The sequence below is a fragment of the Cognatiyoonia koreensis genome (genome assembly GCF_900109295.1).
Classification (GTDB): Bacteria; Pseudomonadota; Alphaproteobacteria; order Rhodobacterales; family Rhodobacteraceae; genus Cognatiyoonia; species Cognatiyoonia koreensis.
The window spans coordinates 395016-450290 of sequence record NZ_FOIZ01000002.1; the positions used below are offsets into that span (position 1 = coordinate 395016).

A 55275-nucleotide genomic window follows, 5' to 3' on the forward strand; every position below is an offset into this window, starting at 1 on the left:
AGGTTTCAATTACGCCCGTGCCGCCGCTATCGCAAGACCATCGGCCACGGCGGTGAAGGCATTCGTGCGTTCCTGCGCGGCATCGGGGAATATCTGTTCCATCGCGCTTGTGATCGTCGTCATCAGGCTGGACCCGCCGACGTAGACAATGGTGTTGATGTCCGATGGCGCGAGATTGGCGAGGCGCAGCGTTTCCTGTGCGGCGTTGCTGACCTTTGCCGTCAGTTCTTGCAGGCTGTGCTGCATTGCTGTTTGAGTCAGTGGCTGGCGCAGGTCCGCATGGATGAACGACAGGTCAATGGAGGCATCCGCGCGGTTGGCGTTGATCTTGCCTGCCTCGACCGCGAAGGCGATGTCGTGCCCGAGTTCCATCTCGATCACATCGTGAAGCCGCTGAAACCGCACCGCATCGACCCCGAGTTTTGCATAGCGTGCCGTCAGGCGCAGTGTTTCGGGCGTGTAGAGAAAGGGGATTTTTTCCCACGTCGCCAGATCGTTGAACAGCGCGTTGGGTGCCGTATGCGTGCCGTCGCCGAGTTCGTTGCGCAGCAGGTGCCCACGCCCGAGCAGCGGCATGACGTGATCAAGACTGAGCGTGCGATCGAAATCCGTGCCGCCGACCCGCACGCCGTGGGATGCGATGATGCGGGTCTGTCCAGCCTCGCGCGTGAAAACCGAAAAGTCCGACGTGCCGCCGCCGATGTCGATGATCAGTCCGCGCCCCTGGGACTGACTGGTTTCAGCCGCGGCTTCTGGTTCGAACATGAAAGCGACGTCAGTGAATCCGGCGGTGTGATAGGCCGAACGCAGGTCGGCTTCGGCGCGCTGGTTGCGGTCGGGGTCGTGGTGAAACCGCACGGGCCGCCCGGACAAAACGCCGTCAAAGGTCAGGCCCGTCGCATCCTCTGCCCGTTGTTTCACGGTTGCAAGAAAGCGCGCGACCACGTCGATCAGCGTGATCTTCTCATAGGCGATCTGGCGGCGTTCATGCATCAACGGCGTGCCGAGCACGGATTTCAGTGCCCGCATGAACCGACCTTCGCGCCCGTCGATCAGCGCGGCATTCGCGGTAGAGCCGAACGTCGTCACCTTGCGGTTTGTATCAAAGAATACCGATGTCGGGAGCGTCGTTTCACCGGGTTCGACCGGAATGAGGTATGGCGTGTTCCCCGCCATCACCGCAGCTGCGGTGTTGGACGTCCCGAAATCAATGCCGAGTCGCTGGGTCATGGATCGTCCTCTTCTTGCGAAAGAGGCGCGGGATATGCCAATCCCACCGCCCTGCCAAGGGGGAAACGCGATTTACGGTTGCCGCTTTTATTGCCGGTTTGGACGGCGTAGCCTGTCGACGGATTTGCAGGAGGTTGATCATGTCCAAGGCCCTGATTGTCATTGATGTGCAGAACGATTTTTGCCCCGGCGGTGCGTTGGCCGTCGATGGCGGGGACGAGATTGTCAGCGGAATCAACGCACTGATGGCTGATTTCACTGCTGTCATCCTGACGCAAGACTGGCATCCGGCGGGCCATTCTTCGTTTGCGAGTTCGCATCCCGGCAAAGACCCGATGAGCCTGATCGAGATGCCCTATGGTCCGCAGGTGCTGTGGCCCGATCATTGTATTCAGGGAAGTGCGGGGGCCGATTTCCACAAAGACCTGCGCGTTGATGGCGATCTGATCATCCGCAAAGGGTTCAATCCGCAGATCGACAGCTATTCCGCCTTTTTCGAGAACGACCACACCACGCCCACCGGGCTGGAAGGGTATCTGCGCACGCGCGCGATCACCGATCTGACGCTGGTGGGGCTCGCGCTGGATTTTTGTGTGAACTATTCCGCCGTGGACGCCGCGAAGCTGGGCTTCAATGTGACTGTCCGGCAAGACCTGTGTCGTGCCATCGACTTTGACGGCTCGCTTGATGCCGCCCGTGCAGGGATGGCGGATGCGGGCGTGACACTGGCGTGAGCCTGAACCTCAAGCAACTGGAAGCCTTTGTCTGGGTGTCCGATCTGGCGAGTTTCGGTCAGGCGGCAGAGCGTCTGGGCACAACCCAGCCCAATATTTCCGCCCGCATCGCCAAGTTGGAAGAGTCGCTGGGCGTCACCCTGATGCTGCGCGATGCCGGGTCTGTCCGGCTGACACCACAAGGTCAGAAGCTGATCGGCTACGCCCGCGAGGTGCTGTCTGCCGTGGATCAGCTTATTACCGTCAGCGGGCAGCGTGGCCTGTATGATGGCACCCTGCGGCTGGGGGTCACCGAACTGGTGTCGCTGACATGGCTGCGCCCGTTCCTGCGCGCGATGAAAGACGCCTTTCCCAATCTTCTGGTTGAAGTGACCGTCGGCATGTCCATTGAACTGGAACGCGCACTTGCCGGGCGCCAGCTGGACCTTGCCTTGCAGAACGCCCCTTTTGCACGGGCGATGTCGGGCGAGGTTTTCTTGGGCGAGTACCCTTTGGTCTGGGTGGCACATCCCGATCTGGACGTGGCTGACACCCTTGAAAACGTGCCGGTTCTGACGCACGGGCGCGAGACCGTGCTGTATCAGGAAATCGCCGCGCATTTTGCAGGCCGGACAGCCATCGCCCCGCGACTGGTGCCGTCGAGCAACCTGTTTTCCTGTCTGCAGATGGTGCAGGACGGTTTGGGCGTCGCCGCCCTGCCTGCCGCGATGGTGCCACCCGGTTTGCGCGTTCTGCCCTATGCCTGGACCCCCGCACCGCTGACCTTTTTCGCCCGCTATGACGCAGAGCGCGCAATTGATCCTGTCGTCGCCGCGGGAAAGCTTGCATCAGAAATTGCGATGCAATCTATCAAATCAAATAATTCGACGTGATATAATCCATCCTGCTACCGTTCAGGTCGAGTGATCTGGAGGATTCTGATGGCGCGGCTTGGCGTTGATATCGGTGGCACGTTTACGGACGTCGTGCTGGAAGTCGGTGGCGACCGGTTTTCCACCAAAGTCTTGACCACCTATGCCGCCCCCGAGGATGCGATTGTCGATGGTTTGCAGCAGGTCTGTACCAAGGCTGGCATCGCGCCATCCGACATCGAACAGATTATTCATGGCACCACGCTGGCCACGAATGCCCTGATCGAACGGCGCGGGGCAAAGACCGCCCTGATTACCACCAAGGGCTTTCGCGATGTCATCGAGATGCGCACCGAAAGCCGGTTCGAACAATACGATCTGAACCTGACCCTTCCCGAACCCCTGCTGCCCCGTCAGTCCCGTTTCGTCGTGGCGGGCCGCATGGATGCGAAGGGCCGTGAATTGCGCCCCATGGACCGCGCAGAGGTCGAAGCCGTTGTCGATGATATCAAGGCTGCCGGGTATGAGAGTATCGCTGTCGGTCTGATCCATTCCTACCTGAATGACGCGCACGAACGGTTGGTTGCCGAGGTCTTGGCCGAAAAGATGCCCGATGCGATGGTATCCTTGTCTTGCGAAGTGTCACCGCAGATGCGCGAATACGAGCGGTTCAATACAGTTGTCGCAAACGCCTATATCAAACCGCTGATGAAATCCTATCTGGGCCGTCTGGCCGGGCGGCTGCGCGATCAGGGCGTGGATTGCCAGATTTTCCTGATGCATTCAGGCGGCGGTATCATCAGCATCGAAAGTGCCGCCGAATTTCCTGTCCGACTGGTCGAGAGCGGCCCTGCCGGCGGTGCCGTCTTTGCCGCCAATATCGCTGCGCAGTTCGGTCTGGATAAGGTGTTGTCTTTCGACATGGGCGGCACCACGGCCAAGATTTGTCTGATCCGCAACCAGACCCCGAAAACGTCGCGCGTGTTCGAAGTGGCGCGCACGTATCGGTTCAAGAAGGGGTCGGGCATGCCGATTTCCATCCCCGTGATCGACATGGTCGAGATTGGTGCGGGCGGCGGGTCTTTGGCCCATGTGGATGCGATGCGCCAGATCCGCGTTGGTCCCGAAAGTGCAGGGTCCGAGCCGGGGCCAGCCTGCTATGGCCGCAACGGTGACAAGCCTGCCGTAACGGACGCCGATCTTGTTCTGGGCAAACTGGACCCTGCCCATTTCGCGGGCGGGTCCATCCCGCTTTATCCCGATCGTGCGCAAGATGCCTTGACCCGCGTTCTGGGTGATCCGCTGGACATGGACGCGGTGGAATCCGCCTTTGGTCTGGCGGAGGTCGTGGATGAGAACATGGCAAATGCCGCCCGCGTTCATGCGGTTGAAAACGGAGAAGACCTTGCTGAATACACGATGATCGCTTTTGGCGGGGCGGCCCCGCTGCACGCAGGTCGTTTGTGCGAAAAGCTGGGCGTGTCCCGGCTGCTGGTGCCTACGGGCGCGGGCGTCGGATCGGCTGTCGGGTTCTTGCGTGCCCCGTTCAGTTTCGAGGCGAACCGGTCCGTCTATATGAAGCTGTCCGATTTCGCGCCGGACGTCGTGCGCGACCTGTTGGCCGATCTGGCCAAGGAGGCGACCGGTTTTGTACGTTCCTGCGATGCGACGGCCGAGATTTTGACCGAATACAAGGCGTACATGCGCTACACCGGCCAAGGTTGGGAAATCCCGATCATCCTGCGTGCCGAGGACGCCGCCGCACCGGACGCCGCGAAGTTCCAGGCGCTGTTCGAAGCGGATTATGCGGCCCTGTTCGGACGGCCCGTGGACGGCATGGATGTCGAAATCACGGTCTGGGCCGTGAATGCAACGACACCGGCGCAGCCAACCACGCCAGTTGCGTCGTTCAGCCCTGGCAAGGCATTGGATGGCGGGCCCACACGGGGCGTGTTCGATCCTGCATTGGCGCAGATGGTTGATGCACAGGTTGTCACACGCGCCGCGATGACGCCCGGCGATACAGTCGTGGGTCCAGCCATTATCACCGAAGACGAAACCACGATTGTTGTCCCGACCTCGCGCATTGCACGGGCGCAGGCAGATGGCACGATCGACCTTATTACCAAGGAGGACGCCGCATGAGTGTTGTTGCCAATCAGGTGATGTGGAACCGGCTGATTTCCGTGGTCGAGGAACAGGCGCAGGCGTTGGTGCGGACCGCCTTTTCGACCTCTGTGCGCGAAGCGGGTGACCTGTCCGCCGGGGTCTACGATCAGGCGGGGCAGATGCTGGCGCAGGCCGTCACCGGTACACCCGGCCATGTAAACGCGATGGCGGATGCGGTCGGCCATTTCATCCGGCGGATCGGACGTGACAATATCACCGAGGGCGACGTCTATATCACCAACGATCCGTGGGAAGGCACTGGCCATCTTCATGATATCACCGTTGTTACCCCGTCATTTCATCGCGGCGTGCATGTCGGCTTTTTTGCCTGCACCGCGCATATCGTGGATATCGGCGGGCGCGGGTTCGGGGCGGATGCGGCAAGCGTTTACGAAGAAGGTCTGTATATCCCCATCATGAAATTGGTCGATCAGGGGCAGATTGACCAAACGCTGCTGCGCATCGTGCGCGGCAACGTCCGCGAACCCGATCAGCTGGTGGGCGATATCTTTGCGCTGGTCACATGCAACGAAATCGGTCACCGCCGCTTGGTCGAGATGATGAACGAATTCGATCTGACCGATCTTGAAGGCATTGCGACCTTCATCCTTGATAATTCACGTCGCGCGACCCTCGAACGGATTGCCGCGCTGCCGCGCGAGACGGCAACGGGGTCCATGCGGATCGACGGGTTCGACCGCCCGATTGACCTGAAGGTCAAGGTGCAGATCTTCGCGGACCGTATTCTGTGCGATTGGGACGGCACATCGGGGCTGGACAAGAAAGGCATCAACGTGCCGCTGGTCTATACAAAGGCCTATGCCTGCTACGCGCTGAAATGCGCCATCGCCCCCGAAATCCCCAACAACGCCGCATCACTTGCCCCGTTCGAGGTGGTCGCCCCCGTGGACAGCATCGTCAACGCCGTCCACCCCGCGCCCGTCGCGCTGCGCCATATCATCGGGCACATGGTGCCTGACACGGTTTATGACGCGCTCGACAAGATTTTGCCGGGCACGGTTCCTGCCGAAGGGGCGGGGTGCCTGTGTAATTTTCAGGTGTCCTTGCGTCCGCGCACAGACGCCCCTGCACCAGAAGTTGCGGTCAGGGCCGAGGTATTGACCTTTAATTCCGGCGGGTCCGGTGCCCGTCCGACGCTGGATGGGATGAACGCGACCGCCTTTCCATCGGGCGTGATGACGATGCCGGTCGAAGCCACGGAACATACCGGGCCGGTCATTATCTGGCGCAAGGAATTGCGCCCCGACAGCGGTGGTGCCGGTCAGTTCCGCGGCGGGCTGGGCCAGTTCATGGAAGTCGGGGCTGCCGAAGGGCAGGAATTCGACTTTCAGGCGATGTTCGATCGTGTCGATCATCCCGCACGCGGACGGCACGGTGGTCTGGACGGTGCACCAACGACGATTGCGCAGGACGATGGCACCCCGATGCGGGGCAAGGGCAAACAGTTTGTGGCGCACGGGCGACGGGTGATGTTGGCCTTTCCCGGCGGGGCCGGCTACGGCGATCCGGCCTTGCGTGACCCTGCATTGGTGCGGCGCGATCTTGCGCGCGGTTATATCTCTGCCAATGTGGCGCAAGACACATATGGGATAAGCGCGGAAGAGGTGGCCGCCGTGCAATCCGCCACTGCGAGGGGAGAGGACATCTGATGCAGGCACCACAGAAAAACAGCTATGATGTCGTTATTGTCGGGGGGGCGATGTACGGGTCATCAGTCGCGTGGTGGCTGACGGAGAACGCGGACTTCAACGGAACCATTCTGGTCGTCGAGAAAGATCCGACTTACGAGTTCACATCAACATCCCATACGAATTCCTGCATGAGGCAGCAATTTTCTGCGCCTATCAATATAAAAATTTCCCAGTTCGCGGCTGATTTCGTCAAGAATTTCCGCGCCTATATGGGCGGTGATACGCGCGTGCCGCATCTGGCCTTGCAAAGCTATGGCTACATGTATCTGGCCGATACCGAAGCGTTTGCCCAGAACCTGCGTGAGGCACAGAAAGTGCAGCAGGCCCACGGGGCGGGCACCAAGCACATGACGGCCGCCGAGATCAAGGCCGCCTATCCTTTCTACAACATGGACGACATTGTTGCGGGCAATCACAACCTGATCGACGAAGGGTATTTCGATGGCAACACCTTGTTTGACTGGTGGAAGCGCTCTGCCCGCGAACGGGGCGCGGAATACGTCCACAATCAAGTGGTCGCGATGTCCCGCGTCAACGATCGCATCGAAAGCGTCACCCTTGCCAGCGGCGAGGTGATCGCATGTGGTACTGTCGTCAATGCGTCGGGACCGCGCGCAGTTCTGACCAGCCGCATGGCGGGCATCGAGATTCCCGTAGAGCCGCGCAAGCGCTATACCTTCATCTTTCAGGCCGAAGACCCGCTGGACCGTGACCTGCCGCTGACCATCGACCCGAGCGGCGTACATATGCGGACCGATGGCACCTATTACCTAGCCGGGTGTCCGCCCGATGACGATCCGGCGGTCGATTACGATGATTTCGTGCAGGATCATGCGATCTGGGAAGAAAAAGTCTGGCCCGTGCTGGCCCATCGGGTGCCACAGTTCGAGCGGATCAGGCTGGTGAATTCCTGGGCAGGCCATTACGCCTATAACACCTTTGATCAGAACGCGATTATCGGGCCGCACAACGCGGTGTCCAATTTCATCTTCGTCAACGGCTTTTCCGGTCACGGGTTCCAGCAATCCCCTGCCTTGGGGCGTGGCGTTGCGGAATGGATCGCCACAGGTGCGTTCCAGACACTCGATTTGACACCCTTTGCGTTTGACCGGATCGTGCGGGGCCAGAAGTTCGTTGAAAAGGCCGTAATATGACATTTGCAGACGCGCTGCGCGACAAGCAGCAACAGATCGGATTGTGGATTTCACTTTCCCACAACTATGCCGCAGAGGTCGTGGCCGGGGCTGGTTTCGACTGGCTGGTCGTAGACATGGAACATGCGCCGAATGATTTGCCAATGGTGCTAAGCCAGTTGCAGGCGATTGCCGGACATGGCGGATCGGCGATTGTGCGTCCGCCCTGGAACGAGCCGGTCATCATCAAGCAATTGCTGGATGCCGGGGCGAAGGGCTTGTTGTTCCCGTTTGTGCAGGACGCGGATGAAGCGCGCGCCGCTGTTGCTGCCTCGCGCTATCCGCCCGAGGGTATTCGCGGAGTTGCGGGATCGACACGTGCGAACAACTTTGGCCGGACGCCTGATTACTACAAGTCCGCGAACGATGCGCTGACCTTGATCGTGCAGATCGAGACTCGCGCCGCCTTGGCCCAGGCTGTCGAGATCGGCACCGTGGAAGGCGTATCCGGCGTGTTCTTTGGCCCTGCGGATATCTCGGCGGATATGGGATTGCTGGGTCAGCCGCTGCACCCCGATGTCTGGGTCGAAATCCGCAAGGCAGCGAAACTGTTGATTGCACGCGGCGTGCCCGTTGGCACGCTGGTCACGGACCCCGATTTCGCGCGCAGTTTGCTGGATGAAGGATTCACATTCGTGGCCTGCGGCACAGACGTCGGATTGCTGGCCAAAGGGTCTGATGCGTTGCTTGCGCATGTAAGGGGAGACAAGACATGAAAATCGTTCTGACCGGTGCTGCCGGCTATCTGGGCGGGCTGTGTCGTGCGCCGCTGGCCGCGCTGTGCGACACGCTGGTGTCCACCGATATTGCTGACGGCATCACCGATCTGCTGCCCAACGAAAGCTATCGGAAGGTCGATATCGGTGTCTTCGATCAAGTGCATGACCTGCTGGCCGGGGCCGATATGGTCGTTCATTTCGGATCGATCGCAGATGAGGCCGCGTGGGAGAAGATTTTTCATTCCAACCTGCTAAGTGCCTATAACATCTGGGAAAGTGCCCATCAACAGGGCGTCAGGCGGATCGTTTTCGCAAGTTCCATCCACGCAGTCGGGATGCATCCGAAACAGACCGCGATCGGTATTGATGCCGCCCACCGTCCCGATACCTACTATGGTTTGGCCAAGTGTTTTACCGAAGACCTTGCCAGCCTTTACTGGGACAAGCGCGGGCTTGAGACGGTCTGTATGCGCATCGCATCTGCCACGCCCAAGCCTGGCAATAGCCGTGCGTTGGGTACGTGGCTTTCCGAAGGCGACGCCGTTCAACTGGTCGAAAAATGCGTCACCTCGCCCACGGTCGGGTTCAGCATCGTCTATGGTGTTTCCAACAACGACCGTGCCGGCGTGGATAATTCGGGCGCGGCGTTTCTTGGGTTTCGCCCGAAGGACAACGCAGAAGATTATGCCGCCGACATTTTACCCAAGGCGGATCCACAAGACCCCCAAAACCCCGAAGACATGTGCCACGGCGGACCGTTCGCCGTCGTCCCATTGGGCACCAGCGGGGTCGAGATGATCAAGGCCAGGAACGTGTCCAAAGACTAGAAGTCGAGGTTTTCCACTGACAGCGCGTTCGTCTGGATGAATTCGCGGCGTGGTTCGACCACGTCGCCCATCAGCTTGGTGAAGATATCGTCAGCTTCGGCGACATCTTCGACCCTGACTTGCAGCAGCGTGCGTGCGTCCGGGTCCAGCGTTGTTTCCCAAAGCTGATCGGGATTCATTTCGCCCAGACCCTTGTAGCGCTGCAACGACAGACCCTTTTCACCCTCTTCCAGAATGGCCTTGAGCAGATCGAGCGGGCCATGGATCATCTGGCTGCGGTCCTTGCGGATCAACGTCGCAGGCAGATCGTAGACCTCTTGCAGGGCTTGCGTGAACGTACCGGTGCGGCGCGCTTCACCTGAGCGCAGCATCGGGCCGTCAAGTGTCCGCACTTCTTCTACGCCGCGCAGGATACGGGCGAGACGCACGCCATGATCTTGTGTGATCCGCCCATGCCAACCGCGTTCCCATTCAAGTGCGATCAGATCGAGTCGCTTGGCGATCTTGTCGGCCACGCCTTGCAGGTCCGCGTCAACCGCGCCTTGCACGAAGGCACCGGAAATCGCGGCCTGTTCAAGGATATGGCGCGGATAATGGGTTGGAAACGCATCCAGAACCCGCTTGAGCCGTGCCGCATCGTCGATCACGCGGCGCAGGTCGGCCCCGGCGATTTCGTCGCCATTGCCTTGGCGCAAGACGGCACCGTCGATGCCCTGTTCGATCAGGTATTCGTCCATCGCGGCCTGATCCTTGAGGTAAACCTCGGACTTGCCGCGCGCCACTTTGTAAAGCGGCGGCTGCGCGATGTAGAGGTGCCCGTTTTCGATCAGCTGAGGCATCTGGCGGAAGAAGAAGGTCAGCAACAGCGTACGGATGTGCGCACCATCAACGTCCGCGTCGGTCATGATGACGATCTTGTGGTAGCGCAGTTTGGAGATATCGAATTCGTCGCGCCCGATACCGGTGCCGAGCGCCATGACGAGATTTCCGATTTCCTGAGAGCCGAGCATCCGGTCGAAACGCGCCCGTTCGACGTTCAGGATTTTACCTTTCAGCGGGAGGATCGCTTGCGTTTGACGGTCGCGCCCGGTTTGGGCAGAGCCACCGGCGGAGTCACCCTCGACAAGGAAAACTTCGGTTTTTGACGGGTCTTTTTCGGAACAGTCCTTCAGTTTTCCGGCGAGGAAGTTCACATCCATCGCCGTTTTCCGGCGTGTCAGTTCGCGCGCCTTGCGGGCAGCTTCGCGTGCGAGTGCGGCCTCGACGATCTTGCCGACGATCTGCTTGGCTTCGGTCGGGTTTTCCTCGAACCATTCGGCGAGCTTTTCGCCGACGAGAGATTCCACAGCAGGGCGCACTTCGGAGGACACCAGCTTGTCTTTGGTCTGGGAGGAGAATTTCGGGTCAGGTACTTTAACCGACAACACGCAGGTCAAACCTTCGCGGGCGTCGTCGCCGGTAAAGCTGACCTTTTCCTTTTTCGCGATGCCGCTGGATTGCGCATAGTTGTTGATCGTACGCGTCAGCGCCCCACGGAAGCCCGCCATATGCGTGCCGCCATCGCGCTGCGGGATGTTGTTTGTGAATGGCAGAACCATTTCGTTGTAGCTGTCGTTCCACCACATCGCGACCTCGACGCCGATGTCGTCGCGTTCGCCCTTGACGTAGATCGGTTCGGGCATGACCGGCGTTTTCGACCGGTCGATGTATTTGACGAATTCCTTGACCCCGCCTTCGTAGAACAATTCGGTGCGCAGCGGTTCAGCGGGCCGTTCGTCTTCGAGGATGATGCGCACGCCAGAATTCAGGAAGGCGAGTTCGCGCAGGCGCTTTTCCAGTGTGTGGAAATCGAATTCCCTGTTCGAAAATGTTTCGAGGCTGGCCAGAAAGCGCACCTCTGTTCCTTTGCGTCCGTTGGCGTCACCCACAACCCTCAGGCTTTCGGTGGTGAAGCCGCCTTCGAACCGGGCATAGTGCTCTTTGCCGTTACGCCAGATGCGCAGTTCCAGATAGTCAGACAGAGCGTTGACGACGGACACGCCAACACCGTGCAGACCGCCGGAGACCTTATAGGAATTGCTGTCGAATTTACCGCCCGCGTGCAGCTGGGTCATGATGACTTCGGCTGCGGAAACGCCTTCTTCCTTGTGCATATCGACAGGGATACCGCGCCCGTTGTCACCGACAGAGACCGACCCGTCGGCGTGAATTTTCACGCTCACGTGGTCGGCGTGACCGGCCAGCGCCTCGTCAATGCCGTTATCCACGACCTCGTAGACCATGTGATGCAGGCCCGAACCGTCATCGGTGTCGCCGATATACATACCGGGACGCTTGCGGACGGCCTCCAAGCCCTTGAGAACCTTAATGGAATCCGCCCCGTATTCCGGGCTGCTTGCCTGCTCGTCTGACATCAATTTTTTCCTGTCCGTTTACCCGCTAAATATATGGAAAACCGAAGGGATTGTCACGCGATTGGCACAATATTTTGTGGATACGGCACGGCCGCAGGGTCGCAGATTTCAACACTCCCGAAATGGGCGTGTCGCCGCTATAAAATCGGGATCACCAGCCCCACGCAGATCAGCAGACCCCCTGCCGTCAGGTTCGTGCGCCGCAGCGCCGCGGGTGACGTCAGCAATGCCCGCGCCTTGCCGATGAACAGTGCAAGCGTCAGGTTCCCTGCCAGCGGAACGATCAGGCTGAGAAAACAGATGATGCCGATGTCGATCCATGTCAGCCGCGTCAGATCAAAAAATCCGGGCAACATGCCCATGTAGAACAGCACCGCCTTGGGATTGCCGAGGATCACCGCAAGCCCGGCAAGAAAACCCGCCCACATGCCCGGCCGCGTCAGTCGGCTGTCAGAAGCGATGGTCTTGTCTGCCGAGCGTACCACCAGCCAGCCCATGACGATGAACGTGGCACTGGCAATCCATTTGAGGATCAGCAGGAAATCCCCATAGACGCTGACGATCCACGACACGCCCAGAATCGCCAACAGCGGCCAGAGCACATCGCCGACAACGACGCCCAGCGCCAAGGGCCACGCCGCATTGAACCCGCCCGACAAGGTGCGCGCCACCAGCGCCACCCAAACCGGCCCCGGCGTCATGAAAAGGATGAACAGCGCCCCTGCGTAAAGAAGCATATCAGCGACGGTGATCGTCATGCAGGCGCGTCGGGCAGTGTCAGGCTGCCGTCATCGTTCAGCGGCCAGAAAGGGTTCATCGCGACCTCCCAGACGTGCCCGTCGGGATCGGCGTAATAGCCGGAATACCCGCCCCAGAATACCTTTTCCGGCGCTTTCAAGGGCGTGGCCCCGACAGCGATCGCCTTGGCATAGGCGGCATCAACCTCTTCCTCGGTCGGGAAATTCTGGCCCAATGTGCTGCCACCAATGCCAAGTTTCGTCCCCTCGCGGCCCTGATCCTTGGCCAGCGCATCCAGCCCGAAGAGGCCAAGCGCCATTCCGTTGATCTGATAGAACGCAGCCTCTTCCAGATCCTCTTTCGGTTCCCACCCGAGGGCGGCGTAGAACGCTTTGGAGCGCGCCAGATCGGTGACACCAAGAGTGATGAGTGTGACGCGTTGCGGGGTCATGGTGTGGTCCTTTGTGTCGTGATTGAAATACCGTTTTCTTCCGTGACTTCAATGTATTGCGCGCGCGAATCCAGTTCGGCAAAAAGTTCGGGGCCAGTCCCCGTCATCCATGCCTGTGCGCCAAGCGCACAGATTTCATCATAAAGTGCCGCGCGGCGGCTGGCGTCAAGATGGGCGGCCACTTCGTCCAGAAGCAGGATAGGCGGCGCACCGAAGCTACCAGTCAGCGCGCGCCCGTTTGCGAGGATCAGACTGATGAGCAGCGCCTTCTGTTCACCTGTCGAGCAGTCCTTTGCATCCACGCCCTTGTCTGCATAGATCGCCGTCAGATCGGCGCGGTGCGGGCCAACAAGGGTGCGGCCAGCCGACATATCGCGCGGGCGTCCTTCGATCAGTGCTTGCAGCAATGTATCCTTGTCGTCGTCCGGCAGGGGGTTTGCGTTGGTCAGGTCGAGCGTTGCTGTCGGGAATGCGGTTTCAGTCGTGTCCTGCGCGGCCGCAAGCGCCGCAATGGCCGTTTGGCGGTTTGCGGTCAGTTCAGCGCCAGCTTCGGCCATTTGCTGTTCCAGCACGGTGTACCAATGCGGGTCGCGCACCATGTCCTTGAGCAGGCGGTTACGTTCGCGCATGGCTTTTTCGTAGCGTACCACTGCGTCTGCATGGGTCGGGATAAAGCTGAGCGTGGCGCGATCGAGGAAGCGTCGCCGCCCCTCTGCCCCTTCGATCCAGAGCCTGTCCATTGATGGCACAAGCCAGAGGATGCGGGCGATCTTGCCCAGCGCATTCTGCGCGGCGGCCTTGCTGTCAATGCGGACGCTGCGCGATGTACCAGGTTCCGCACCGGTTTCGATTTCATGGATCTGGTGCAGGGATTGCAGAATCGCGGTGACTTTCCAGCCAAGCGATTCAGGGCGGCGGATCAGGTCTTCGATACCCGCACGACGCAGACCGCGTCCGGGCGAAAGCATCGAAACCGCTTCGAGCAGGTTGGTCTTGCCCGCACCGTTGGGTCCATAGATCGCGACGGGCCGCGCATCGACGTCGAGCACCGCCCTTTTGTGAGAGCGGAAATGGGAAAGCGTCAGCTGGGTGAGTGCGAGCTGCGCCGTCACACGCGCATCGGCATGACGACATAGACGGCGCTGGTATCATTGCCTTCGCGCATCAGGGTCGGGTCGCCGGACGAATTGAACATAAAGACGGCGTTTTCGCGGTCCACCTGGCTGGCAATCTCCAGCAGGTATTTCGCGTTGAACCCGATTTCGAGCCGTTCGTCGCTGTAGGCGACGACCAGTTCTTCTTCGGCCGCACCGCTGTCAGGGGCGTTCACCGACAGGATCAGCTTGTCTTCGTCAAGTTGCAGCTTCACCGCGCGCGAGCGTTCGGAGGACACTGTCGCCACACGGTCCACCGCCTTGGCGAATTCGGCGGCGTCCACTTCGAGCTTGCGCGTGTTTCCTTGCGGGATGACGCGGGTGTAATCCGGGAAGGTGCCGTCGATAACCTTGGATGTCAGCGTGATGTCCGGCGTCGCAAAACGGACCTTTGTTTCACTGACCGAGACCGCGATCTGCATGTCGTCATCATCAAGCAGCTTGCGCAATTCGCCGACCGTCTTGCGCGGGACAATCACGCCTGCCATGTCGGCGGCCCCTTCGGGCAGGTCCGCGTCAATCCGGGCCAGCCGATGACCGTCGGTGGCGACACAGCGCAGCACCTTGCCGCCATCGGCTTCGGCGACATGCATGTAGACACCGTTCAGATAATAGCGGGTTTCTTCGGTCGAGATTGCGAACTTCGATTTGTCGAAGAGGCGGCGCAGCACCGGTGCCGGAGCCGAGAAATTCGCGGCGTATTCCGAGGAGGCCATGACCGGGAAGTCCTCTTTGGGCAACGTCGCAAGCGAGAAATTGGAACGACCCGCCTCGATCGTCAGGCGACCGGATGCGCCGTCTTCGCTGAGTGTGACGAGTGCGCCATCAGGCAGTTTGCGCACGATTTCATTGAGCGTGACCGCAGAGACCGTCGTCGCACCGGCCCGTTCGACCTGTGCGGGCGCACGATCCACCACCTCGATATCGAGGTCGGTGGCACGGAACTGGACGCTGTCGCCTTCGGCCTCGATCAGGACGTTGGCGAGGATGGGGATCGTATTGCGCCGTTCCACGACGGATTGCGCTTGTGCGACCGCCTTGAGAAGGCTCGCGCGTTCGATACTGATCTTCATTGTCCCTCGCTCCGCTTTGCCGGCGCTTTCCGCCGGGAGGTGAAAACTATCTGTTTTCCCGCCCGTTGCAACTGTTTGATGTGACTTTCGACACCTGATGCGGTGCCGTCAAGCGAATTGCCCTGTATCCTTGGCCCCGCCCGCCTTTGACCTGTCGGAAAGGGGCGCTGCCCCTCGCCGCTGGGCGGCTCATCCCGAAGTTTGATTGGACGCAGAAAGAGGGTGGGCGGCGTGTTAACCTTAGTGGTGTGTGAAGTCCTGCTACGCGTGCTGGATCAAGCCTCTAGCGCGCGGCGCAGCAGTTCAATGTCATCCGCGATCTGGCTGTCGATGACCATCAGCTCTTCGACCCGTTTGACGCCGTGCATGACTGTCGTGTGGTCCCGCCCGCCAAAGCGGCGACCGATTTCCGGCAGCGACCGGCTGGTCATCTGTTTGGCCAGATACATCGCGATCTGGCGTGGCCGCGCGTAGCTGCGCACGCGTTTCGGCCCGATCATGTCGGAGAGCCGGATATTGTAATGTTCGGATACCTTGCGCTGGATTTCTTCGACTGTGACCTTGCGATCGGACGCCTTGAGCACGTCAGACAGGCAATCCTGCGTCAGTTCCAGCGTGATTTCGCGGCCCACGAGGCTGGCGAAGGCGAAAAGGCGGGTCAGCGCGCCTTCGAGAATCCGCACGTTGCTGGTGATACGATGTGCGAGAAATTCGAGCACGCCCGATGCGATCTCGAGTGAGGGGTACTGCGCTTGCTGCATTTGCACCTTGGCCTGCAGAACGCCGAGCCGCAGTTCATAGTCGGTCGGGTGCAGATCGACGACCAGGCCGCACTGCAGACGCGAGCGGATGCGGTCTTCGAGCTCCTTGATTTCGCCGGGCGCGCGATCGGCAGAGATGATGATCTGTTTGCGGGCATCGACGAGCGCGTTGAAGGTGTGGAAGAACTCCTCTTGCGTGGAGTCCTTGCCAGCAAGGAATTGCACATCATCGACCATCAGCACATCGACGGACCGGAAGAGCGATTTGAAATCCATCATCTTGCGTTCGCGCAGCGCTGTAATGAAGCGGTACATGAACTGTTCTGCGGACAGATAAAGCACGTTCAGTTCTGGGCTGCGTTCCTGCAATTCATGCGCGATGGCATGCATGAGGTGTGTCTTGCCGAGACCGACGCCCCCATAAAGAAAGAGCGGGTTGAAGGTGACCGGGCCGCCTTCGGCGACGCGCCGCGCGGCAGCGTTTGCCAGTTCGTTCGGCTTGCCAACGACGAAGGTGTCAAAGGTAAAGCGCGGATCAATCGGCGCACCTGCGCTGTTAGGATCAGCGGCCTGTACAGACTTGGGCTTGGTGGACGAGTTTGCGGGCCGTGCCGACTGGTTGGCCGGAACATCAAACCGCAGACGTTGCACATCCTGGCTATGACGATTTAGCTGATAGATGATCTGGTCACCGAAATTCTGGTCGACATAATTTCCAATGAACCCGGTCGGAACTTCGAACGTCGCAACGCGGTCCTGAAGCTGTTTGAGTTGCAGTGGTTCGATCCAGCTTGAGAAACTGTTCGCGCTCATCCCGCTTTTTAGCGCCCGCAACACATCAGCCCACACTTGCGTTGTCATAGTCTTCGTTGTCCCATCCAATATACAATTGCCCAACAGCTTGCGCCGCAACAACTCACATTGGACACGACAAACACTGCCGTCAGAGGTCATCTGACGTCGATGTCGTGCACCACAATCATAGGCCCCAGTGTACCGGTTGCTGCAAAACAGACAGACTTCCAAGCACCCTACGACGGTTTCAAGGAGGACAAGATACAACGCATCCAGAGGTGTCCCCCCCTGGCGCGTCACTGACACAAGAGTCTTGGGCAAAACATGCCCAGAACCCCTGCATGGACTTCGGCAAAATCAGCATTCGGTCACTGGCAGCGGCAGCTGCGATCATCACCAAATTTTTGCCGATCCCCCATGTCCCCCCCGGAACGATGTGAATCGCAGGGTCAACGTAGCAAGGGGTTTGCTGTCCCGACAACAGAACAACGCGCTTGACTCTGGCTTTCTGGAAAAAGAATCTCTGATCGCCTTGAATCAGCGAGAAAACTTTCATTCCCCCTAAAGCGGAACGCAAAAGCGCGCCTCTGCGGGCGCGCTTTGAAGTTTCAAATATGTTGCGCAAATGCGGCAGGAATCGGTTAACCGATCGCTTTGACGCGTGCTGCCAGACGGGACATTTTCCGTGACGCCGTGTTCTTGTGATAGACGCCTTTGGTAACGCCGCGCATCAGTTCGGGCTGGGCCGCCTTCAGAGCTGCTGTCGCCGCATCCTTGTCACCGGATGCGATTGCTTCTTCGACGGCGCGCAGGTGTGTGCGGATCCGCGAGCGGCGCATCTTGTTGACAGCAAAGCGCGCCGCATTCTGGCGGGCGCGTTTCTTGGATTGTGTCGTGTTTGCCATGTTCGTGTCTTTCGTTCGGGTTCATCAAATACAGTTACATTGCGCCTGATGGCCCACCGGGTTCAGTACCGGCCGAATCTGCCAAAGCGGGCATCACACGCATGTTCGACGCGCCGTATAGGCGCTTGGGCAGTACAAGGGAACCCCTTAAATCAGCGGTCCCGGAATTGGGCTTCGCGTTTTTCCTGGAATGCCGTCATGCCTTCTTTCTGATCTTCGGTCGCGAACAGCGCCTGGAACATGCGACGTTCGTAGTTGATACCTTCAGCCAGCGTCGTCTCGTACGCACGGTTCACGGCATCCTTGGCGGCCATCGAAGCCAAAAGCGGCTTTTCGGTTATCTTGATCGCGGCGGCCTTTGCTTCGTCCATCAGCTTTTTGAACGGCACCACGCGACTGACCAGTCCGCTGGACTCGGCTTCGGTCGCATCCATGAAGCGGCCTGTCAGGTGCATATCCATCGATTTCGACTTGCCGACGTAGCGGGTCAGTCGTTGTGTGCCACCGATGCCCGCAATCACACCTAGGTTGATCTCGGGCTGGCCGAATTTCGCTTTTTCAGCGGCGATGATGAAGTCGCACATCATGGCGAGTTCGCACCCGCCGCCCAGTGCATAGCCTGACACGGCCGCGATGATCGGCTTGCGCGCCCGGTTGAACCGGTCGCTTTCGTTGCCAAAGAAGTTTTCAACGTACATGTCGACGAAGGTCTTGTCGGCCATTTCCGTGATATCGGCCCCGGCGGCGAACGCCTTTTCCGAACCGGTGATGATCATGCAGCGTACCTTGTCAGAGGCATCCGCCTCTTCCACCGCCTGGCACAGTTCCTTGAGCAGTTTGGAATTGATCGCGTTCATCGCGTCGGGCCGGTTCAGTGTGATGGTCGCGACGTAGTCTTCGATATCAACGATGATCGTTTCATAGGCCATGAGGGGCTGCCTTGCAGTTACGGTTGACGCTTTTGATGCGCAAAGTCAGGGCGCGGTTCAAGCTATCTTTGGCATTGCGGACAAAAGAAAGATGATCGACCGCCTTGCACGATTCGCGAAATTTGCCTTGTGCAATCAGGGGTTGCGCATATCTTGCCCTCTTGGTCATAGACCCGGAAGGTGTGCTGAAAATAACCCAACTCTCCATCTGTTTGCTTGTAATCGCGCAGGGACGACCCGCCCGCGGCGATGGCTTCGGACAAGACGTCGCGGATGATGGGCACGAGTTTCGCGACTCGGGCGGCGCTGATCCTGCCAGCCTTGCGTGCCGGATGGATGCCCGCGCGATGCAGCACTTCGCAGACATAGATATTGCCGAGCCCCGACACGATCCGCTGGTCAAGCAAGGCCGTCTTGATCGGCGTGTTCTTTCCCTTGAGTTTTGCCACGAGGTAATCCTCGTCGAATGCGTTTCCCAATGGTTCAGGGCCAAGATCGCGGATCAACCAGTGGTCGCTGTCGCTAGCCGTGGGCAGCAGGTCCATCGCGCCAAAGCGGCGGGCATCGTTGAAGGTGATGCGCGCATCATTGCCCATGTGAAAAACAACGTGATCATGTTTGGCGGGTACGGGATGGGGGTGGTGAAAGTCGCCCACCGTATGACCCGAAATCAACATCCGCCCCGACATTCCCAAGTGAATCAAAAGCGTTTCTTCGGTGCTGAGGTCCGCAAGGATGTATTTCGATCGGCGCCGCAGGCGTGTGATCGTGGCCCCTGTCAACCTGTCGGCCATGTTTTCGGGAAACGGCCAGCGCAAGTCTGGGCGGTTCACGTCAGCACGGGCGATCACCTGTCCTTCCATCACAGGGGCCAGCCCGGCGCGGACGGTTTCAACTTCGGGAAGTTCGGGCATAGCGACCTGATCGGCTGGGGTGTGTCATGGGCCTATAGGTAAGCGTTTCGTAGGGTGCGGCAACCCGCATCAGGGGCTGCGTCATAATGTAGAACTTGTGAGACAGAGACCGCGGACTAAATTGAATGCCGGAATGACGGTTTGTCCTTTGCTGCCAAGGGGTATAACCCGATGCCAACGTTATGCAGGCAAAGACGATATGACCGACAAACCCGAAAACACGACGCATTTTGGTGCACAGACCGTTCCCGAAAGCGAAAAAGCCGGACGGGTGCAGGGCGTCTTTTCTTCTGTGGCCAATAAATACGACATTATGAACGACGTGATGTCGGGCGGGATCCATCGGCTCTGGAAAGACGCGATGATGGACTGGCTCGCCCCGCGACCGGGCCAGAGGCTGCTTGATGTCGCAGGCGGCACAGGTGACATTTCGTTCCGGTTTCTCAAGCGCGCCGGACATGGCCACGCTACTGTGCTTGATCTGACAGAACCGATGCTGGTCGAAGGGCGCAAACGGGCCGAGGCAGCGCGGTTGTCCGACAGCCTCGACTGGATCGTGGGCGATGCGATGGCACTGCCATTTGATGACAACACGTTCGATGTCTACACGATTTCCTTTGGCATCCGGAACGTGACCCGCCCGCAAGAGGCATTGAACGAAGCCTTTCGCGTATTGCGCCCCGGTGGGCGATTGATGGTGCTGGAGTTCAGCCAACTGCCCAACCCGATGATGCAGGCTGCCTATGACGCCTATTCCTTTAACGTCATCCCCCGCATGGGCCAGATGATCGCAGGCGATCGCGACAGCTATCAGTATCTAGTGGAGTCGATCCGCAACTTCCCGGATCAGGAATCGTTTCTTCGCATGGTCCGCGCAGCTGGCTTCGAGAACGCGAAGTACCGCAACATGACGATGGGCGTCGCGTGCCTGCATTCGGGATGGAAGCTCTAACTTGCGTGGCCCCCACAATATTATCCGCCTGATCCGCACGGGTGCGACGCTGGAACGGACCGGCGCGATGAAAGTCGTGCTGGAAGCGTTCGAGGCCCCCGCCTATCTGCGCCTCATTTTCCGCACGATCGTCTGGCCGTTTCAGTGGCTGGGTTTCAAGGGCGATCCGAAGATGTCGCCGGTGCCCCGCGCGCTGGTAGTGCTCGGCCCTGCCTACATCAAGTTCGGACAGATCCTGTCGACCCGTCCGGATGTCGTCGGCGATGATATGGCCGAACAGCTGCGCGTACTGCAGGACAAGCTGCCGCCGTTTTCCATGGCTGAAGCGCGCGCAGAGGTGCAGCGCGAACTGGGTGTGAACGTGGATGACGCGTTTTCATCCTTTTCCGAACCGGTCGCCGCCGCTTCTCTTGCCCAGGTGCACAAGGCGCATCTGGCCGACACTGGCGATGCCGTCGCCGTCAAGATATTGCGTCCGGGTATCGAAAAGGCGTTTCGCAAGGATATCGACGCATTTTATTTCGCGGCACGCACGATCGAAGTTCTTTCGCCCGCATCGCGGCGTCTGCGTCCGATGGACGTGATTACCCACTTTGAAGGCGTGGTTCTGGGAGAGCTTGATCTGCGTCTTGAAAGCTCTGCCGCGGCGGAGTTCGCCGCAAACACGAAAAGCGACAAGGGGTTTCAGGTCCCACTGGTGCGCTGGCATCTGTCCGGCCGCCGGGTCATGACGCTTGACTGGGCGGAGGGGACGAATGCCGGCGATAACATGGCGCTGGATGCGGCCGGACATGACCGCCGCGTGCTGGCGGCGCGTGTCCTGCAGATGTTCCTTAACCACGCGTTGCGCGACGGCTATTTTCATGGCGACATGCATCAGGGCAATTTGAAGGTCGCCCCGAATGGCGACCTGATTGCCTATGATTTCGGCATCATGGGTCGGATCGACGAATATACCCGCCGCGTCTATGCCGAAATTCTGTTTGGCTTTATTCGCAAGGATTATCAGCGCGTCGCTGAGGTTCATTTTGAAGCGGGGTATGTGCCCGCTGACCGTGACGTCGATGAGTTTGCCCGCGCGCTGCGCGCGGTGGGAGAGCCGATTTTCGGGATGGACGCGAGCCGCATTTCGATGGCGCGCCTGTTGAGCTACCTGTTCGAGGTGACCGAACGCTTTGGCATGGAAACACGGACAGAGCTGATTCTGCTGCAACGCACGATGGTTGTGGTTGAAGGTGTCGCGCGATCGATGGATCCGCATATGAATATCTGGCAGGTCGCGCAGCCGATTGTCGAGGATTACATCAAAAGGCGTATCGGCCCCGCGGCCCTGCTGCAGGATCTCGGCAAGACGGCGATGATTCTGGCGCGGTTTGGTCCACAGCTGCCGCGCCTTGCTGAAGAGGCGCTGATCCGGCTGAACAACCCGCCACCGCCGCCGAAGCCGCAACGCCGTATCGCGCGGCTGTCGTGGATGGCGCTGGGCGGTGTTCTTGTGGGTGGCGGTATCTGGATCGGGCAGTTGCTGACGGGCTTATGATCCGGGTTCGCGCAAGGCCGTCACCGCCCCTGCCGCAATCGTCTGTCCGCCCGCCAAGGTAAGCATCGCCTCACCGTTTTCCATGCGCACCTCTGTGACGCGACCGTAGACGGCGGTTGTATCCTGCTGCAGCGCATTGGCCCCTTCGAAACTGATCGTTTCGAATTGATAGACCCCGTTCGGCAAGGGTTGGCCGTTCGCCTTCACACCCGCCCAGGAAATCGTTTCCGCCTGCGTTCCGATGTCGAAACGCTGGACTTCCAGCCCTTGCGCATCGCGCACCACGATCTGCGCTGATGTCGCGAACTGCGCCGGCTGCGGGGCAAGCGTCAGCGGTGCCCCGTCAAAATAGGCAGGGGTTGCGGCGCGTGCTTCCATACCGACCCAACCTGCCATCTGCGCAAGCCCCGATGTGCCCGCCTGTGCGGCGATGCCGCGCAGCAGATCGTTCGTCAGCACCTGTTGTTCCACACCCGAAAACGTCGCCAACTGCACGGCGTAATCCGAGGAATCGACAGGGTTCAGCGGGTCCTGGTTCTGCATCTGCACGGTGAGCATGCGCAGGAAGGTTTCAAAATCGGAACTGATTTCAGAGGCAGTCGCCTGCGGTGGCATGGGTGCTGCGGCGGCGGCGAGTGTCGGTGAGATTTCCATGGTGTGTCCTTAAAGTCTGAGATCAAGACCGGACCCGGTCTTGGCGGGGCCTGTGGCAGCAATGGGCGGCGCGTCGTGCGGCAGGGGGGGCGTTTCTGCTTCTGACAGGTCGCTTTGTGCGTCATTTGCCTGACCACGCTGTCCGCCTTGGAAAGCAAAACTGATCGACCCGAATCCCATGTTGCGGAATTCCTGCGCCAGCGCGTCGATCTGCCTGCGCAGCAATTCGTGCGTTTCGGGCCGTTCCGCCTGTATCGTCACGGTGATTGCGGTGTCATGGGCAGCGACCACCATGCGCACTTTGCCAAGTTCTTCGGGCGATAGGGTAATTTCCGTTGTGCCCGGCCCGTTCTGAAGAATCGCGACGGCCATTTGACCCGCGATATGTTGGGCGGCTGGCGCTGGTAAGTTTGCCTGCACGGGCGGAATCGTCGGTGTAACAACGTCGCGCTGGACAGGTGCGGTCAGACTGATCGCCAAATCTTCGCTTTCGATTGTGGGATCAGTCACTGCAGCGGACGGCACATCGGTTGGCGGCCGGACGGGGATGGAGGGGTTTGCAGGCGCGGTTGTCGTTGCAGCTGGCACAGGGTCATTGGGCCGGTCATTCCGGATCTGTGTTGGGAGATCGCGAGGGGTATCGACCGGTTTTTCAGCGGATTCGACTGGCTGGGCGACGTGCACCTTTGTGTCTGGGCGCGGGGCAGTCTTGTTGCCAAATGCGATCCCGGCTTTCTGAGGCATGTCTGGTGTTGTCTGAACAAATTGGGCTTCAATCGTTCCACGTTCGCCCTGCGATCTGGTTTCAAAAAGGATCTGGGTGCCCGTCTTGACCACGTGCAAAGGCTTGACGCCCTCTTTTTCGGGCTTCGTCAGCAGTGCGGCTGTTTTCGACCTTGTAACGGTGCCCTCTCCTTCCAATATGTGCCGTTGGTCGGGCGATGGCGCGCGCTGAACCGGATCGCGCAAGGGGCGGGATATGGGCAAAACCGGCGCATCAATGCCCTTCAAAGTCAACGCCGGTTGTTCTGTCTTTGGTGAAGCTGACGCAACTGCGATTTCTGACGCTGGCTTTTTCGATACTGGTGGGTCGCTTGCCGCGTGCAGCAGTGGCGTGGCGTTTTCGTCCGATTCAGTTTCTGGTTCAGCATCCAGCGCTTCTTCCGCCGCGCCATCTTCGTCGTCGACGACCAGTTCCGCCTCTGGCAGTGCGAAACCGGCAGGAATCATCTGCTGAGAGCTGGCATTCATTGCAAAGACCGCCGCGAAATCCGCGGTCGGGTTCGCCACGTCAGGATGCATCGCCACGACACCGGACGTTGGCATTGAAACGGTCAGCTGCAGAACGGGTAGAATGGGCATCTTGGCAATCACCGGGCTTGGAACGACTGCGCCACTTCTTGCACATAAAAACTAACGGATTCTTTACTGCTGTGCTGCAAAAACGGGGCCAAGCCGAAAGGAGTATGGCCCTTGAACACGATACCTGTGCTTCCCGCCTCGCATCCGCCGCCACCTTTACCACAAGGGCTCGCGCAGGATGTTGCCTTACGCGATGCGGCGCAAAAACTGGAAGCGACCTTTCTTGCGGAAATGCTCAAATCAGCCGGGCTTGATGCGATGGCCGGTGCCTTTGGCGGCGGCGTCGGCGAAGATCAGTTCGCATCATTCATGAGAGAGGCGCAGGCAGAGGAAATGGTCAAAGCCGGCGGAATCGGACTGGCCGAAGCCATCTATAACGCCATGCGGATCAAAGCCGATGCCGTCTGATTCCGTCATGGCACTTCTGCTCGCGCTTGACCGCGAAGGTGACGCATTGCGCAAGGGCGAACTGGCGTCCCTACCTGCGATTGCAGAAGAAAAGGCGCGTCTGGCGGCCGAAATCCAAAAGCGTCCCGTCAGCAATCAGGATATCGAAATTCTGCGCGCCAAAGCATCCGCAAACGCAAATCTGCTGGCCGCTGCAATCCGGGGAATCAAGACGGCACGGTCACGGCTGGACGCCCTGTCAGATGTGCGCAACGTGCTAAGCGTCTATGGCCCCGCCGGACGGATGGAGCGGGTCCCGACCAAACGATCCGACCTCGAAAGAAAGGCATGATCGGGCAAAGTCATGTCAAATTGGACCTAATTGCACCGCTGAAATTAACGTGCCGTTTAGATCAACCCGGCACAACGATCTTGTCCAGAAAGGTACAGCCTTGTTCGTCAAGGCAGTCGTCAGAACGACGGTTTAACGCGTCCCAAAACGGGGCGTCATTCAAACCCTCGGTGCAAAACGCACCACAACAGAAAGACACCTTATGTCCAGTATTCTGACAAACAACGGCGCAATGGTCGCGCTGCAAACGCTGAAATCCATCAACAACGATCTGACGAAAACACAGAACATGATCTCGACCGGCAAAAACATCGCGTCGGCGAAAGACAATGCCGCGATCTGGTCGATTTCCAAAGTGATGGAATCCGACGTTCAAGGCTTCAAGGCGATCAGTTCCAGCCTTTCGCTTGGTGAATCCACTGTCGCAGTTGCACGACAGGCGTCCGAAACGGTGACTGACCTGCTGACGCAGATGAAAGACAAGATCGTTGCCAGCCAGGAATCCAATGTCGACCGCGAGAAGATCCAGCTCGATATCAATGCTTTGCGCGACCAGATCACTTCGGTTGTCGGTGCTGCACAATTCAACGGCCTGAACCTGCTGTCCAATACGGATACTGCCGCCGGATCGGGCAATGTGGATGTTCTCTCATCCCTTGACCGTTCTGCAAACGGTGTCACGGCCAGTAACATCAGCGTCGCAAAGAATGACCTTGGAACTGGCGCATCCGCGATTGCCACCGGGTCCACCGCCGTGACAGCCGCCAACAACAATATCACCGCAGGTGCAGCCGATACTGCTGCCGCAGCCCTGACCGGCAACGCGACGACCCGGCCAACAACGGCAGTCACGATCGGCACGTCGGCTTCGGCCAGCATCGCCGCTGGGTCTGGCTTTAACGTTCAGATTTCCGCAGTTGCGGGGCTTGATGCCGGGTTTGCCACAGGTGGTCTGTCTGACATCCGCTATGTCGCGCGCGATGGTGATACCGCTGCAGATGTTGCAGCCGGTCTTGCGGAATCGTTCAACGACTACGTGACGAACAACCTGACCGATCGCTCTGATATCCAGGCAACCGTTGCCGGTGGCGTCCTGACATTCACAGGCTCCAACGTTGTAGGCGAAAACTTCAGCGTCAACGTCAGCGAATATGCCAGCGCCGATACGACAATCGGTGGCGGTCTGGAATCGTTGGGCGGGATCAGCGTCACGTCGGATGCCGGTGCAGACAGCGCGCTCGCGAAAATCGAGGGCCTGATCGGCAAGTCGATCGATGCGGCCGCATCATTCGGTTCTTCGCAAGGCCGGATCGAGACGCAGTCCGAATTCGTATCGAAACTGTCGGATGCGTTGAAGTCCGGTATCGGCACACTTGTCGACGCCAATATGGAAGAAGCGTCCGCGCGTCTTCAGGCGCTTCAGGTGCAGCAGCAGTTGGGTGTTCAGTCGCTGTCCATCGCGAACCAGGCACCGCAGTCGATCCTGTCACTGTTCCGTTAATACGAACCGTCTTGGGGGCGCATTCCGCGCCCCCGATTCCACCTTGAATCATATCCAGTACGGTAAAACCGTGCTGCGTTTCACCCAGTCCCGGAAGGACAACCCGTGAACGTTTCAGAACAAGCCCGTCGCGCCTATGCTCCGACACACCTTCCCATCCATACGCCCCGCTCTGTCGAGGCAAGCCTGCTGTCGCAAGTCACCGCAGCCTTGAAAAAAACACTCGAAGGGGCAACCCATTTTGCCGACACGGTCAGCGCCGTTCACCGCAACAGAGAAATGTGGATCGTACTGGCAAGCGATGTCGCCGATCCAGAGAACGCCCTGCCGGACATGTTACGCGCGCAAATTTTCTACCTTGCCGAATTCACCGAACAGCACAGTCACCGCATCCTGCGTGGTGAGGCTGACGCCACGGCCCTGATCGACGTCAATTCAGCCGTTTTGCGTGGCCTTCATTCACAGGGCACAGCCACATGACTGGTCTTGTTCTAAAGCTCACCCCGCGTGAACGGGTGCTGGTCAACGGTGCCGTCATCGAGAACGGGGATCGCCGCAGCAAGTTTTCGATCCTGACGCCGAATGCGAACATCCTGCGCTTGCGCGATGCAATCCGGCCTGAAGATGCGGCAACCCCCGTCAAGCGGGTCTGCTATATCGCCCAACTGGTCCTGTCAGGTGATGTCGATTCAGGTGATGCGCAAAAGCAGCTGCTTTCGGGCATTGAACAGCTTAGTCAGGCGCTTTGGGATGATGACAGCCGCAGTAAGCTTGCCATCGCGACGACGGCGGTGCGCAACACCGATTTCTATCGCGCACTCAAAGCGCTGCGCAGTTTGATTCCGCGCGAAGAACGCCTGATGGCGTCCAGATTGCCATGACCTTCCAGCCCGTTGTTCCATTTTCAGGCTACACGGGCTGGCGCTTTCTTGAACGCACGCTGGAAAAACAGCAGACGGCTTTTAATGAAAGCGTGCCCGTCAAGCGGGCAACGGACTATTTCCGCGACACCATCGGGACAATCCAGACAGCCGAAGACCTGATGAAAGATCGCCGTTTGCTGACCGTCGCGCTGGGTGCTTTCGGTCTGGATGATGATGTCAACAACACCTTTTTCATTCGCAAGGTGCTTGAGGATGGCACGATTTCCGATGACGCCCTTGCCAACCGGCTGGCCGATCAACGCTACCGCGAATTTTCGCGCGCTTTCGGTTTTGGTGGCGAGGAACTGGTGCGCACCGGACTTGCGACATTCGCAGAGACAATTATCGATCGTTTCGAAGCGCGGCAATTTGAACGCGCTGTTGGCGAACAGGACAACAACCTGCGGATCGCGCTGAACCTTTCGACCGCATTGAACGATATCACAACCCAGAACCAGTCCGACAATGCGCGCTGGTTCGCGATTATGGGCAGCCCCCCGGTGCGGCAGATTTTCGAAGGTGCGCTTGGGCTGCCATCCAGCATCGCCCGGATCGACCTTGACCAACAGCTCGACACCTTCAAGCGGCGCGCGAATGCCACCTTCGGCACCGATGCCGTCGGCGATTTGCAAGCGCGAGACGCGCAGGAAAAGCTTATCCGCCTGTTTCTGGTCAGATCGCAAATCGAAACCGGCACCGCATTCAACGGTAACTCTATCGCGCTTACGCTTTTGCGGGGCGGGTAGGCTCGCCCTGCTCTTCATTTGGTCCGCCTGTATTCAGCGCTTGGCGCAACAACGCGAAGTGGTGCTGTGCTGGTTTGCCGTCGCGAAGGGCCAGGAATTTCTCGATCGCGGACTGGGATTTGATGGCGGCGTCGATGCTGCTGTCGGATCCCGTTTCATATAACCCCGCCTGAATCATCAGCGCGGCCTTGTCGTAGGTTCCCATCCGCCGCCTGGCCTGCAAGATAAGGCTGTTTTCAAGCGGTGTTGCCGCATCAGGCAAAGCGCGCGAAACGGAACGCAGGATATCAATCGCCGGAAAGCGCCCCTGTTCCGCAATCTGGCGATCCAACACGATGTGTCCGTCCAGAATGCCCCGCAGCATATCTGCCACCGGTTCTTCCATGTCCGAGCCGGCAACAAGGACTGTGTAAATCGCGGTGATGTCCCCTGACTCTTCTTTGCCCGGTCCTGCCCTTTCGCAAAGCGCGGCGATCGCGCTTCCGGTGGAGGGTGGGAATCCGCGTAGGCTTGTCTCTTCTCCCGCAGCGACTGCAACCTCGCGATGCGCCTCGCAGAACCGGGTGACGGAATCGCAAAGCAAGAGGACCTGCAGCCCCTGATCGCGAAAAAATTCTGCGACCGCAGTCGCGGCCCAGGCACACCGCCGCCGCACTTGTGGTGCCGCGTCTGATGTCGCAGCGATCACGACGGCGCGCTTCATCCCTTCCGGCCCGAGCACGGATTCGGTGAAATGGCGCACCTCGCGCCCCCGTTCACCGACAAGCGCGATGACGATGACGTCAGCGTTCACGCCGCGGGCAAGATCGGCCAGCAATGTCGATTTGCCGACTCCCGACCCGGCAAACAACCCGACGCGCTGCCCTTGAACAAGCGGCAGCATCGTGTTCATCGCCGCAAGCCCGGTTTCCAGCCGTTCGCCCAAAGGTCGCCGCTGGTTGGGCGGATTCGGCCGCCCCTGCAACGCAGACCGCCCAAGCCCCGGCAGCAAGGGCCGCCCGTCCAGCGGTGCGCCGTCCGGGTCAACCACACGCCCGATCCAGCTGATATCCGGCGCAAATCGCGGCCGTGGCACAAGGATGACGCGCGTGTTCAGTGCCACCCCTTCGACTGAACCATCAACCAGCACATCGACATGATCCGGTTGGAGCCGGATTATTTCACCGCGCAGCGTTTCCGCCCCGTTCTGCAACGATATGCGGTCCCCCAATCGGGTTGAACGCGGAAACCCCGCGACCTGCAACGTGCCGCCAGACACCTGCTGCACCCGCCCGACCGCATGCTGAAAGGTGAAATCCTCGATCAGGCGCGTCACCTTTTCCAGCGTTAATCGTCCCATGAAATTGAATCCCTTTTGTCTCAACAACGTCTTTTTAAGGAATCACCCTTAATTGTTCATTGAAGCGACCGAGGGAGAAGCCCCGATGTACCAAGGACTGGATCTGTTCAACACTGCTGCGGCCATGGCCCGCCATGCCGGTGCACGGCAGGCGTTGACCGCACGCAATGTCGCAAATGCGGACACACCGGGATACGAGGCCCGCGTTATGCCGACCTTTGCGCAGACTTACGGCACAAGCAGCGATTTCACATTACGCCAGAGCGACGCGCGCCATATGTCGGCGCAAACCGCACACAGCCGCCAGGTTGACCTGGCGCGAACGGAACCGTCGCCGAACGGCAATACCGTGTCCATTGAAGAAGAAATGCTGAACGCCGTCGCGATCAGTCGCGAACACAACCGCGCCCTGACGATCTATCGCCACGCGATGACCGTGCTGCGCACGACGTTGGGCAGGTAAACATCATGACAGATTTCAATGACGCCATGTCGGTCGCGACCAGCGGGATGAAGGCACAGGCCAACCGCCTTCGTCATGTTTCCGAAAACATCGCGAACACCGACACGCCGGGCTATCGACGCAAGACGATTTCGTTCTCGGACGCGATACAGGACGGCACGGTCAGCACCGGCCCGGTGAAGCTTGACCAGACCGATCTTGCGCAAATCTATGACCCGTCAAATCCGCTGGCCGATGCGACGGGGCATTACGCGGGTTCGAACGTGAACCTGCTGATCGAAATCACCGACGCGCGTGAGGCGCAGCGCAGTTACGAAGCAAATCTGAAGGTCTTTGATCAGGTGCGGCAGATGTCGACCGCCCTGATGGATCTTCTCAGAAAATAGGAATGACGCGAATGGATATCAGAAGCACGCTTGTCGCACAAAATTATGCTGCGAACCGCACGGTCACACAGCCCACACCCAATGCAGGCGAAGGGTTGCTCGCCGGTGCCAAGGATTTCATCAGCACATTGCAGCAAAGCGAAAACACCGCGATGGCTTCTATGACCCAAGGGGCCGATCCGCACGCGTTGGTACAGGCACTTGCCCAGACAGAGCTTGCCGTTCAAACGGCGGTTACCGTGCGCGACAAGGTGGTCGAGGCTTATCAGGAAATCCTGCGGATGCCGGTCTGATGATGAGCGAGGCCGTCTTTTACGACACCCTGCGTCAGGGGCTGTGGGTCGCGTTCATGATCGCGGCCCCGATCCTGACGGTTGCGTTGGTCGTCGGTCTGGCGATTGGTCTGTTTCAGGCGCTTACCTCTGTGCAGGAAATGACCCTGACCTTTGTGCCGAAACTGGCAGCGATTGCGGGCGTCTTCTGGATCACGATGGCCTTCATGACGGAAACACTGGTCAGCTTCTTTCAGAAGACACTGATCCCACTTGTGGCGGGCGGATAAGATGGACAACGCAACATATGCGACGCTGACCCGGCAATCGGGGCTGATGAAGGAATTGCAAATCGTCGCGAACAATATCGCGAACGCATCGACGACCGGATTTCAGGCAGAGAACATGATGTTCTCTGAATATATCTCGACCACGGGCAACGATTTTGATTCACTGTCCATGGCGGCGGGGACAGTTCGGCAAACGGTGCACACCCAAGGCGCGTTGGCGCAAACTGGTGGACCATTCGATCTTGCGATTGAAGGCGAAGGCTATTTCCTTATCGAAACCGCCGGGGGCGAACGGCTGACGCGGGCTGGCAGTTTCACACCGGATGCGAACGGCGATCTTGTGACAATGGATGGCAACCGCGTTCTTGATGCCGGTGGTGCTCCTGTTTTCATTCCACAAGGGGCCGGACAAATCGCGATTGCGCCAGACGGCACCATCAGCGCCGCGGGCACCCCTGTCGGGCAAATCGGCCTTGTCGTACCGACAGACCCTACCACCATGATCCGCGAGGGCAGCGTTCTGTTCAACGCCCAAGACGGTTTTGGGCCCAGCGCAGACGGGCGTATGTTGCAGGGGTATCTAGAGGATTCAAACGTAAACCCGATCGTTGAAATCGGTCGCATGATCGAGGTCCAGCGCGCCTATGAGCTGGGGCAAAGCTTTCTCGACAAGGAGGATGAGCGCATTCGCGGAGTCATCCAGGCCATCGGCCGCTAGACAAGGATATCAGATATGCGTGCACTCAAGATCGCGGCGGCCGGTATGACGGCGCAGCAAATGCGGGTCGAAGTCATTTCCAACAACCTCGCCAACATGAGTACGACGGGATATAACCCCCGCCGCGCCGAGTTTGCGGACCTGCATTATCAACAACTGGCGCGGCCCGGTACGATCAACGCCTCTGACGGGACAGTTCTGCCCACCGGTGTGCAGCTTGGACTGGGCGTGCGGGCCAGCGCGGTTTCCGTGATGTTGTCACAAGGCTCGCTTGGGCAGACCGGTGGCGATCTGGACGTCGCCATCGAAGGGCTTGGTTATCTTGAGGTCACGCTGCCCAACGGTACCGCCGCCTTTACCCGTGATGGCGCGCTGAAACGGACAGGTGACGGCTTGATCGTTACGGCAGATGGGTATCCTGTCGCGCCGGATATCACGATCCCCGCCGACGCACGCAGTGTGTCGATCAACGCCGAAGGTGAGGTTTATGCCTATTTCACCGACCGGATTGAACCGGAACTGCTGGGACAATTCACGCTTGCCGGGTTCACAAATCCCAAGGGACTTGAGGCAATCGGATCGAACCTGTTTCTTGAAACGCCAGCCTCGGGTCCGTCCGTGGTGACGACACCCGGACAGGACGGGTTAGGCGTGTTGCGGCAAGGTTACCTCGAAGACAGTTCTGTCGATCCGGTCAGAGAGGTCACAGACCTGATCGAGGCGCAGCGCGGCTACGAGCTCAATTCCAAAGTCATCACGGCCGGTGACCAGATGCTTGGCGCGATGGTGCAGATCAGATGATGCGTTGGTTGGCCCTGGTGCTGTGTCTTGCCCCCCGCGCAGAGGCGGAAACCGTCGTTGCAGCGCGCACCATCCAGGCGCAGACGATCATTGCGGCGACCGATCTTGTCCTGCAAGACGGCGATGTCAGCGGCGGGGAAAGCGATCCTGCCCTGTTCATCGGGATGGAGGCACGGGTCGCGCTTTATGCAGGACGACCCATTCGCGTCGGCGATGTCGGCTTTCCTGCCTTGGTCGATCGCAATCAGCTTGTCCCGCTGGTTTATGAAAACAACGGGCTGCTGATCCGAACGGAAGGGCGCGCGCTTGGCCGCGCCGGGGCGGGTGAAATGGTGCGGGTGATGAACATGTCATCGCGCAACACCGTATCCGCAAGGATCGGGCCCGATGGGGCCGCATATGTACTGGCAGGGGCTGACGGATGAAAAAACTGATAATCGCTGCAAGTTGCGCAGCACTTTGCGCCTGCAGCAGTACACCAATTGGCAAACCGCCCGAGCTGACGTCCATCGTGGCAACACCGGACCGCACCGCCATGGTGACCTATGGCTTGCCGGACACGATCGAAACGGCACCGAATTTTCCGGGTGCTTCGGCCTCTTTGTGGACGGGGGATCGTGGATCGCTTTTGGGCGAACGCCGCGCGATGCAGCGCGGTGATATTCTGACGGTTGTCATCGAAATTGACGACCGCGCGGAAATCTCGAATTCGACGGACCGGTCGCGGTCTGCATCACAGCAATTGGGGGTGCCGCAACTTCTCGGCCTGCCACAACGTATTGATGCACGTGCACCAGAGGGTGCCTCGCTTGGCAATGCGGTATCGGTCAACTCGCAAAGTGCGTCAAATGGCGACGGATCGGTGCGGCGCAACGAAAAACTGACCTTGCGGGTCGCGGCCACGATCATCGATGTGCTGCCCAATGGCGTGCTGTCGGTCGCCGGCCAACAAGAGGTGCGCGTCAATTTCGAAGTGCGCGAATTGCTGGTATCCGGTTTTGTCAGGCCTGCAGACATCACTCGCCAGAACGAAATTACCTACGACAAGATCGCCTCCGCCCGCATTTCCTATGGCGGTCGGGGACAGATTACCGATGTGCAGCAACCCCGCTACGGGCAACAGGCGCTTGAAGCCGTGTTGCCGTTCTAAAACCGCGAGACACAGATGAAAAAACTGCTTTTGCCTCTTTTGCTTTTGCTTGTCGGCACCGGGTCCGGTGTCGGGGCCGGTTTGTTGCTCAAGGAACCGGAACAGCTCGAAGACCATGCGGCAAACCCGTGTGGTGATCCTGCCGATATGGCTGCGACGCCGCCGCCTGACCCTATTCCGCTGGATACCGAAACCGAATACGCAAAGCTCAACAACCAGTTCGTTGTTCCCGTTGTCGCGGATGACCGCGTTGCGGCGATGGTTGTTTTGTCGCTTAGCATCGAGGTCATCGCCGGCAACAAGGAAGTGATCTTTGAAACCGAACCGAAATTGCGTGACGCGTTTCTGCAAGTGCTGTTCGACCATGCCAATATCGGCGGGTTTTCCGGCAACTTCACGACGGCATCCAATATGCGGATCCTGCGCGAGGATCTGCAACGCGCGGCGCAGTCAATCGTCGGAACGAATGCGTTGGATGTTCTGATCCTGGATATCGTTCGGCAGGATACCTAGAAACGGGGTTTTTGGCGCGCGGCCTGTCGTTCGCGTTCCAACCGTTTGACCAGTTCCTGCATCGCCTGATCCTTGCCAAACGCGCGTTGCAACCTTGCGCGGGCTGCGTCCCTCAAAGCAAGCACACGGGCCAATTCGGTATTGATCTCTTCACGTCTGCGATCGACCCAATGTTGCCAACGCACCGTCGCGCCTGCCCGCTCAGCCGCCGATTCCACGGACACCGGCGTGTCACGCTGCCGCGCCAGATCATGCAACTGTTGGCGCAATGCGGATTCCTTGCGCTGCAACGCGGCTGATTTCGCCTGCGCAGCAGATAACGCGGCGGCGGTTATTTCTGTTAACCTGACAAGATCGTCGCGCATCATCGCCGCTTTCGCGCTTGTTGCCGGACCTTTTCGGCAAAGCGAATGGCGGCCGCAACCGGTTTGAAATGCGTGATCGCAATCTCTTCGCCAATCGCGACGGTGGCATGCAAGGCGCGGGCCGTTGGCGGGTCTGCATGGATGGGCACACCGTGCTCCATCGCGATTTCACGGATTCGCGCGGCGACTTCGTCCACGCCCTTTGCGACACATTTCGGTGCTGTTCCAGGCATCCGCGACCAGGCAAGCGCGACGGCATAGTGCTGCGGGTTGACGATGACGACATCCGCTGCAGGCACATCCACCAGCATCTGGTTCATGGCGATGTCAAAGGCACGTTGGCGACGCTGCTGTTTCATCATCGGGTCGCCTTCGGACTGTTTTGTTTCGTCCATCATCTCTTTGCGCGACATGCGGTGCTTGCGCAGATGCTCTGCCCGCTGCCACAGGAAATCGACGATCCCCAGCACGGCAGCGATGACCAGCACGATCAAAAGCAGCGACACAACCAACTGTCCCAAAGTGACTGCCACCATGGCGGGTGTCAGATGCATCGCACCGATCATGCGGGGCATCTGGAACGACAGAAAAACGCCCAGCACGACCCCGTAAATCAACAGTTTGGTCGTGCTCTTGGCAAACTCGAAAAGCCCTGCACGCCCGAACTTGTTCTTTGCACCTGAAATCGGTGAAATCCGTGACATTTTCGGGGCGAGTTTCGATGGCGCAAAGACCAGCCCGCGCTGCGCAATCAGCGCGAGAATGGCCAGAATTGCGGGGCCGGCGAACCAAGGCCCTGCCTGCGCGGCCGTCGTCAGAAGTACACCTCCCATCAGCGGGTTCTGCGACCCTGCGAATGTCATGCGACCAAGCGCGTCCGCCTCTGCAAGCAGGCCCATCAAACTGCTTGCGAAACCAACAAGAAGGGCAGATCCCATCCCCATTGCGACGATCAGAAAGCCACCATAAGCGGCGGCGGTGATGAGGTCGTTCGATTTCGCGATTTCACCCTTCTTGCGCGCATCGTCGAGCTTTTTCTGCGTCGGTTCGAACTGCTTGTCATCATCTTCCGCGTCCGACATCAAAAACCCCCTGACGGGTTCATGACGAAGGCCATGAACGTATCGACCCAGATCGACAGGATGAACGGTGCGGTGATGAGAAGCAGGAACAGCCCGCCAGCCGTGATCGCAGGCGCGCCGACAAAGGATACCATCAATTGCGGCATTGCCTTGTTGATGACCCCAAGGGTCACATTGTAAATCAGGGACGCCAGCACGAACGGGGCCGCCAGCGTAAATCCGAGCGCAAATGTCCGGCTGACAGCTGCGACGCCCAGAGCGGAAACGGTTTCGCTTTCGACCACGGCCCCAAGCGGCACAAGGTTATAGCTTTGGATCATATAGGCCGCGAATTGCACGTGCAGCCCCATCATCGCGGCCAATGCAAGCCCGGCAACCACGAGCACATGACCAATGGCCGGTTGCGGATCTGCCCCGGCCGTGCCACCGAAAATCTGTGACAGAGAGGTCGATTGCGCCGCGATGGCACCGGCGGTTTGCAACGCGATCACGAAAAAGCGCAAGAGCAACCCGAAGAAGAGACCGGTCGCGATCTCTGGCCCGCCGATAGCCAGCCCGGACATCAGCGTATCTGGCGCGGCGGTTGTGCGGTCGGACACGGCGGGAAAAATGATGAGGCAAAACGCCAGCGTGATTCCCAGCCGCACACGAACAGGAACTGTCTGTTCACCAAACGCCGGCAGGAACGACACCATGCTCCCGATGCGCAAGAACACAAGGAAAAAGCCCCAAAGCGCGTTCTGCGAAAACGGCAGCAACGGGATCAGATCGGCAATCATGCGGGGACAAGGCCGACAAGTGCCGGGCGCGCGTCGATTCCGATTTCTTCGAAAGACAGGACGGGATTGATGATTCCCTTGGCGGACAGGACCGTGCGCAGGAAACGCCTGCGGCGCATGGAGGTGACGACGGCCGCGTATGTGCCCGCCTCTGCCGCTTTGGCCAGCTTGTCCGCAATGCCGTCAGCCAGCCTGTTGAATTCTTCTGGCGGCAGCGCCACATCGCCCCCACCGCGTTCGGTACGGATTTCGTATGTCGTGAACGTGTCTTCCCATTCGGGTGCCAACTGTACCAGCGGCACCGTCCCATCCGACCGGCGCACATGCGCGACGAGTTGGAAGCCAAGCCGCTGGCGGACATGTTCGGTGATCGCGTCGATCGAAGGATGAAGCTGCCGTCCTTCGGCCGTCGCCTCGAGGATCAGCGGCAGGTTGCGTACCGAGACCCGTTCTTCCAGCAAAAGCCGCATGACCGCCAACAGCACATCCATCGGTACGCGGTCCGGCATGAGTTCATCAAGCATCTTGCGGTTTGCTTCTGCCCGCTGCGGATCGCTCAGGTTCACCATTTCATCCAGCCGACGCCGCAAGGCCTTGTGCGTCAAAAGCCGTGGGAAATTGCGTTTGACCACTTCAAGCAGGTGTGTGGCCAGAACCTCGGTCGGTTGCACAATCGTTAGACCGGCAAGGGCCGCCCCTTCCCTTTGGTTGGGCTGAATCCAGCGCGCGGGTGCGCCGTAAACAGGCTCTGTCACTGCGTCGCCGGGGATGTCGCGGTCCTCACCGTCTGGCAAGAGCGCGAGCAGTTGCGCGGGCCGCAACACGTCACGCGCCTGTTCGACGCCAAGCACGTAAACGACATATGCACCACGCGATAGCGCAGCGTTGTCTGTCAGCCTGATTTCAGGCAGCAAAAGGCCGTATTCCGTGGCAACATGATTGCGCATGTTGCCGATGCGCGTATCAAGCCCAGTCCCCTGATCCAGTACCATATCCACCAGATCCGGCGCGAATTCGAGGTGGATATCATCAAGGTCGAGCATATCACCCATCGACGGTTCGCGCGCGTCTTGCGCAGGTTGCATGTCCTGTTTGGCTGTGGCTGCCTGCGCGCGCTTGGCCGCGCGGGACAGCGCAAATGCACACCCCCCCAATGCCGCCGCCCCGACAATGAAGGGAACGAACGGCATCCCTGGCACGAGCGCAAAGAGCCCCATCAGCACAGCGACCGTCGCAAGTGCAGACGGATGCCGACCAAGCTGCGTGACGATCGCAAGGTCTGTGGCCCCCGTCGCCCCGCCACGTGCCAGAAGCAGTGCGGAAGCAATCGAAATGATGACCGCAGGGATTTGTGACACCAGCCCGTCGCCAACAGTCAGAATCGCATAAGTCTCGAACGCCTGCCCGATCGGCATACCGTGGATCGTTGTCCCGATCACGAGGCCCATCACAAGGTTCAGGGCAGTGATGAGAAGACCGGCGACCGCGTCACCTTTGACAAATTTCGACGCACCGTCGAGCGAGCCGAAAAATGTCGTTTCAGCCTGTTCCGTTTCGCGTCGCGCCTTGGCTTCGGTGTGATCGATCGCACCGGCTGCGACGTCGCTGTCGATCGCAAGTTGTTTGCCAGGCATCGCATCAAGCGCAAAACGCGCGCCCACCTCGGCCATACGCGTGGCACCCTTGTTGATGACCACGAAATTCACGATCAACAGCACGCAGAAGACGACCAACCCAAGCAGGACGTTTCCGCTCATGACGAACATCGCAAAACCTTCGATGACTTCGCCAGCTGCATCGGTTCCGGTGTGCCCTTCCCCGATGATCAGCTTGGTCGACGACACGTTGAGCGACAGGCGCAACATTAGCGATGCCAACAGCACCGTGGGGAATGCCGAAAAATCAAGCGGTCTTTCGATGAACAGCGTCACCGTGAACATCAGGATGGCAAGCGCAAATGATGCCGCAAGCCCAAGGTCAAGAACCCACGCGGGCATCGGCAGGATCATCATCACGATAATCGCCATCAATGCGAGCGCGAGCAGGATCGTTGGTTGGAATACGTTCTTGAGCGCCATGTCAGTTGCAGCCCGCACGCGTGCAACGGCATTCTGGGTAACGCCCGTGAACATGCAACAGGAACTTGCTGCGAGATGGCATTCTGCCGATCATCCTTGTGAAAGCCGCATTCATTGCGACAGGTTTGGTCTAAGGGCCATTTATTGAAAATGTGTTAGCGGCAGCACGTGTCAGGGAGAGGTTTCTCCCTCTGCGATCTTGTAGCGGTCCAGCAACGCCCCAAGATCGGTGCGCAACGTCGTCGAGTCATCAATCAGTGAGCGGCTCGACGCGAGAGGCCGGTCCGTTTCAACGTCGAACGTCACATCGGCATCGACACGACGCGCAACATTGTTGAGCACCCGATCCTCTGTGTTGCCAAGCTGCCCCCAATTGCCGAAACGCCAGCCAAGCTGATCACGCGCGTCCTGCGGAAGGCCCGCCAGAACTGTGTCGTCCGGTTCGACACCGCCCTGGGCCAGTAACAATTGTGCGCGCGCCGAAGTGATGCCGGACAGATGCGCACGTGCGCGGTCGACGTTTCCTTGCTTGATCGCAATTTCCGCCCGCAAGTACCGGCGTTCCGCCATATCGGCCCCAACGGCCGGCCCGGCAATGGCCCGCTCAGCCTGATCGGAAAAGCCAAGCGTGAGGAGACGCCGCGCAATCTTGTTTTGAAGCGGCGGGTCGGTTGCCTGTACCCGATCTGAGAAGACAAGTTGCAGAAATTCTGCATCACTCGCGTCGGCTGCTTCCTTTTGCAGTACTGCGTCGTGATATTGCGCGATCTGCGCTTCATCAAACTGCTTGGCTTGCGTTTCGATTAGGTCCAGCAACCCGTCAGTATCATTCAGACTAACAAGGATGTCTGCTTCTGCCGCGAACAGATCGCGGGTCAGCATTTCGTTCTGGCTTTCGAATTGCAACGTGCGCAGCAGCAGAAGATCCTGCTGTTCGAATGGCACGTCGCTTACGCGTTTCAGTGCGACAAGTTTCAGAAACGCCTCTGGCGTGATGCGCGGATCGTCTTCGGCCAGGTCTGACAGGATGCCAGTTGCCGCCGATAGATCCCCTTGATCTTCGGCGATCCCGGATTCGGCAATCTTTACAGCCGTTTCGTCTGTCCCGTTCTGCCCCGCGAGGACGGTCGCCGCCAGATCATTGCGCCCCAGTGAAGTCAGCTTGCCAGCAAGCCGTGGCGCAAGGTGCCTGCGCAAATCATTCGGCAGCAGTTTGTAATCGATCACGATTGCATCCAAATCGACCTCGCCAGTCAGCGGCCCGTCGGTGTGCGCAAGAAACGCCCAAAGCGCGATTGGCCCCGGGCAGGTCATCTGATGGTTGAAGTTGGCCAGATCGACGGTGTCTTCGTCAACGACCTGCCCCAGCGCCACAAGGACCTGACGGCTGCGTGACAGTTCGCCATCAATCTCGAGCGTGTTGATCGCTTCGCGGCCGAACCCGAATGCCAGATACGCCTTCGACAACGCCTCGACGGCGGCTGGGTCCGTGCGGTCGAATTCGCCTGTGATTGCGCGTCGTAATGTGCCGATTTGTTGCGCGAAGGGCGTGTCATCAATCCAGTTTGCGACGTCGGCGTCGCTTGCCGCGACACAGCCGAACGCCGGCTGGCCATCCGCATGATCCGACAGATCCGATTGCATGGCCCGATCGACGCTTGTTCGCGCGGAAAGCCCCGGGGTCAGCGCGGCATTCACGGCGTCAAGCAGATCGGAAAGCGTGTTCTCCGGTGGTCCTTCGGTAGTTGCTGATGGGCTGGCCCCGTCAGAAGGGGCCAGCAGCCCCTGCGACAGCGCACGGGAAAGACCGTCCGAGATCGTTGTTTCCAGGTCTGCGACGCGCACTTGCTGGTTGGCGTACTCTGCAAGTGGATCGGGCAAGCCATCTGGCCGACCGGGCGGGCCACGGTCCGACCCATCCAGTGGCAGGCGCGGCACATCGATCTTTGCGGATTGGGTGCGCGTTTCCGGTCGTATCGGCAAGACAAGAGCAGGCGGATGCGGATTGGGTGCTGGCGTGACGGGCAAATCAAGTTCCACGAACCGTTGATCGTTCGCCGCGTCATAGCCGCCGCCCCGCGGTTGATCCGGGTCTTTGATGTCAAGAACGAGCAAATCTGCCCGCAACTGGTCCACCTCTGCAAAGCAATCACATGCCAAGGCGAATCGCAGCGCTGTTCCGTTTTCAGTCAGCCGGATTGCCGCGATCCTTTCGCGCCGAATGCGTGTGAAAAAGCCCGCGGTATCAATCGACTTCTCGGTATCAAAGCGGACACCATAGCCGTCTGCACTGGGCCCAACCGACCACGCCGTACCTGGCGGAATGGAAAAAACGACACGTGTGAAGTTCAGGTGATCACCGGTCCGCACGATGATGTCCTGCGCGGCCGCCGCACTGGCCAGAAAGAGGAAAATGCAGAACAGGCGAAACACTATGCAGCATCCTGCTTGGCAGATTTCAGGGCTTCTTCCAAAGTAGAAAAATCTGGGCGCAAATGATCCGGTGTGTTCTGCCGCCCCACCTCGATACAGATGTTGGGCGCATGCCGGTGAAGGTTCGCGACGAGGATTTCCCGGATCAGTTTGTAGAAATGTCCGTCATCCTCGATCACCGCTTTGACGCGCACCGCGAACGGGCCGACCAGACCGTAGGCCAGGAATACGCCCAGAAACGTACCGACAAGCGCGCCGCCAATCAGTTTGCCAAGCACCTCTGGCGGTTGGTCGATCGAGCCCATCGTCTTGATAACACCCAGAACCGCAGCAACAATGCCCAGTGCGGGCAGGCCATCCGCGACGGTCTGAAGCGCATGCGTTGAATGCAGTTTGTGATGAAGCGTCGCCTCGATCCGCTTTTCAAGTACTTCTTCGACCTGATGCGGATCGTCATAGTTCATCGTCGCGGACCGAAGCGTATCGCAGATCAATGCCACCGCCTCACCATCTGCCTGAATACGTGGATATTTTCCGAAGATGCTCGAACTGTCAGGGCTTTCGATATGTTCTTCAAGGGCGACCGGATTGGCGCGCGCGATGCGGATCAGCTCGAACAACAGGCACATCAAGTCCTGATAATCCTGCTGCTTCCATTTCGCGCCTTTGAAGACCTTTCCAACGTCTTTCAACGTATGTTTGATGGCGCTTGTATCGTTGCTGATAACGAACGCACCCAGTGCCGCGCCACCGATCATGATCATTTCGAACGGCAGCGATTTCAGGATAATTCCCATCTTGCCGCCCGCCAGCAAATAGCCGCCGAACACCATGACAAAGACAATCGCGATACCAACAAATCCGACCATTCTGTCCGAATCCTTTCAAAGACGATGACGAAGCACTTCCCGACTGTTTTGACACAGACGGGTTAAGGAACCGTCTGCATCATTGGGTGGGAACCCCTGCATTGCGCCCAGCAAGCACGACACTGATGGAATGTGCCGTTTGCGGCGTCAGCTGCGTCATGATCAGTGCGGCAGGTTCCGGTCGCATCATGCCAAGGAATCCAGCCGCGAAATCGGGGGCCATTTCCTCGAACAAGGCGGCTGCGTCCTTCGGTTTCATATTCTCGTACACCGTGGTCAAACGGCCCAGATCGGTTTGGGATGCCTCTTCTGCAAGGGCGATTGTCGCTCTCAGCGATTCTTCCGCCTCGACCAACGCGTCGAGTTGCTCTTGCATTTCCGCCTCAGCGACTGACAAGGCCTGAAGCCGTGCTGTGATCTGTTCTTCCTGTGTTGCTACGCGGGCTTCCCGCGCCAGCAACGTTGCCAAAAGGGTATCGATATCGGGTGAACTGTCCGCCTGGCCCTGCGGTGTCATCGGCACGGCCGCGGGCGTGGCCGGTTCGCCTTCTGCATAGGCCTGACCCGATCCGTCCATGAAACGCAGCAGGGCGGACGAGATCAGCAAGCCTGCAACGATATGCAACGTGCCACTGCGTTTGCGGCGTGGTCCTGCACTCATTGTCGTGCCTCTGGATCAGTTGGCTTGCGCACGAAAAAAGGGTTTTCTGGCGGTGCCGCAGGTGCTGCAGCTGGCAGGTCATGCAGCGATGCAACCAGAAGTTCCAACCGCCTTGCCGCCGCTTCGGCGCGATCGCTGACGTCCGACAATGTCGCAACAGAACCGGTTGCGGCGGACTGCGCAGATTTCAAGGATTGCGCCAGTTCGTCGACCTGCACCGAAAGAACCGCGACAGCACCCCCGACCCCTTTTTCAAGGTCTGTGAACCGGCGCAGGCGTCGCGACAGGATGTAGCAATAGAAACCGGCCCCCAGGGCCCCGGCGATAAGCAGCATGTCGGAAATCAGAACCATCTTGCGGTCTCCTCAATTCAAAACGAATTCCATAATTAAAAGGTCGCGCACCCGACCATCCCCGACGACAACCTGAACGCGGCGCAGCATCTGCCCGCGCAGTTTCACCAGGATCGCCGGATCACCGAGTTCCGAGAGTTCAACGGCGCGAAGATAGCCATTCAGCACGTCGATCACGCGCGGTTTCAACGCTTCGACCTCTGCCGCGTGTTCGGGCGTAACTTCAAGCTGTGCGGCAAACCGAAGATGTGTGCTGACGCCGCCCGCGGGCAAGGAAATGACCATTGGATCAAGCGCGACGAACGCGACCTTCGGGATGTCTTCGACCTGCTTCGCGTCTTCGGATGATTCGGTATGATCCGCATCACCAGAGCTGCCCAACATGCCGCTGCTGACGGCAAAGAACCCGCCGCCACCGCCGGCGAGCGCAAGGACAAGTCCAAGAATCAAAGGCAGCTTGGACTTTTTCGGGGGGGCTTCGTCCTCTGTTATGTCTGTCATGCTGCAGCTTTCGAAAAATTGCGATGTCCGACATTTAACGTTGAAGCCCTAACCGATTGTTAAGTGTGTTCGGGTCATGTTGCCCAGACGGGCAGAACGCCCATCGAATGGAGAAGCCATTGCAGGGCCTACTTTCAGTCTGGACGAATCTGAACACGCGGCGGCAAATCATCGCGATTCTATCCAGTGCCGCGATCATTGCGCTGGTTGTATTCTTGGCGCGCGGTGCCGGGCAGAAAGACCTCGCCCTTCTTTATGGTGGGCTCGAACCTGCGGCCGCAGGCGACGTGATAACGGCACTTGATCAGCGCGGCGCAATTTATGAAGTGCGCGGCGGCGGCATCTATGTCGATGCCACGCAGCGGGATTCGCTGCGCATGTCACTGGCAGGAGAAGGGCTGCCCTCGGTCGGGGCACAAGGCTATGAATTGCTTGACGGGCTGTCCGGTTTCGGGACGACATCGCAGATGTTCGATGCCGCATACTGGCGCGCCCGCGAGGGGGAGCTTGCCCGCACAATCCTTGCCAATCCAAGCATTCGCGCGGCCCGCGTTCATATATCGACCCCGTCGGGCCGCCCATTTCAAACCCGCGAAAAACCCACGGCCGCCGTGACGGTTTCGACCGGGGCGGGCGGGCTGTCATCGTCGCAGATCACGGCGCTGCAGTTTCTTGTCGGTTCTGCCGTGACAGGGCTGTCGCCCAATGATGTTGCAATCATCGACGATGAAGCAGGACTTTTGTCCGATAGCACAGGGTCGGCGGCAGCGGGCAAATCCGGCGAGATGGCCGACACGTTGCGCCAGCGGGCCGAACGTTTGCTTGCGGCGCGGGTGGGACAGGGCAACGCATTGGTCGAGGTATCAATCGACACCATCAACCAAAGCGAGTCGATCCTGGAACGCACGGTCGATCCCGACAGCCGGATCGCGATCAGCACAGACGTGACGGAAACTGCCGAAACATCCCAAGACAGCCGTGGTGGCAACGTAACGGTCGCATCAAATCTACCGGACGGTGACGCAGCTGGTGGTGGCGGCACTGCGAACTCTGAAAACAGCGAAACCCGCGCGTTGACGAACTATGAGATGTCGCAAACTGAACGCCAGATCATTCGGAATGCCGGTGATGTGCGACGCCTGACCGTTGCAGTACTGGTGAACGATGTGGCGGAAACAGGCACCGACGGAACGGTGACCTATGCGCCGCGCAAAGCCGACGAACTGACAGCGCTGCGGGAATTGGTTTCGCTGGCTGTCGGTCTTGATGAGGGCAGAGGGGACCTGATTACTGTCCAGTCCATGCAATTCGAGGCCGTCGCAAACGAAGGCACGTTGGTCACAGCGGACGCGACCGCTGCACCACTCAATATGATGCAGCTTATTCAGGTGGCCGTTGCCGCCGTGGTTGCACTCATCCTCGGGCTGTTTGTCGTACGGCCAATTCTATCGGGAAAAACAGCCGCCTTGCCACCCCCTGCCGATCAGTTGCCGCGCACCATGATCGAGGGTGACATGATAGATGCATCGCCCGAAGCGACAACGCAACAGACACAGCAGCTGCCATCTGCGGATGCAGTTGCCCGCCTGCGCGAGATGATTGCCGAACGCGAAACAGAAACAGTCCAACTGCTGCAGGACTGGATGGAAGAACCTGACCCGAGGGAGTCTGCGTAATGGCCCATTTGATGTTCCTTGAACAGTTCGAAGCCGAAAGTGGCGAAACGCCCACCCGGTCACCAACCGAATTGCCCGGTTTCGAGGATGGTTACGATGCAGGCCTTGCCGCCGCCGCTGCCGACCAAGCAACGCTGAGCGCGCAGATGGCGACGCGGATTTCGGAACTGCAATTCGGATATGTCGAAGCACAGCAGGATTTGCTGCGCGCCCTTGGCCCGCTGGTCAGTGCAATCTGTGACCAGATACTCCCCGCACTGATCGACGACATGACACGTAGCCGGATCTTCGAAACGCTCTTGCTGTGTGCGAGGGCAGATGTTTCGCATCCGATGCAGCTGACCTGTCACCCGGCAAAGGCGGCGGTGATGCAGCAAGTGCTGGCGGATTTTGGTGACCAGCAGGTTGCCCTTCTGACCGACCCCGGTCTTGCACAGGATGAAGTTCTGATCGGAGGCAACCGTCAGGAAACCCAATTGGACACGGCACTACTGATCGCCGCCATGCGGACCGCGCTTCAGCACCTCTGCAACGCACACCAGAAGGAAGAGACAGATGAATGATGCAAGCCTTACGCCCCATGACAGCGTCGCGAAAGGTGCCGGACTTTTGCAACAAATCCCGATCGAGGTGCTGATTTCCGTTGGAAAGGCGCGCCCGCTGGTCCGGGATCTTCTTAATCTTGGTGAAAACGCGGTCTTACCGCTTGACCGCCGCGTGGATGACCCGGTGGAGCTTTATATCGGTGACAGGCTGATCGCGCGGGGCGAATTGCAAGAACAGGAAGGTGGCGAACCCGGACAGCTCGCCGTGAAACTGACCGAAGTGATTAATGACCCGACCGACCTTGGATAGAGCATGGCGGCTGGTCTGTGCCGGATCCGTCTGTCTGGCACTGATGACATCGGCTGCATTTGCGCAGGACGTTTCGATCACACTTGGTGATGACGGATCCCTCGCGACCCGATCCGTTCAACTGCTAGTTTTGATCACCGTGCTCAGTATCGTACCGGGGATCGCGATCATGATCACCTGTTTTCCCTTCATTGTCACAGTGCTCGCCATCCTGCGGCAGGCCATCGGCCTGCAGCAGTCGCCGCCGAACATGCTGATCGTTTCGCTTGCCCTTTTCCTCACCTATTTCGTCATGGAACCGGTATTTCTGGCCGCATGGACGGCAGGGATCGATCCAATGCTGAATGGGGATATGGAGATTGAGGAGGCCTTTCTGCGGACAATGGAACCGTTGCGGGCTTTCATGCTGACCCGGATTGATCCCGACACGCTGAACCAACTCGCCGATCTCAGACCGGACGTCGATGTGAACCTGCCGGCAGAAGACGTACCGCTTTCCGTCCTGGTCCCGTCATTCATGCTGAGCGAGATGGAACATGCGTTTCAGGTCGGGTTTCTTATTTTCCTGCCTTTTCTGATCATCGATCTGGTCGTTGCCGCAATCCTCATGTCGATGGGGATGATGATGGTCCCCCCGGCGATTGTGTCGCTGCCCTTCAAACTGGCGTTCTTCGTTGTTGCGGACGGCTGGAGCCTTATCGCTGTCAGCCTTGTGCGCGGCTACGGCGGGGTCTGATTGGTTCTCGACCATACTCCCCCAGAACTGACGTCTCTACCAAAATCCTATTTCTGTCTGGGCGAACGGGCAGTGCGCACACGACAGTTATTGCCGCACAAAACTGACCCTACCGAACAATGAACTCCGCATGAAGCGCGCCACTGGCCTTGATGCTTTTCAGGATGTCGATCATGTCGCGCGGCGCAACACCCAGCGCATTCAAACCAGCGATCACTTCGCTTAAGCTGGTGCCGCCGCGCACCTCGGCCAAGCCGATCCCCGGTTCATCTTCGATCCCGACAGCAGTACGCGGAACGACCACGGTTTCGCCGGGTGAAAACGGATTTGGTTGAGAGACGAGCGGTGCTTCCTGAATACGTAAAGTCAGGTTGCCCTGGCTGACAGCAACCCGGCTGATCCTGACGTCTTCGCCCATCACGATCGTGCCAGAGCGTTGGTCGACAACCACCCGCGCGCGGCGTTCGGGTTCGACCATGATGTTTTCGATCCGTCCCAGCGCATGCGCGGGCGACGGCATATGGGTTTCGCCGATGTTCAGGTGCACTGTACCCGCATCAAGCATCGTTGCCACATGGCGGCCAAAGCTATGGTTGATAGCGGCTTCAATCCTTCCTGCGGTCGTGAAATCCGGTGTGCGCAGCGCAAGACGAAGCGACGTCAACTCAGCGAAATCAAAAGCGACTTCGCGCTCGACAGTTGCGCCGGACGGTATCGATCCCGAAGTTGGAACGCCTTGGGTCACGGCAGCAGCAGCACCTTCCGCGCTGACGCCCCCTGCAATGATCGTGCCTTGGGCAACCGCATAGATTTCACCATCGGCGGCGTTGAGCGGTGTCATAATCAGTGTTCCGCCAAGAAGGCTGCTGGCGTCTCCGATTGCGGAAACTGTTACGTCTATCGGGCTGCCGGCACGTGCAAATGGTGGCAGGCTGCCGGTGACGAAAACCGCCGCGACATTCTTGGGGCGGAACTGCTCACCGGTGACGTTGACGCCAAGCCGTTCCAGGATGTTGACCATGATTTCTTCGGTGAACGGTGAATTGCGCAACCCGTCGCCAGTTCCGTTCAGCCCGACCACCAGACCATAACCGACAAGATCGTTCGTGCGGACCCCGTCGAATTCAACAAGATCCTTGAGCCGGATCGGTGCGGCATGAACGCTCCCCGTGGAGAGCATCGTGCCGAGCATCATGATACCAAGAAGTTTTTTCATCGCAGATAGTTCACCAGGCTGAGTTGGGACAATCGTGCTGTCACGGTGTAATGCATCTCCAGCTGTTGCTGCACATTCTGCAATCGGCTTGCCGTATCGAACGGGTCGGCCGCTGTCAGTTCATTCCTATTGATCTGGAATGCCGTCAGCTGCGCACCATGAGCGGCGGCGGCTTCGTCCACACTAGCCTGCGCCGCACCAAGGTCGGATCGCATCGCTGTCAGATCATCAGCGGCAGAAAGCATGCGCTGCCCGCTTGTCTGAACCAGTCCGGCACGGGTACGGTCTGTCAGCCCCACTGTGTTTTCGTCTGCCATTGCCGCAATCGCCGCTCCTTTCAAGAGGGCGACACTTGCGGCGCCGTCAGCGCGCATGTTCAACGCGATTGTTTTGTCTGCGCTGATGCGCTGCTGCAGTTGCGGGCCGGTATCACCTTGATAGCCAAGCGTCGCAAAACCACCGGCGGGATCGTCGAACCAGTCATCCACAGCGGCTATGATATCTGCCTGATCGGTCAGCCCGGCAGTGGCCGCGCGCAGCGAGGTCAGCATCTCTTGCGGCGGGGCAAGCGGATCACGCGCGACGTCTGCACCACCAAAAATCGTTCGCTCACCAAGGCGGCGGTTCAGCTGTGTTGCGATTTCGGTGAACGCGGCTTCCCCTGCCTTTACCGATGCCTGAATATCGCGCGCTGCAGACTCGGGAGTTATCTGGAGTGCGGTCTCCATGAAATTGCCGCGAATCCGGTCAATCGCGGCAAGCGTTGTCTGTGCAAATGAAAGCCGCTGTGCAATCTCTGTTCCTGCCTGCTGATACCCTTGCAGCAGGGTGATTTCGCGATCAATGCTCTGCAATTGGCGCAGATCACCACCGAGGCTGCGGGTTAGGTCATTCTTGATTTGCGAAGAAAGCTCTCCTGTCAGCACGTTCAAGTCGGTCTTCAGCCGCCCAGTCTGTCTGAGCGATTGAAAATGTTGCGACATGTCACCGACAGTGTGGATTGGCATTGATCATATCTCCATCAAGGTGCGCACCATCGCATTGATGGTTTCGATTAGTTTTGCGTTGGCGGCATAGGATTGCTCGATGCGGATCAGCATTTGCATTTCTTGATCGGTATCGACCCCGTTGCCCAATTCTGCGGCGCGCAGCGTATCCCAACGCGCTGCCGCGAAAGTAAGTTCATCGTCTGCGCGTAGCCGCTGGGTGCCGATCTCGCTCGCCAGATTTGCGATTTGACCACTGGCAGACCGTGCAGGCAGACCTGCCCCCGAACTGCGGGGAGTGTTTAGTGCCGAAAGCCAGCGGTCGATCTGCGCGGGATTCCCAGCAGGACCGGGTGCGGCAGCGCCGATCCCGTCGCGCAGGCGGGTCACATCGCCACCCTGGCCGGGATCAACCGCCGCGTTGATTTGCAACCGTCCGGCAAGCCCTGTCAGATCGAGCGGATCGAGCGCGCCTCCCCGGTCAGTCAAAAGCCCGGGTGCCCCCGCAACAAGTGTGGGATCCGTCGCCGGATCGGCAAATCGCGATACGAGATCTTGCGCAACTGTATCTAGTCCTGCCTGCGCGGCAACGAGTTTGGCATCACGCATCTCAAAAGCGGCCCCGAGCGTGCCGCCGGTGAATTTACCGACCCCATTGCTTGGCGATGCGGGTTGTCCGTTGAATTCCAGCCCAGAGAGCGCACCGGATCCGAATGTCATGTCAGCGGTGATCGTTGGTGTTGCCGAAAATGAGAACGTGGCTGGCGTACCATCCAGAAGCTGTGCGCCGGTGGTCGTCATCAAGGCGACCGCGCCACGGTCACGTGGAATTTCCCGGATCGGGACGATTTCAGAGATTTGGTCAATCGCGCGCTGTCGCGCGTCCTGCAGGGCCGTGGTATCGCCACCTGTTCCGATCGCCCTGCTGATATCCGCGTTCAGCTTTGCGACTTGTCCTAGCGCACTGTTGAGCGTTTCCACATCGCGCGCGATTTGTGCATCAGAATCCTGCCGCAATGTCTGAACGGTGCCGGTTGCCTGACGCAAACCATCCGCGACATCACCCAGCCGGTTGACCGCCATTTGTAGGCGCTGGGGTGACGCAGGATCTGTGCCTGCGCTGACAAGCGCGCTTTCGAATGCATTCAAGCGTCCCGCCAACCCGGCGGGATCACCAGGCAGGCCAATGGCCCGCTCTACCTGTTGCAGTGTGTTCAGGGTCTGTTGCTGACCCGCAAGTTCAGCATCAGCAAGCCGCCTGTCGCCGATGACCCCGGCGTCGACAATCCTGCGCACGCCGTCGATCGTCACGCCCGCACCCTTGCCACCCAGATTGGCAGCGGACAGATCGACGACGCGTCGCCCGTAGCCATCCGTCAAGGCATTTGACAGGTTCGAAGAGACAACTTCGGCCATCCGCGCTGTTGCGGTCAGCCCGCTGATGGCGTTGTTCAAAGATGCGGTGATGCTCATGTCTGTTGTACCTCAAGTCTCGGCTGATTACCGCTTGATATTGGTCGTTTCCTGCAACATCTCGTCGACGGTCTGGATGACCTTCGCGTTCGACGAATAGGCGCGTTGTGTCTGGATCAGGTCGGTCAGTTCACCGGCAACATCCGTTGTCGATTCCTCGCGGGCGAAACTGATGATGTCACCGGTGGGGCCATCGCCTGCGTCCCACATGAAGAACGTCCCGCTGTCGGGCGTCACGCGGTAGACCTGACTGTCGAGCGTTTCGAGTCCATTCACATTCGGCACGTCGATCAGCGGAATCTGATAGAGTACACGGTTGATCCCGATATCGAACGATGCCCGCACAAAGCCGTTTGCGTCGACTTCGATAGAGGTCAGACTGCCGACCGGTGTGCCATTCTTGGAAATTGAAACAGGTGCAAACGCATCCGAAAGCTGCGTCAGCCCGTTTGAATCTCCCAGCGCACCGATGTTGATTTCAAGCGGGCCGCCCGCAACATCGACTGTGAACGTGCCATCCGTCGGGCTGTATGCGCCGCCGACCGCGCCAGCGGTCACATTTTCCAACGTGCCACCTGCGCCGCGCGCGCCGTTGAATTCAAGTGTATATTCCCCGATCGAGGCTGTACCGGTCGCGCTGTCGAAAATTGTCATCGTCCAGTCGTTCGTTGCCGGATCGCCCGGCGCAGGCACGGCAGGTGAGAACTGTATGTTCAGGTTCGCCGACTTGCCGAGATTGTCGAAGTATTCGATCGAAAGCGTTTCATTTTCGCCGGTCGAAGTATCTTCTGTCGATGTCGCGGGCAGATTTACCGCAAGATCGAGCCTGGTCGTCGCCTCGCCCGCGAACTGGTTGTTGTTGATCTGGATGGGACGCAATCCATCGGGCGCATCGCGTGGATACGGGGGCACCGTGCCATCTGGCAAGGCCGGCCAACCCATCAGGACCAGTCCGGCTTCGCTGCGCAAATACCCTTGGCTATCCGTGCGGAACGATCCCGTCGTCGCCAGCAACAGCGGGTTGTCACCGTTTCCGACCTGCACCGATGCCTCTGTCGTGACAGGCAGCATACCCCGCCCCCGCACGGCAAGATCCGTCGGGTTCGATGTCGACACAAGCGAGCCGCGTTCATCAATCAGCCGCTGCGATGTCGTCCGCACGCCACCCGCGGAATAGGCACCGCGATTGCTGGCAATTACCATGGAATGGAAATCAGTTTCCGCCCGTTTGTAGCCATAGGTAGAGGAATTGGAGATATTGTCGGAGATCGTCGCCAGCCTTGATGCATTCGCCGCAAGACCAGCAACGCTTGCATTCAGAGAGGAGGAAATCGTCATATACAGGGCCTTTCAGCAGCAAACTTTCAATGTCTGAAGAACCGTGTAACGCCCCGCCCTTAACGTCCCCCTAACATCCGACCTAAAGATCAGACCTCAGCACCACGATTTCGATTCGATTGTTTCGAATTGAACTGGAATCACTGACGATCGGGTCGCGGTCGGCCTCGCCCGTGATCCGTGCAATCCGGTCTGGGTCGAAGGATGCCGCCTCAAGTATCAACCGTGTGCGGGCCGCCCGGCTGGTAGACACATCCCACGCCGGGTTGCGCAGACGCACGACAGTTTCCGCTTTGACGTGGCCGGATATGGCGACATCGTTGGTCACTGACCCCAGTATGCGGGCGATCATTTCCAGGATCTGCACAGTCACGCCTTCGGGCGTATCGGTTGCTCCATAAAACAGCGGCGCGTTGGGCATGTCGAACACCTCGATCACAAGTCCTTCGTCAGTCAGACGGGTTACGACATGACGCAGCTGATTGTCGGAAAGCGCGCTTTCGCCGCCAAGGCCCAGAAGGGCCGCTTCGAGATCTTCGAGGCTGGCAGTTTCCTGCGCCGCTGCGGTCGCGCCGACATCGACGGCTTCATCGCCATCGCGATTTGCGATGCCACCGGTGCCGCTTTGAGCCAGTGTTTCGCGGGTAAAGATGTTGTCGCCGCCAAAGGCACCTGCCCCACCGCCTGACACACGATTGATCGGAATGGTCGGAGAGAAGTAATCCGCGATGCCCTTGCGCTGTTGTTCGGTCGTTGCGTTCAGAAGCCACATCAACATGAAAAACGCCATCATCGCCGTGACGAAATCAGCATAAGCGACCTTCCAGGCCCCACCGTGGTGCCCGCCGCCAGCGATGACTTTCTTGCGTTTGATGATTATCGGTCTGTTGTTGCCTGCTTCCATGTCTTCACCCTCGGTTCACCACCCGCAGATGGGGTTACAGGGTCGAATATGAAAGCAGACTTAAAGGCCGGATTTACAACGGTTTTTACATAATATCAGATAAAATGTAGACTTCGTCCGGACCACAGAATTCAACAAGCTGATAGCCCTTGGATCGCATCAGTTTCGCGATATCCGTTCCACCTGCGTTGTTTTCGATCGCCCATGCCCCGACGCGGTGATTTTTAAAGGGAAACGCTTCGAGCGCGGCCAGTTCGCCACCTTCGATGTCCAGTGAAATGAAATCCGGATTCGCAAGGTCTGCCTCCTCAAGGATCGCGGCAAGTGTGCGGGTTTGCACGGTAATCACCTGTTCGGCATGGCGCGGGTCGGCGCGCACGCGTTCCAGCATCTTGCTGTCGTACTGATCCAGCAGGCCGCTCATCTGCGTGTAACCTTCGGTCACTGCCATGAACTGCGCCTCACCGTTCTTGTCGGACACGGCATAGGGCAAACAGGGCACGCTGCGCTGGGCCTCGGCCCGCGCACGTTGCACCGCAACCGGTTCGACCATGACACCCGACCAATTGCGCCAGCGTTCAAAGAAGAGCGAATTTGATCCGCTCAGTCCGTCATACGCGCCCACATCGACAAAAGTGCCGCCGCGTTTGCCTTTGAAGTAACGGTCAACGATCTGGTCCTGACCCGCCTGGCTTGCATAGGGGAAGGCCGGATGCAGCATGCCGCGAACTTCGTGCAGAAGGCGGACGAATGGCGCACGGGCGCGGGTGTTGTTCTTGTTCAGCGCAGCGACGACTTCACGCTCGGCCTCTTTCAATTGCTTGCGGGCTTCGGCGACTCGTTCTGCTGGGGTCATGTGGATTCGCTATCCTGGTAATATGATTTCTCTTCCACAATATCCGAACCAAGCAAAAGGTTGATCTCTTTCTTGATGCGCGCGCGTTCATCGTTGGTGACATAAACCGCGCGCGCCAGACCGATGAACCCCGCGCCGAAATCGCCCCGTGCCTCGCAAGCCCTGATATCGTCTTCGATGACCCACAAGTCGGCATTTATGTCGTAAAGCTGGTCGGCCAGAGCCGCCAGTGCATCTATATCGGGCAACGCAGCATCAGCGATGCGCTGAAGGACGGCCTGTTCATGCCGGACATTCGCAAGTTTTGCGTCGTCGGTGATCTTTTCCGACTTCAAACGCAATATCGTCAGCTTGTCGATCAGCTCTCCCGGAGCTGTCGGCACAAGTATTTCCTTCATGTTCCCCGCTCCAATCGTGACACAAGAGCCGCCTCCACTTCGGCCATGACACCGGACCAGTCGAGGGGAGTTTTCTGCCGAAACAACCGCATTCCAGGATACCACGGGGTCGTGTCTCCTGCATGCGTGTAGACCCAGAACGGATCCCAATGCAGCACGGTCCAAGTCTCAATGCCCAAAGAGCTTGCCATATGCGCGCTTACCGTATCGGAAGTGATGACCAGATCCATTGCCGACATCGTCGCCGCGCAATCAGCAAAATCGCGGTCCGTACTGGCCGTATCCACCATGAAGGCGTCAGAACCGTCTTCGTAATACGGCGTCAGCAACGGCCCCTTGTAAAGCGAAAACAACTGCACGTCCGGGATATCCACAAGGGGCAGAAAATCGCGATGTGCAAATGATCGGAACGCGTTGCCCTTGTAGGTAACCGACCCCGCCCAGACGACACCAACCTTGAACGACTTGGCATAAGGGCCGGTGATCTGCGCGGCACGTTCCGTGGCATCATCAGGAATGTGTAACTGCGTCGGCGGGGGGATGTCCCGTGACCGGGCAAAATGAACAGCCGCCATATCCATCATGTTGATCCAGTAGTCCGCAGGGTTTTCGCCTGCGGTTTCTGCTGTCACAAGTTCGATGTCAGGCAGTTTTGAAAAAAGACGCAGCAACGGTTTGTCGACCAGAACACGAACTTTTGCCGCCAGTTTGGCAAGGGAGGGCAGAAAGCGCATGAACAGGACGGCATCGCCAAAACCCTGTTCTGGCAGCACCAAAAGCGTCTTGTCCGACAGGTCTTGGCCCTGCCATTCCGGAAATTTCAGGTTACGGGGGCGCAACTCTCCCGCACGCCAGCGGGCTTTGTAAAGCTCGAAACCTTTGGCGTAATCGCCACGACCCAGATAGGCAAATGCAAGTTGCATCTGCACCTCGGGGTCATCCGGCAGTATTTTGATAACTTCGCTCAGATGCGCGATCGCGGCATCATAGTCCCCCATGCCACGATAACAGCGTCCGATCATGGCAAGGTGGTTGGGATCGTTGGGGACTTCTTCCAGAATCTGACGACGCAACGCGATGGATTCTTCATATTTCCCGATATCGGACAACGTGTTCGACAGATTGTTGCGAACGCCTGTGTCCTGCGGACTAAGTGCAAACGCGCGGCGGTGCGACCGAAGGGCCATCCTGTGCCGGTTCGTGCTTCGGTGCAGAACGCCAAGGTTTGACCAGATGATCCCGTCATGGGGCACTTGTGACAGGTATTCGCCATAAGCACGTCTGGCTGCATCGAATTCACCGGCTTGATGGGCGCGGGTCGCTTCGGCTTTGACCTGCTTCAAGGTGCGGGACACGGGCCTTACTCGGACCTGATGCGCTTGACCGGAACAACGAGCCTTTCGGGCCGCGCCTTTTCTGCGGCCTCAAACAGCGAAAAGGTCTGGTTTACATAATTCACTGCGCCAGAAATATGTTCCATGTAGTCGTTCAGCTCATCAGTCACTTCGACCTCGCTGACAACGACACTCCGGTCCTGCGGCATGACTTCGAATTGCGCATAGAACAGCGGATCACCACGATTGACCTTAAGCGCCTTCGTGGTGTCATGCCATTCAAACGCCCACATCAATGGACGCGGCCAGACGTTGATCGGGAAGCGCCCGCCGAAGATCGTGCCGGGGAACGGCGTCTTCTGATAGTGCATGAACGGCGCGACCTGATTGATATAAACCGGCTCATCGGCGATGAAGACATAGGGCAATTCCAGTTGCACTGTCGGAATGCCGGGATAGCGCCA

At 59.0% G+C, this 55275-nt stretch carries 59 protein-coding genes (1 of these 59 cut by a window edge); 28 read left to right on the forward strand and 31 right to left on the reverse strand.

Annotated elements, in window-relative coordinates:
* Positions 1 to 9: 9 nt before the first annotated feature.
* On the reverse strand, positions 10 to 1230 hold the full coding sequence (locus tag BMY44_RS13650; RefSeq protein WP_089995910.1) for an Hsp70 family protein: 1221 nt from the start codon (positions 1228 to 1230) through the stop codon (positions 10 to 12).
* Between the two features lie 140 nt (positions 1231 to 1370).
* On the opposite strand from BMY44_RS13650, the gene pncA reads away from it, so the two are divergent.
* The 7 genes from pncA to BMY44_RS13685 are packed head-to-tail and all read left to right on the forward strand — an operon-like array spanning position 1371 to position 9435.
* Entirely contained in the window at positions 1371 to 1964 is a 594-nt protein-coding gene (gene pncA / locus BMY44_RS13655; protein WP_089995913.1) for a bifunctional nicotinamidase/pyrazinamidase, read from the forward strand.
* Positions 1961 to 2836: a LysR family transcriptional regulator gene (locus BMY44_RS13660; protein ID WP_089995916.1), complete on the forward strand. Its 876-nt coding sequence runs from the start codon at positions 1961 to 1963 to the stop codon at positions 2834 to 2836. Before pncA ends, BMY44_RS13660 begins: the two co-directional genes overlap by 4 nt.
* 48 nt (positions 2837 to 2884) lie before the next feature.
* A complete protein-coding gene (locus BMY44_RS13665; RefSeq protein WP_089995918.1) occupies positions 2885 to 4960 on the forward strand; it encodes a hydantoinase/oxoprolinase family protein in 2076 nt (691 codons plus the stop codon).
* The gene (locus BMY44_RS13670; protein WP_089995921.1) at positions 4957 to 6654 is read left to right on the forward strand and encodes a hydantoinase B/oxoprolinase family protein; all 1698 of its coding nucleotides are present in this window, start codon (positions 4957 to 4959) and stop codon (positions 6652 to 6654) included. Before BMY44_RS13665 ends, BMY44_RS13670 begins: the two co-directional genes overlap by 4 nt.
* Entirely contained in the window at positions 6654 to 7850 is a 1197-nt protein-coding gene (locus BMY44_RS13675; protein ID WP_089995924.1) for an NAD(P)/FAD-dependent oxidoreductase, read from the forward strand. The genes BMY44_RS13670 and BMY44_RS13675 overlap by 1 nt, the downstream gene beginning before the upstream one ends.
* On the forward strand, positions 7847 to 8605 hold the full coding sequence (locus BMY44_RS13680; RefSeq protein WP_089995927.1) for an HpcH/HpaI aldolase family protein: 759 nt from the start codon (positions 7847 to 7849) through the stop codon (positions 8603 to 8605). Before BMY44_RS13675 ends, BMY44_RS13680 begins: the two co-directional genes overlap by 4 nt.
* Positions 8602 to 9435, forward strand: coding sequence for an NAD-dependent epimerase/dehydratase family protein (locus BMY44_RS13685; protein WP_089995930.1), 834 nt, complete (start codon positions 8602 to 8604; stop codon positions 9433 to 9435). Before BMY44_RS13680 ends, BMY44_RS13685 begins: the two co-directional genes overlap by 4 nt.
* On the opposite strand, the gene gyrB is transcribed toward BMY44_RS13685, so the two are convergent.
* From gyrB to mutM, 9 genes are all read right to left on the reverse strand, one after another.
* A complete protein-coding gene (gyrB, locus tag BMY44_RS13690; protein WP_089995934.1) occupies positions 9432 to 11849 on the reverse strand; it encodes a DNA topoisomerase (ATP-hydrolyzing) subunit B in 2418 nt (805 codons plus the stop codon). The two genes, BMY44_RS13685 and gyrB, sit on opposite strands and share 4 nt — an antisense overlap.
* A gap of 137 nt (positions 11850 to 11986) precedes the next feature.
* Positions 11987 to 12607 carry a LysE family translocator gene (locus tag BMY44_RS13695; RefSeq protein WP_089995937.1) on the reverse strand — a complete coding sequence of 207 codons (621 nt, stop codon included), beginning with the start codon at positions 12605 to 12607 and terminating at the stop codon, positions 11987 to 11989.
* Entirely contained in the window at positions 12604 to 13038 is a 435-nt protein-coding gene (locus tag BMY44_RS13700) for a VOC family protein (RefSeq protein ID WP_089995940.1), read from the reverse strand. The genes BMY44_RS13695 and BMY44_RS13700 overlap by 4 nt, the downstream gene beginning before the upstream one ends.
* Entirely contained in the window at positions 13035 to 14150 is a 1116-nt protein-coding gene (gene recF, locus BMY44_RS13705) for a DNA replication/repair protein RecF (protein ID WP_089995944.1), read from the reverse strand. The genes BMY44_RS13700 and recF overlap by 4 nt, the downstream gene beginning before the upstream one ends.
* Positions 14147 to 15265, reverse strand: coding sequence for a DNA polymerase III subunit beta (gene dnaN, locus BMY44_RS13710; RefSeq protein WP_089995947.1), 1119 nt, complete (start codon positions 15263 to 15265; stop codon positions 14147 to 14149). The genes recF and dnaN overlap by 4 nt, the downstream gene beginning before the upstream one ends.
* Before the next feature lie 275 nt (positions 15266 to 15540).
* Positions 15541 to 16887: a chromosomal replication initiator protein DnaA gene (dnaA, locus tag BMY44_RS13715; RefSeq protein WP_089995950.1), complete on the reverse strand. Its 1347-nt coding sequence runs from the start codon at positions 16885 to 16887 to the stop codon at positions 15541 to 15543.
* Between the two features lie 575 nt (positions 16888 to 17462).
* Entirely contained in the window at positions 17463 to 17726 is a 264-nt protein-coding gene (gene rpsT / locus BMY44_RS13720) for a 30S ribosomal protein S20 (protein ID WP_089995953.1), read from the reverse strand.
* 152 nt (positions 17727 to 17878) lie between these two features.
* Positions 17879 to 18655: an enoyl-CoA hydratase gene (locus BMY44_RS13725; protein ID WP_089995956.1), complete on the reverse strand. Its 777-nt coding sequence runs from the start codon at positions 18653 to 18655 to the stop codon at positions 17879 to 17881.
* A 62-nt stretch (positions 18656 to 18717) separates the two neighbouring features.
* On the reverse strand, positions 18718 to 19569 hold the full coding sequence (mutM, locus tag BMY44_RS13730; protein WP_089995959.1) for a bifunctional DNA-formamidopyrimidine glycosylase/DNA-(apurinic or apyrimidinic site) lyase: 852 nt from the start codon (positions 19567 to 19569) through the stop codon (positions 18718 to 18720).
* Positions 19570 to 19768: 199 nt separating this feature from the next.
* Between mutM and ubiE the strand changes: the two genes are divergently transcribed.
* Together ubiE and ubiB are read left to right on the forward strand one after the other, a co-directional pair.
* On the forward strand, positions 19769 to 20521 hold the full coding sequence (gene ubiE / locus BMY44_RS13735; protein ID WP_089995962.1) for a bifunctional demethylmenaquinone methyltransferase/2-methoxy-6-polyprenyl-1,4-benzoquinol methylase UbiE: 753 nt from the start codon (positions 19769 to 19771) through the stop codon (positions 20519 to 20521).
* Position 20522: 1 nt separating this feature from the next.
* On the forward strand, positions 20523 to 22061 hold the full coding sequence (gene ubiB / locus BMY44_RS13740; RefSeq protein WP_089995965.1) for a 2-polyprenylphenol 6-hydroxylase: 1539 nt from the start codon (positions 20523 to 20525) through the stop codon (positions 22059 to 22061).
* On the opposite strand, the gene BMY44_RS13745 is transcribed toward ubiB, so the two are convergent.
* Both BMY44_RS13745 and BMY44_RS13750 read right to left on the reverse strand, forming a co-directional pair.
* Positions 22056 to 22715, reverse strand: coding sequence for a flagellar hook capping FlgD N-terminal domain-containing protein (locus tag BMY44_RS13745; RefSeq protein WP_089995968.1), 660 nt, complete (start codon positions 22713 to 22715; stop codon positions 22056 to 22058). The genes ubiB and BMY44_RS13745 overlap by 6 nt on opposite strands.
* Before the next feature lie 9 nt (positions 22716 to 22724).
* The gene (locus tag BMY44_RS13750) at positions 22725 to 24077 is read right to left on the reverse strand and encodes a flagellar hook-length control protein FliK (RefSeq protein WP_131801614.1); all 1353 of its coding nucleotides are present in this window, start codon (positions 24075 to 24077) and stop codon (positions 22725 to 22727) included.
* Positions 24078 to 24188: 111 nt separating this feature from the next.
* On the opposite strand from BMY44_RS13750, the gene BMY44_RS18395 reads away from it, so the two are divergent.
* From BMY44_RS18395 to BMY44_RS13780, 6 genes are all read left to right on the forward strand, one after another.
* Complete coding sequence (locus BMY44_RS18395; RefSeq protein ID WP_089995973.1) at positions 24189 to 24485, forward strand: rod-binding protein; 297 nt, start codon at positions 24189 to 24191, stop codon at positions 24483 to 24485.
* The gene (locus tag BMY44_RS13760) at positions 24475 to 24816 is read left to right on the forward strand and encodes a hypothetical protein (protein ID WP_089995976.1); all 342 of its coding nucleotides are present in this window, start codon (positions 24475 to 24477) and stop codon (positions 24814 to 24816) included. Before BMY44_RS18395 ends, BMY44_RS13760 begins: the two co-directional genes overlap by 11 nt.
* 202 nt (positions 24817 to 25018) lie before the next feature.
* A complete protein-coding gene (locus BMY44_RS13765; RefSeq protein ID WP_089995979.1) occupies positions 25019 to 26317 on the forward strand; it encodes a flagellin in 1299 nt (432 codons plus the stop codon).
* 105 nt (positions 26318 to 26422) lie between these two features.
* Positions 26423 to 26797 (forward strand): flagellar biosynthesis regulator FlaF, encoded by a 375-nt coding sequence (gene flaF / locus BMY44_RS13770; RefSeq protein ID WP_089995982.1) that lies wholly within the window; start codon positions 26423 to 26425, stop codon positions 26795 to 26797.
* The gene (gene flbT / locus BMY44_RS13775; protein WP_089995984.1) at positions 26794 to 27198 is read left to right on the forward strand and encodes a flagellar biosynthesis repressor FlbT; all 405 of its coding nucleotides are present in this window, start codon (positions 26794 to 26796) and stop codon (positions 27196 to 27198) included. Before flaF ends, flbT begins: the two co-directional genes overlap by 4 nt.
* Positions 27195 to 27986, forward strand: coding sequence for a DUF1217 domain-containing protein (locus BMY44_RS13780; RefSeq protein ID WP_089995987.1), 792 nt, complete (start codon positions 27195 to 27197; stop codon positions 27984 to 27986). The genes flbT and BMY44_RS13780 overlap by 4 nt, the downstream gene beginning before the upstream one ends.
* Here BMY44_RS13780 and BMY44_RS13785 read toward each other — a convergent pair.
* Positions 27964 to 29325 (reverse strand): FliI/YscN family ATPase, encoded by a 1362-nt coding sequence (locus tag BMY44_RS13785; protein ID WP_089995990.1) that lies wholly within the window; start codon positions 29323 to 29325, stop codon positions 27964 to 27966. The genes BMY44_RS13780 and BMY44_RS13785 overlap by 23 nt on opposite strands.
* 85 nt (positions 29326 to 29410) lie before the next feature.
* Between BMY44_RS13785 and BMY44_RS13790 the strand changes: the two genes are divergently transcribed.
* The 9 genes from BMY44_RS13790 to BMY44_RS13830 are packed head-to-tail and all read left to right on the forward strand — an operon-like array spanning position 29411 to position 33918.
* Complete coding sequence (locus BMY44_RS13790; protein ID WP_089995993.1) at positions 29411 to 29788, forward strand: FlgB family protein; 378 nt, start codon at positions 29411 to 29413, stop codon at positions 29786 to 29788.
* A gap of 5 nt (positions 29789 to 29793) precedes the next feature.
* Positions 29794 to 30174, forward strand: coding sequence for a flagellar basal body rod protein FlgC (flgC, locus tag BMY44_RS13795; protein ID WP_089995996.1), 381 nt, complete (start codon positions 29794 to 29796; stop codon positions 30172 to 30174).
* A gap of 11 nt (positions 30175 to 30185) precedes the next feature.
* Positions 30186 to 30467 carry a flagellar hook-basal body complex protein FliE gene (gene fliE, locus BMY44_RS13800; protein ID WP_089997170.1) on the forward strand — a complete coding sequence of 94 codons (282 nt, stop codon included), beginning with the start codon at positions 30186 to 30188 and terminating at the stop codon, positions 30465 to 30467.
* Positions 30467 to 30736 (forward strand): flagellar biosynthetic protein FliQ, encoded by a 270-nt coding sequence (locus tag BMY44_RS13805; protein ID WP_089995999.1) that lies wholly within the window; start codon positions 30467 to 30469, stop codon positions 30734 to 30736. Before fliE ends, BMY44_RS13805 begins: the two co-directional genes overlap by 1 nt.
* Before the next feature lies 1 nt (position 30737).
* The gene (locus BMY44_RS13810; protein ID WP_089996002.1) at positions 30738 to 31454 is read left to right on the forward strand and encodes a flagellar hook-basal body complex protein; all 717 of its coding nucleotides are present in this window, start codon (positions 30738 to 30740) and stop codon (positions 31452 to 31454) included.
* A 15-nt stretch (positions 31455 to 31469) separates the two neighbouring features.
* Entirely contained in the window at positions 31470 to 32255 is a 786-nt protein-coding gene (gene flgG / locus BMY44_RS13815) for a flagellar basal-body rod protein FlgG (RefSeq protein ID WP_089996005.1), read from the forward strand.
* Positions 32255 to 32680, forward strand: a complete 426-nt coding sequence (gene flgA, locus BMY44_RS13820) for a flagellar basal body P-ring formation chaperone FlgA (protein WP_089997171.1) — start codon at positions 32255 to 32257, stop codon at positions 32678 to 32680. The genes flgG and flgA overlap by 1 nt, the downstream gene beginning before the upstream one ends.
* Positions 32677 to 33405, forward strand: coding sequence for a flagellar basal body L-ring protein FlgH (flgH, locus tag BMY44_RS13825; protein ID WP_089996008.1), 729 nt, complete (start codon positions 32677 to 32679; stop codon positions 33403 to 33405). The genes flgA and flgH overlap by 4 nt, the downstream gene beginning before the upstream one ends.
* A gap of 15 nt (positions 33406 to 33420) precedes the next feature.
* The gene (locus tag BMY44_RS13830; protein WP_089996011.1) at positions 33421 to 33918 is read left to right on the forward strand and encodes a flagellar basal body-associated FliL family protein; all 498 of its coding nucleotides are present in this window, start codon (positions 33421 to 33423) and stop codon (positions 33916 to 33918) included.
* Here the strand turns inward: BMY44_RS13830 and BMY44_RS13835 are convergent.
* The 9 genes from BMY44_RS13835 to BMY44_RS13875 form a co-directional block, all read right to left on the reverse strand.
* Positions 33915 to 34286, reverse strand: a complete 372-nt coding sequence (locus tag BMY44_RS13835; protein WP_089996014.1) for a hypothetical protein — start codon at positions 34284 to 34286, stop codon at positions 33915 to 33917. The two genes, BMY44_RS13830 and BMY44_RS13835, sit on opposite strands and share 4 nt — an antisense overlap.
* On the reverse strand, positions 34283 to 35365 hold the full coding sequence (locus BMY44_RS13840; protein WP_089996017.1) for an EscU/YscU/HrcU family type III secretion system export apparatus switch protein: 1083 nt from the start codon (positions 35363 to 35365) through the stop codon (positions 34283 to 34285). Before BMY44_RS13840 ends, BMY44_RS13835 begins: the two co-directional genes overlap by 4 nt.
* Positions 35365 to 36144, reverse strand: a complete 780-nt coding sequence (locus BMY44_RS13845; protein ID WP_089996020.1) for a flagellar biosynthetic protein FliR — start codon at positions 36142 to 36144, stop codon at positions 35365 to 35367. Before BMY44_RS13845 ends, BMY44_RS13840 begins: the two co-directional genes overlap by 1 nt.
* The gene (flhA, locus tag BMY44_RS13850) at positions 36141 to 38222 is read right to left on the reverse strand and encodes a flagellar biosynthesis protein FlhA (RefSeq protein WP_089997172.1); all 2082 of its coding nucleotides are present in this window, start codon (positions 38220 to 38222) and stop codon (positions 36141 to 36143) included. Before flhA ends, BMY44_RS13845 begins: the two co-directional genes overlap by 4 nt.
* Before the next feature lie 171 nt (positions 38223 to 38393).
* On the reverse strand, positions 38394 to 40655 hold the full coding sequence (locus BMY44_RS13855; protein WP_089996022.1) for a hypothetical protein: 2262 nt from the start codon (positions 40653 to 40655) through the stop codon (positions 38394 to 38396).
* Entirely contained in the window at positions 40655 to 41524 is an 870-nt protein-coding gene (gene motA / locus BMY44_RS13860; protein WP_089996025.1) for a flagellar motor stator protein MotA, read from the reverse strand. The genes BMY44_RS13855 and motA overlap by 1 nt, the downstream gene beginning before the upstream one ends.
* 79 nt (positions 41525 to 41603) lie before the next feature.
* Complete coding sequence (locus BMY44_RS13865; protein WP_089996028.1) at positions 41604 to 42185, reverse strand: MotE family protein; 582 nt, start codon at positions 42183 to 42185, stop codon at positions 41604 to 41606.
* A complete protein-coding gene (locus BMY44_RS13870; RefSeq protein WP_089996031.1) occupies positions 42182 to 42538 on the reverse strand; it encodes a hypothetical protein in 357 nt (118 codons plus the stop codon). The genes BMY44_RS13865 and BMY44_RS13870 overlap by 4 nt, the downstream gene beginning before the upstream one ends.
* Before the next feature lie 12 nt (positions 42539 to 42550).
* Positions 42551 to 43039, reverse strand: a complete 489-nt coding sequence (locus BMY44_RS13875; protein WP_089996034.1) for a flagellar basal body-associated FliL family protein — start codon at positions 43037 to 43039, stop codon at positions 42551 to 42553.
* A gap of 119 nt (positions 43040 to 43158) precedes the next feature.
* On the opposite strand from BMY44_RS13875, the gene fliF reads away from it, so the two are divergent.
* Genes fliF through fliP form a run of 4 tightly spaced genes read left to right on the forward strand, consistent with a single transcriptional unit; the run spans position 43159 to position 46306 of the window.
* A complete protein-coding gene (gene fliF / locus BMY44_RS13880; protein ID WP_089997173.1) occupies positions 43159 to 44715 on the forward strand; it encodes a flagellar basal-body MS-ring/collar protein FliF in 1557 nt (518 codons plus the stop codon).
* Positions 44715 to 45278, forward strand: a complete 564-nt coding sequence (locus BMY44_RS13885) for a hypothetical protein (protein WP_089996037.1) — start codon at positions 44715 to 44717, stop codon at positions 45276 to 45278. Before fliF ends, BMY44_RS13885 begins: the two co-directional genes overlap by 1 nt.
* Positions 45271 to 45570, forward strand: a complete 300-nt coding sequence (locus BMY44_RS13890; protein ID WP_089996040.1) for a FliM/FliN family flagellar motor switch protein — start codon at positions 45271 to 45273, stop codon at positions 45568 to 45570. The genes BMY44_RS13885 and BMY44_RS13890 overlap by 8 nt, the downstream gene beginning before the upstream one ends.
* On the forward strand, positions 45548 to 46306 hold the full coding sequence (gene fliP, locus BMY44_RS13895; RefSeq protein WP_089996043.1) for a flagellar type III secretion system pore protein FliP: 759 nt from the start codon (positions 45548 to 45550) through the stop codon (positions 46304 to 46306). The genes BMY44_RS13890 and fliP overlap by 23 nt, the downstream gene beginning before the upstream one ends.
* Positions 46307 to 46415: 109 nt before the next feature.
* Here the strand turns inward: fliP and BMY44_RS13900 are convergent, their stop codons facing one another.
* From BMY44_RS13900 to BMY44_RS13940, 9 genes are all read right to left on the reverse strand, one after another.
* Positions 46416 to 47522, reverse strand: a complete 1107-nt coding sequence (locus BMY44_RS13900) for a flagellar basal body P-ring protein FlgI (protein WP_089996046.1) — start codon at positions 47520 to 47522, stop codon at positions 46416 to 46418.
* Complete coding sequence (locus BMY44_RS13905; protein WP_089996049.1) at positions 47519 to 48529, reverse strand: flagellin; 1011 nt, start codon at positions 48527 to 48529, stop codon at positions 47519 to 47521. The genes BMY44_RS13900 and BMY44_RS13905 overlap by 4 nt, the downstream gene beginning before the upstream one ends.
* 3 nt (positions 48530 to 48532) lie before the next feature.
* Positions 48533 to 49981: a flagellar hook-associated protein FlgK gene (flgK, locus tag BMY44_RS13910; RefSeq protein ID WP_089996052.1), complete on the reverse strand. Its 1449-nt coding sequence runs from the start codon at positions 49979 to 49981 to the stop codon at positions 48533 to 48535.
* A gap of 27 nt (positions 49982 to 50008) precedes the next feature.
* Entirely contained in the window at positions 50009 to 51319 is a 1311-nt protein-coding gene (locus BMY44_RS13915; protein ID WP_089996055.1) for a flagellar hook protein FlgE, read from the reverse strand.
* 82 nt (positions 51320 to 51401) lie between these two features.
* On the reverse strand, positions 51402 to 52223 hold the full coding sequence (locus tag BMY44_RS13920; protein WP_089996057.1) for a flagellar motor protein MotB: 822 nt from the start codon (positions 52221 to 52223) through the stop codon (positions 51402 to 51404).
* Between the two features lie 85 nt (positions 52224 to 52308).
* On the reverse strand, positions 52309 to 53079 hold the full coding sequence (locus tag BMY44_RS13925; protein WP_089996060.1) for an FkbM family methyltransferase: 771 nt from the start codon (positions 53077 to 53079) through the stop codon (positions 52309 to 52311).
* Complete coding sequence (locus BMY44_RS13930; RefSeq protein WP_089996063.1) at positions 53076 to 53477, reverse strand: DUF6165 family protein; 402 nt, start codon at positions 53475 to 53477, stop codon at positions 53076 to 53078. Before BMY44_RS13930 ends, BMY44_RS13925 begins: the two co-directional genes overlap by 4 nt.
* Positions 53474 to 54832, reverse strand: a complete 1359-nt coding sequence (locus BMY44_RS13935) for a tetratricopeptide repeat protein (protein ID WP_089996065.1) — start codon at positions 54830 to 54832, stop codon at positions 53474 to 53476. Before BMY44_RS13935 ends, BMY44_RS13930 begins: the two co-directional genes overlap by 4 nt.
* Positions 54833 to 54837: 5 nt before the next feature.
* On the reverse strand, positions 54838 to 55275 hold the 3' portion of the coding sequence (locus tag BMY44_RS13940; protein ID WP_089996068.1) for a hypothetical protein. It continues 348 nt past the right edge of the window; only the last 438 of its 786 coding nucleotides appear in the window; its start codon lies off the right edge, out of view; the stop codon is at positions 54838 to 54840.

What these genes read in the sequence shown, in the direction of transcription:
- BMY44_RS13675 (WP_089995924.1), top strand. Translation starts at nt 6,654, where the DNA reads ATGCAGGCACCACAGAAAAACAGCTATGATGTCGTTATTGTCGGGGGG.
- flhA (WP_089997172.1), bottom strand. Translation starts at nt 38,222, where the DNA reads ATGGCGCTCAAGAACGTATTCCAACCAACGATCCTGCTCGCGCTCGCA.
- BMY44_RS13845 (WP_089996020.1), bottom strand. Translation starts at nt 36,144, where the DNA reads ATGATTGCCGATCTGATCCCGTTGCTGCCGTTTTCGCAGAACGCGCTT.
- BMY44_RS13805 (WP_089995999.1), top strand. Translation starts at nt 30,467, where the DNA reads ATGATGAGCGAGGCCGTCTTTTACGACACCCTGCGTCAGGGGCTGTGG.
- flbT (WP_089995984.1), top strand. Translation starts at nt 26,794, where the DNA reads ATGACTGGTCTTGTTCTAAAGCTCACCCCGCGTGAACGGGTGCTGGTC.
- BMY44_RS13830 (WP_089996011.1), top strand. Translation starts at nt 33,421, where the DNA reads ATGAAAAAACTGCTTTTGCCTCTTTTGCTTTTGCTTGTCGGCACCGGG.
- BMY44_RS13875 (WP_089996034.1), bottom strand. Translation starts at nt 43,039, where the DNA reads ATGACAGACATAACAGAGGACGAAGCCCCCCCGAAAAAGTCCAAGCTG.
- BMY44_RS13680 (WP_089995927.1), top strand. Translation starts at nt 7,847, where the DNA reads ATGACATTTGCAGACGCGCTGCGCGACAAGCAGCAACAGATCGGATTG.
- gyrB (WP_089995934.1), bottom strand. Translation starts at nt 11,849, where the DNA reads ATGTCAGACGAGCAGGCAAGCAGCCCGGAATACGGGGCGGATTCCATT.
- pncA (WP_089995913.1), top strand. Translation starts at nt 1,371, where the DNA reads ATGTCCAAGGCCCTGATTGTCATTGATGTGCAGAACGATTTTTGCCCC.
- BMY44_RS13765 (WP_089995979.1), top strand. Translation starts at nt 25,019, where the DNA reads ATGTCCAGTATTCTGACAAACAACGGCGCAATGGTCGCGCTGCAAACG.
- BMY44_RS13785 (WP_089995990.1), bottom strand. Translation starts at nt 29,325, where the DNA reads ATGGGACGATTAACGCTGGAAAAGGTGACGCGCCTGATCGAGGATTTC.
- BMY44_RS13685 (WP_089995930.1), top strand. Translation starts at nt 8,602, where the DNA reads ATGAAAATCGTTCTGACCGGTGCTGCCGGCTATCTGGGCGGGCTGTGT.
- BMY44_RS13780 (WP_089995987.1), top strand. Translation starts at nt 27,195, where the DNA reads ATGACCTTCCAGCCCGTTGTTCCATTTTCAGGCTACACGGGCTGGCGC.
- BMY44_RS13790 (WP_089995993.1), top strand. Translation starts at nt 29,411, where the DNA reads ATGTACCAAGGACTGGATCTGTTCAACACTGCTGCGGCCATGGCCCGC.
- ubiE (WP_089995962.1), top strand. Translation starts at nt 19,769, where the DNA reads ATGACCGACAAACCCGAAAACACGACGCATTTTGGTGCACAGACCGTT.
- BMY44_RS13835 (WP_089996014.1), bottom strand. Translation starts at nt 34,286, where the DNA reads ATGATGCGCGACGATCTTGTCAGGTTAACAGAAATAACCGCCGCCGCG.
- BMY44_RS13870 (WP_089996031.1), bottom strand. Translation starts at nt 42,538, where the DNA reads ATGGTTCTGATTTCCGACATGCTGCTTATCGCCGGGGCCCTGGGGGCC.
- BMY44_RS13725 (WP_089995956.1), bottom strand. Translation starts at nt 18,655, where the DNA reads ATGGCCTATGAAACGATCATCGTTGATATCGAAGACTACGTCGCGACC.
- BMY44_RS13890 (WP_089996040.1), top strand. Translation starts at nt 45,271, where the DNA reads ATGAATGATGCAAGCCTTACGCCCCATGACAGCGTCGCGAAAGGTGCC.
- BMY44_RS13840 (WP_089996017.1), bottom strand. Translation starts at nt 35,365, where the DNA reads ATGTCGGACGCGGAAGATGATGACAAGCAGTTCGAACCGACGCAGAAA.
- BMY44_RS13750 (WP_131801614.1), bottom strand. Translation starts at nt 24,077, where the DNA reads ATGCCCATTCTACCCGTTCTGCAGCTGACCGTTTCAATGCCAACGTCC.
- BMY44_RS13745 (WP_089995968.1), bottom strand. Translation starts at nt 22,715, where the DNA reads ATGGAAATCTCACCGACACTCGCCGCCGCCGCAGCACCCATGCCACCG.
- flgC (WP_089995996.1), top strand. Translation starts at nt 29,794, where the DNA reads ATGACAGATTTCAATGACGCCATGTCGGTCGCGACCAGCGGGATGAAG.
- BMY44_RS13665 (WP_089995918.1), top strand. Translation starts at nt 2,885, where the DNA reads ATGGCGCGGCTTGGCGTTGATATCGGTGGCACGTTTACGGACGTCGTG.
- BMY44_RS13810 (WP_089996002.1), top strand. Translation starts at nt 30,738, where the DNA reads ATGGACAACGCAACATATGCGACGCTGACCCGGCAATCGGGGCTGATG.
- flgA (WP_089997171.1), top strand. Translation starts at nt 32,255, where the DNA reads ATGCGTTGGTTGGCCCTGGTGCTGTGTCTTGCCCCCCGCGCAGAGGCG.
- BMY44_RS13920 (WP_089996057.1), bottom strand. Translation starts at nt 52,223, where the DNA reads ATGGAAGCAGGCAACAACAGACCGATAATCATCAAACGCAAGAAAGTC.
- BMY44_RS13760 (WP_089995976.1), top strand. Translation starts at nt 24,475, where the DNA reads ATGCCGTCTGATTCCGTCATGGCACTTCTGCTCGCGCTTGACCGCGAA.
- flgK (WP_089996052.1), bottom strand. Translation starts at nt 49,981, where the DNA reads ATGAGCATCACCGCATCTTTGAACAACGCCATCAGCGGGCTGACCGCA.
- motA (WP_089996025.1), bottom strand. Translation starts at nt 41,524, where the DNA reads ATGGTCGGATTTGTTGGTATCGCGATTGTCTTTGTCATGGTGTTCGGC.
- flgH (WP_089996008.1), top strand. Translation starts at nt 32,677, where the DNA reads ATGAAAAAACTGATAATCGCTGCAAGTTGCGCAGCACTTTGCGCCTGC.
- BMY44_RS13905 (WP_089996049.1), bottom strand. Translation starts at nt 48,529, where the DNA reads ATGCCAATCCACACTGTCGGTGACATGTCGCAACATTTTCAATCGCTC.
- fliP (WP_089996043.1), top strand. Translation starts at nt 45,548, where the DNA reads ATGACCCGACCGACCTTGGATAGAGCATGGCGGCTGGTCTGTGCCGGA.
- BMY44_RS13700 (WP_089995940.1), bottom strand. Translation starts at nt 13,038, where the DNA reads ATGACCCCGCAACGCGTCACACTCATCACTCTTGGTGTCACCGATCTG.
- BMY44_RS13900 (WP_089996046.1), bottom strand. Translation starts at nt 47,522, where the DNA reads ATGAAAAAACTTCTTGGTATCATGATGCTCGGCACGATGCTCTCCACG.
- BMY44_RS13695 (WP_089995937.1), bottom strand. Translation starts at nt 12,607, where the DNA reads ATGACGATCACCGTCGCTGATATGCTTCTTTACGCAGGGGCGCTGTTC.
- dnaA (WP_089995950.1), bottom strand. Translation starts at nt 16,887, where the DNA reads ATGACAACGCAAGTGTGGGCTGATGTGTTGCGGGCGCTAAAAAGCGGG.
- rpsT (WP_089995953.1), bottom strand. Translation starts at nt 17,726, where the DNA reads ATGGCAAACACGACACAATCCAAGAAACGCGCCCGCCAGAATGCGGCG.
- BMY44_RS13930 (WP_089996063.1), bottom strand. Translation starts at nt 53,477, where the DNA reads ATGAAGGAAATACTTGTGCCGACAGCTCCGGGAGAGCTGATCGACAAG.
- mutM (WP_089995959.1), bottom strand. Translation starts at nt 19,569, where the DNA reads ATGCCCGAACTTCCCGAAGTTGAAACCGTCCGCGCCGGGCTGGCCCCT.
- BMY44_RS13925 (WP_089996060.1), bottom strand. Translation starts at nt 53,079, where the DNA reads ATGACCCCAGCAGAACGAGTCGCCGAAGCCCGCAAGCAATTGAAAGAG.
- BMY44_RS13885 (WP_089996037.1), top strand. Translation starts at nt 44,715, where the DNA reads ATGGCCCATTTGATGTTCCTTGAACAGTTCGAAGCCGAAAGTGGCGAA.
- BMY44_RS13650 (WP_089995910.1), bottom strand. Translation starts at nt 1,230, where the DNA reads ATGACCCAGCGACTCGGCATTGATTTCGGGACGTCCAACACCGCAGCT.
- flgG (WP_089996005.1), top strand. Translation starts at nt 31,470, where the DNA reads ATGCGTGCACTCAAGATCGCGGCGGCCGGTATGACGGCGCAGCAAATG.
- BMY44_RS13865 (WP_089996028.1), bottom strand. Translation starts at nt 42,185, where the DNA reads ATGAGTGCAGGACCACGCCGCAAACGCAGTGGCACGTTGCATATCGTT.
- BMY44_RS13915 (WP_089996055.1), bottom strand. Translation starts at nt 51,319, where the DNA reads ATGACGATTTCCTCCTCTCTGAATGCAAGCGTTGCTGGTCTTGCGGCG.
- fliE (WP_089997170.1), top strand. Translation starts at nt 30,186, where the DNA reads ATGGATATCAGAAGCACGCTTGTCGCACAAAATTATGCTGCGAACCGC.
- dnaN (WP_089995947.1), bottom strand. Translation starts at nt 15,265, where the DNA reads ATGAAGATCAGTATCGAACGCGCGAGCCTTCTCAAGGCGGTCGCACAA.
- BMY44_RS13670 (WP_089995921.1), top strand. Translation starts at nt 4,957, where the DNA reads ATGAGTGTTGTTGCCAATCAGGTGATGTGGAACCGGCTGATTTCCGTG.